The organism is Arenibacter palladensis, assembly GCF_900129275.1.
Taxonomy (GTDB): domain Bacteria; phylum Bacteroidota; class Bacteroidia; order Flavobacteriales; family Flavobacteriaceae; genus Arenibacter; species Arenibacter palladensis.
The window spans coordinates 111,293-168,963 of the sequence record NZ_FQUX01000010.1 but is presented as its reverse complement, the minus strand read 5'-3'; the positions used below and the strand labels follow the sequence as shown (position 1 = coordinate 168,963).

The window sequence follows — 57,671 nt, the reverse complement described above, 5'->3', positions numbered from 1 at the left end:
AGAATTAGTTTTTTAATATCCTCTTCGGTCTTCGGGTAAGCCACTGCCATTGGCATTTTTCTATATACGGAAGCATCGGTGGAATATAGGGTGGTCATTAATTTGTCTACAAACAAATCGCCCTCTAAATCATCCTTTAATTTATTTAGCATATTTTTATCCAACTCAAAACAATTTTGGGCACTAAATTAAGTTTTATTGTTTCAGATTAATAATGAATTTTTAATTTTTACATTAATTAACTTTAGAACACTTATGAAAATTTTAAAATTATTTACCCTATTTATGTTCTGTTCCTGGTTCTCCATGAATGCCCAGGAAATATCCGATCACGCCATAGGTCTCCGTTTGGGGGACAGTGATGGTTTTGGTGCAGAAATTTCGTATCAGAAGTCTTTGGACCGTGACAACAGATTGGAAGCCAACCTCGGATGGCGCGATAGTAGATATTTCGATGCCTTTAAATTAACGGCACTTTACCAATGGGTTAGGCCCTTGGACGGAAATTTCAATTGGTACTACGGTGCCGGTGGTGGTTTAGGAAGTGTGGATTTCGCTTCCAGGCCCAATGGCAATGGTGGTTATTATACGCCCGATGGCGGCCTTTTTGTTTTGGCGGCCGGAGATATAGGTATTGAATACAACTTTGACATTCCCCTGCTGATTTCGTTGGATTTTAGACCCGAAATAGGCATTGTGGGCTATAAAGATTTCTCTGATAATTTTGATTTCGATATCGCCTTGGGAATTCGCTATCAGTTTTAATATAAATAACGAATTACTATTTTATTCGGCCATGAATGTTCTTGTAGCATTTATGGCTTTTTTTATTACTTATATATAAGTACATTTGCGGCAATTAAAAAGAAAACAGCAATGAAAAAAATATTATTATCGCTTACCGTAATTGTAGGAGTTGTAGCATGCAACAGTAAACCCGAAGGTTTTGTATTGAACGGAACTTTAACCGGGGATGTGGAAAACGGTACCCAAATATTTATAAGAAAGATTGATGAAAAAAATCAGCCATATGATATTGACACCACCACTGTTGAAAACGGTAAGTTTACCATTAGCGGTCCCGCTGATTCACCTGATCTAATATATGTTTTTGTTGATAAAGTTCAAGGCTACACCCCGGTTGTTGCCGAGAAAGGTGAAATAGAACTTAGTGCCCAGAAGGACAGTTTAAATTTTGCCAAGGTAAAAGGTACTGAGCAAAATGATATTTTCTTTAATTATCTAAATGAATCAAGAGCCTTGTCCGATCAGGCAATGTCTATCCAAAGGGATATGCAAAACGCCAATATGAGTGGAAACGAAGCTACCGTTAACTCCTTGCGAGACGAGTTTGCCGAACTTCAAGAAGAATATAAGAATTTTGAATTGGACTTCATCAAGAACAATCCCAATGGTCTAATTTCCGCTTTGTTGATAGAAAAAGGACTTAATACAAGAATGGTGGAGAGCGAGGAAGCGCAGAAAATGTACGATGCCTTAACTCCAGAGATAAAGGAAACCCTGCCCGCCAAAAACATCCTAAAAAGTTTGGAAGCAGCCAAAGCTAGGGAAGAAAAAGGCAAGAGTACCGCAATAGGCGCCACTGCACCCGACTTTTCGGGACCTACCCCAGACGGCAAGGAATTATCCCTAAAAGAGGCAATGGGCAAAGTGACCATCATCGATTTTTGGGCCGCTTGGTGCAAGCCTTGTAGGGTTGAAAACCCCAATGTGGTTAAGATCTACAACAAGTACCACTCCAAAGGACTTAATATAATCGGAGTTTCCTTGGATAGAAAGGAAGAAGATTGGAAAAAAGCGATTGCAGATGACCAACTGAGCTGGAACCATATTTCCAGTCTGGATTATTTCAACGATGCCGTGGCCAAACTTTACAATGTAGAGGCCATTCCTGCCACCTTTATCCTTGATGAAAACGGGGTAATAGTAGCAAAAAACCTAAGAGGCCCTGAATTGGAGTCGAAAATTTCAGAACTATTGCAATAACAAAGTTCCACAAATTCATAAAAAAAGGCTTGTAAAATAATTTACGAGCCTTTTTTTGTTTTATACCTGTAATTGTTTCAAAAACATTTTGATTGCACTGGAAATGCTACTAGACTAAAGTCCTAAATGAAAACCTAGCCCATTTTCCGGTGAAAAATTTGCGCGGTCTTATATTTTGCCCATTTTCCCGAGGACAAAAAGAAGCACAATGGGCAAAGCCAATAAAAGCACCATTAGTGTGTCCGTAACAAGTAGATCGGGCTTAAAAAATAGGGTTACTACATACCCTCCAATAGCACCTCCAAAGTGCGCAGTGTGACCAATATTCCCCAATCTAGTTTTCATTCCGTAGATAGAATAAAACAAATAAAGGATTCCCAATACGTAAGCCGGCAATGGAATAGGGATGAACATAATTCCCAATCGCATCCCAGGCTCAAGTAGGATGGCCGAATACAATATACCAGTGACTGCCCCACTTGCCCCTACCGCACTGTAATAAGGCTCGTTCTTATGAAAGTACAATGCCAACAAACTACCGGCAACAAGGCTAATAAAATAAAGGATAATGAATTTACCGGGACCAAACCAATCAATGACCACATCCGCAAAAAAGTATAGGGTAAACATATTAAAGAATAGATGGGAGAGGTCTACATGTAAAAAACCCGAAGTAACCATCCTATCCTTCTGGCCTGCCTGAATAGCACCTACACCAAACTTATAGCGTTCAAAGAAGGTATGGTTATTAAATCCCTTTAGGGAGGCAAGGATATTGGCAGCCATAATGGCAATGGTAGCAAGATGAAGGTTATTCATGAAGAAAACTATTATTTTTGGGTTCAAATATAGCTATATTTGCCTTAATTATATCTGCATGCAGTTTCTTGTCTATATTCTAGTTTACCCCCTCCTATGGCATATTTCCATATTACCATTTAGACTTTTTTATTTTTTTTCGGACTTTGTCTTTTTTGTACTTTTCTATGTTGTTGGCTACCGCAAAAGAGTCGTATTCGAAAATCTTTCTCGGTCCTTTCCGGATAAGTCTGAAGAAGAGATAAAAAAGATTCAAAAGGCCTTCTACCGCCATATGTGCGATATGTTCCTGGAAATGGTCAAGACTTTAAATCTATCAAAAGAGGAACTCAAGGAGCGTTATAAGATCATCAATATTGAAGTTCTTCAAGACATTGTTAAAGAGAAAAGCGTTCTTATCGTATGTTCCCATTATGCCAATTGGGAATGGAACGTGAGCATTAATAATTATGTAAATGCGAAAGGGTATGCGGTGTATCAAAAAATAGGAAATTCTTATTTTGACGATCTGATAAAAAAGATAAGGGCCAAATGGAACACCACCCTGATCACCCAACAAGAAACTGTAAAGACGGTGTACAGGAATGTCCAAAATGGGGTAATATCTGCCTATGGCATGGTGAGCGACCAATCTCCCCAAGTAAAAAGAGCACAATATTGGACTGAATTTATGGGTGTTAAGGTTCCCATTTTTAATGGACCAGAGAGCATGGCCAGGAAATTGGATCTAGCGGTAGTCTTCCTTAAGGTCTCTAAAGTAAAAAGGGGGTATTACCAAGCAGAATTCATCCCAATTACCACTGCCGGCAGTAAGACCAAAAAGCATCAAATTACGGATCAATTTCTAAGGTTGACCGAAGATCAGATACGGGAAAAACCTGAGTACTACCTTTGGACCCATAAACGTTGGAAACACCGAAATAAAGTCCCCATAGAATTCCAATAAAAGGGTGGCACCAATTCCTAATACATACCTCGTTTTAAAAGCACCTTATGGTATAATTTAAATTGAAGCCACTAATTATCTCCATCTCACCACCTTATAACTCAATAAAGTAGGGCTTTCTGCGTTAGAAGTAAATGAAAAATACAAGAGAATTGTGATTATTTCTGCCTATGGGATTTAATTATACCAAATTAATCATTTTTTATTGGTGTCTAATTGTTTGCATATTGATAACCAATTCCGGTTTTGGTCAAACAAGGGTTTTTGCCAATGGCATAATAAGCCAAAGTAACACCGATAATTCGGCAAATGCCATCGATACAGATTTAAGCACCAAAGCGAGTATTAGGGCAAAGGATTTCCCAGGTAGCTATTTAGGAGCTCTAGAATTGGAATTTCCTTCATTAATACCGGCAGAAACTACCGCATATGTAAAGATTGATGCCGATGAGCCTATACTGGCACCTCTATTGGCTGGGGGCTTAGGTGATTTTTTAGGGGCTGTTGCGGTTAGTAAACAGGAATTCTCTGTACAAGTAAAAAATGTGAATACCGTAGTTCTCCAAGGGGATTCTAACGACGCAGGAGAATTTGGAACATCGAGAATGAGGCTGGTAATGAATGAAGCCGGAGAATATTTCATTGTAGTTACACCCGATCAAGCATTTAATAGGATTCGAATAATAAACCGTATAGATCAGGGATTAACTTCCATTGGACCCAAAAGGTTAGGAGTATATGGTGCATTTTATAACACATCCGAAGTAATAGGTGATTGCGGGGTTCCCTCATTTACATCTTACGATGGCAGTAATATATCCTCTGGTCTTTTAGGTATTGGCGGTGTTGGTGTTAATGATCCTGAGAACGCAATTGACGATGATGACAACTCTTTTTCCGAATTAAATTTAGGGCTGATAGGCATTGGTTCTTCCATAGAACAAATTCTTTATTTTGAGGAACTTTCATATTCCAATGATGTATTCAATCTAAATTTAAAATTGAATTCGGGTCTATTGGCTTTGGGTGTTTTGGACAATATTGAAATATTAGGCTACAATGGAGCTAATTTAGTAGCCTCAGAAAGTTTGACCGACTTGTTGAACCTAGATCTATTGGGATTGTTTCAAAATGACGAAAATGCAGAAGTACCTTTTGCCCCTGGAGCTCCAATCGATAGGATTGTCATAAGATTCAGCTCTTTAGTAACTCTTAGCCTACCACAAAAATTAGAGATTCATGAGGTTAAAAAGGTACCCGGACCTCCCACATTCGATGCCAGCTCCCAAGATGTAGATATCTGCAAGGGAGAATCTGCCAGTCTCATTGCGGTAGCAGATCCCAACGATCTGGAGCTTAGATGGTACGACAGTGCTGTTGACGGTACACTTTTGGGAACAGTGGCGTCTGGTACGCCCTTTGTAACTTCTCCAATTTTGGCGGATACCACTTTTTATGTAGCTGCAGCGGAAGTTGGTTGTCCTGAGGAATCTGAGCGCACCCCAGTGGAAGTAACAGTTGTTCCTTCTCCTGAAGCAACGGATATCACGGTAACGGGCAATGAAAGTACCATTTGCTCATCAAATACAGTAACATTAGTTCCTTCAAGTGCTTTAACTGGAACCTTTAACTGGTATTTGGATGCCAATAAAAACAATCCAATTACAGATGGAATGGTCGATAGCGGTATCACTTATAATATTGATGCCAACGATGAATTGACCATTACGGGATTATCGGGTCTAAACAGCCCGTACACTTATTATGTAAGCATTACCGATTCCAGTACTGGCTGTGAAAATATGGATGGTGAACTAAAGTCGGTTGTTGTAACTATTCAGGATAACTCTTTGGCCCCAACAATTACATTGGACTCGAATATTACAGCGGATGATATAGTGAATTCTAACGAAGCCATTGGATTAGTAAATATCACTGGTGTTGTTGGTGGCGATGCTCAAGTGAACGATGTAGTTACCCTAACAATTAACAATGTATCTTATCAAGGTAATGTTGCTGCCGATCTTAGTTTTAGTATTCCGGTAAATGGAAGTGATCTGATAGCCGATGCAGATACCACAATTGATGCATCCGTTGAAACCACGAATGGAATTTGCACAAATACGGGTATAGATACCGAATCGTATACGGTAGACACCACTGCCCCCAATCCGCCCACCGTAAATACACTATTGACCAACGATACCACTCCCACCATTACGGGGACAGCGGATTCCGCCGATGCGCTTACCGTGACCCTGGACGGGATTACCTATACCGAGGGCGACGGCAACCTTACCGATAACGGGGACGGTACCTGGACCCTTACCGTGCCCGCAGGGAGCGAACTTGCCGAGGGCACCTACGACGTTGCGGCCATCACCACCGACCTGGCAGGAAATACCGCCAACGATGCCACCACGGACGAACTTACCATAGACCTTACGGATCCTACGCCACCTACCGTAAATACGCTATTGACCAACGATACCACCCCGACCATTACAGGGACAGTGGATTCCGCCGACGTGCTCACCGTGACCCTGAACGGGATTACCTATACCGAGGGCGATGGCAACCTTACCGATAACGGGGACGGTACCTGGACGCTTACCGTGCCCGCAGGGAGCGAACTGGCCGAGGGGACCTACGACGTTGCGGCCACCACCACCGACCTGGCCGGCAACACTGCAAACGATACCACTACGGACGAACTTACCATAGACCTTACGGACCCGACCCCGCCCACCGTAAATACGCTATTGACCAACGATACCACCCCGACCATTACGGGGACAGCGGATTCCGCCGATGTGCTTACCGTGACCCTGAACGGGACCACCTATACCGAGGGCGACGGCAACCTTACCGATAACGGGGACGGTACCTGGACCCTGACCGTGCCTGCAGGGAACGAGCTGGCCGAAGGGACCTACGACGTGGCGGCCACCACCACCGACTTGGCCAGCAACACCGCAAACGATACCACTACGGACGAACTTACCATAGACCTTACGGATCCTACAGTACCCACCGTAAATACGCTATTGACCAACGATACCACTCCCACCATTACGGGGACAGCGGATTCCGCCGATGCGCTTACCGTGACCCTGGACGGGATTACCTATACCGAGGGCGACGGCAACCTTACCGATAACGGGGACGGTACCTGGACCCTTACCGTGCCCGCAGGGAGCGAACTGGCCGAGGGCACCTACGACGTGGCGGCCACCACCACCGACCTAGCAGGCAATACCGCCAACGATGCCACCACGGACGAACTTACCATAGACCTTACGGATCCTACGCCGCCCACCGTAAATACGCTATTGACCAACGATACCACTCCCACCATTACGGGGACAGCGGATTCCGCCGATGTGCTTACCGTGACCCTAAACGGGACCACCTATACCGAGGGCGACGGCAACCTTACCGATAACGGGGACGGCACCTGGACACTTACCGTGCCCGCAGGGAGCGAGCTTGCCGAGGGGACCTACGACGTGGCGGCCACCACCACCGACCTGGCAGGAAATACCGCCAACGATACCACTACGAACGAACTTACCATAGACCTTACGGACCCGACCCCGCCCACCGTAAATACGCTATTGACCAACGATACCACCCCTACCATTACGGGGACAGCGGATTCCGCCGATGTGCTTACCGTGACCCTAAACGGGATTACCTATACCGAGGGCGATGGCAACCTTACCGATAACGGGGACGGCACCTGGACACTTACCGTGCCCGCAGGGAACGAGCTTGCCGAGGGCACCTACGACGTAGCGGCCACAACCACCGACCTGGCAGGCAATACCGCCAACGATGCCACCACGGACGAGCTTACCATAGACCTTACGGATCCTACCCCGCCCACCGTAAATACACTATTGACCAACGATACCACTCCCACCATTACGGGGACAGCGGATTCCGCCGATATCCTTACCGTGACCCTGAACGGGACCACCTATACCGAGGGCGATGGCAACCTTACCGATAACGGGGACGGTACCTGGACCCTTAACGTGCCCGTAGGGAGCGAGCTTGCCGAGGGGACCTACGACGTATCGGCCACCACCACCGACTTGGCCGGCAACACTGCAAGCGATGCCACCACGGACGAACTTACCATAGACCTTACTGATCCTACGCCGCCCACCGTAAATGCGCTATTGACCAACGATACCACCCCGACCATTACCGGGACAGCGGATTCCGCCGATGCGCTTACCGTGACCCTGAACGGGACCACCTATACCGAGGGCGATGGCAACCTTACCGATAACGGGGACGGTACCTGGACACTTACCGTGCCCACAGGGAGCGAGCTTGCCGAGGGGACCTACGACGTGGCGGCCACCACCACCGACCTGGCAGGCAATACCGCCAACGATGCCACCACGGACGAGCTTACCATAGACCTTACGGACCCGACCCCGCCCACCGTAAATACGCTATTGACCAACGATACCACCCCGACCATTACCGGGACAGCGGATTCCGCCGATATCCTTACCGTGACCCTGGACGGGACCACCTATACCGAGGGCGACGGCAACCTTACCGATAACGGGGACGGTACCTGGACCCTTACCGTGCCCGCAGGGAGCGAGCTTGCCGAAGGGACCTACGACGTTGCGGCAACCACCACCGACCTGGCAGGCAATACCGCAAGCGATGCCACTACGGACGAACTTACCATAGACCTTACGGACCCGACGCCACCTACCGTAAATACACTATTGACCAACAATACCACTCCCACCATTACCGGGGCAGCGGATTCCGCCGATATCCTTACCGTGACCCTGGACGGGATTACCTATACCGAGGGCGACGGCAACCTTACCGATAACGGGGACGGCACCTGGACACTTACCGTGCCCGCAGGGAACGAGCTGGCCGAGGGGACCTACGACGTATCGGCAACCACCACAGACCTGGCGGGGAATACAGCAAATGATGCCACCACAGACGAGCTTAGTCTTGTGCCATTACAAACTCTTACCACAAATTCCACTAACCAAGAATTTTGTGCTTTTGACAGACCAAGTCTCAATGATATTCAAATAAACGAGAGTAATATTTTATGGTATGATAATAATATCGGAGGGAATTTACTGGACCATTCTACTTTGTTGGAGCATCAAAAAACTTATTATGCCTCACTATTATTGGGTGATTTGGAAAGCACAGCCCGTTTAGGAATTACTGTCAATTTAATTCAACCTCCTTCGGCTACTTCCGAAAGTTTGACTCAAGTATTTTCTACAGCTGATAATCCAACCCTTGGAGATATTCAAGTCAACGAAAGCAATATCATCTGGTATGATGCTCCTGTACTTGGAAATATCTTGGATTTTGACACCACATTGGTAGACGGAACAAACTACTATGCTGCACTAATCGATTCAAATTGTGAAAGTATAAACCGACTTGCAATTAGAGTTCAAGTAGATGGAATATCTGACTTAATTATAAGCAAGGAAGCTAGCAGCCAAAATCCTATGGTAGGTGAAAATGTTAATTTCATTATTACCGTTACCAATGACGGAGATACTAATTTCACTGACCTCACAATAAATGAAAGAATTGAAAGTGGATTTACTTTTATGCAATATACAGCAACCAAGGGCACTTATAACCCATCCAACGGGGTATGGAGTATAAATAATATTGGGCCTAGAGAGCAGGCAGCATTGAATATAACCGTAACTGTTAAGGCTACTGGAAGTTATTTTAACGGCGCCTCCATATCGAAATCTACCCCATTGGACAATAACTTGAATAATAATAGTGCTGAGATAGTATTGGAACCATCCTGTCTAAAAGTATTCAATGAATTTACCCCAAACGATGATGGTGATAATGATTACTTCAGAATAGATTGTATTGAAATGTATCCAGAGTCGGATTTCCAAGTTTTTAACAGATATGGTGCCTTGGTATATCAAAAAAAAGGATACCAAAATGATTGGCGAGGATTGGCCAACGTAAAAGGCGTTCTGGGCAAAGGGGAGCCATTGCCTACGGGAACCTATTTCTACATACTTAAAACCGATGATTTGAGCGAAAGCAAAACAGGTTGGTTATTTTTAAGAAAAGACTAAAAAGCACTACACATTGATTAATAGATGAATATCCTAAATAAAAATATACCAAAACTCCTAACACTGTTTCTCCTTCTTGGTGGTGGAAGACTAATGGGCCAGCAGTTGCCACAATATACCCAATATATGTACAACACCTCTACCATAAATCCGGCATACGTCAATGAAAATAATCGTATGGATGCTACTATGAGCTATAGGGCCCAGTGGATTGGAATAGACGGTGCTCCAGAGACCAAGGCGCTTACAGTTTCTGGTATTATCAACAACAAAATTGGATTGGGCATTAATATCTTTAAAGATAATATTGGACCTTCGGCCGAGTTTAGTTCCAACGCCGTTTTTTCTTACTATCTAAACTTGAGCAAAAAAGTAAAAATATCGCTGGGACTAAATGCGGGTATCGATTTTTTTGAGGTGGATTATTCCAAAGGCAGTTATTACGACCAAGACGATGTTCTTTTTAGTTATGACGATTATTACAATGCCCTCCCCGTAATAGGTGCAGGAACATATATTTTTAGCGATAACTGGTATTTCGGTTTTTCAATCCCCAACATGCTTATAAATCAATCCAACATTGAAAGTGACAAGAATTTGATACATAGGGACAACCATATATATTTTATTGCTGGATATGTAATGGATGTTTCAGCCACCTTAAAATTAAAGCCCTCTATTTTGGTCAAGACTATAGATCATGCACCTTTAACAATAGACGCTAGCCTAAACGTACTTTTTCTACACAAATTCACCTTAGGGGCCTCACATAGACTAAAGGATAGTTATAGTGCCATGGCAGGATTCCAGATTTCAAAAAACTTTTTCCTGGGCTATTCCTATGATTACAGTATATCCGATATTGGTAATTACAATCAGGGATCGCACGAAATTATACTCAAATATTTAATGCCACGATGGGGGCCAAATGCCCGTTCTCCCCGATTTTTCTAAGCTAAGACCTATGAAAATTATACTTTCCATTTTAACACTATTTATTTATAATGTCCATCTGGCACAAAACTCCAGAGCGGATGCGAACGAGTATTTTCAAAATTTAAATTTCACGGAGGCAATAAATCTTTACAAACAACTGGAATCAAAAAAGAAAAAATCCAAACCTCTTTATGTGGAACGCTTGGCGGAAAGTTATTTTAATATTAATGATTATGCCAATGCCAAAATTTGGTACGAAAAATTATATGTCCTTAAGGAAAAAAGAGTAGATGAGAAAACGATCATCAAATACATACAAAGCCTTAAGGCCTGCCAAGAATATAGTGTTGCCAACAGTATAATCAAGGAATATTACAACTATGATAAGCAAAAACTTGCCACCATTTTGGAGCAGGAAAAATACTTGGATAGCCTTATGGTAGAGGCTCCCCAATACAACATTGCCAATTCAGAAATAAACTCCCCGCTTTCGGACTTTGCCCCTATGTACTATAAAGATGCCATTGTGTTTTCATCCAGTCGGGCACCGGAATTCTCGGAGGATGCGGAATATTCATGGAACAATCAGCCCTATTTATCCATTTTAACAGCCAAGAGGGATACCACTACAGGTAAACTAATGGATGTACAAAAATTCCACAAGAATATTCAATCCTCATATCACGAAGGAACACTTACCTACTCTTCGGATTACAAAACCGTTTATTTCACACAAAATTATTTAAAAGGCAACGAGTTACAGGTAAATCCAAAAGGGTTCTCCAATATGCAGATCTTACGGGGAGAGGTTGAAGGAGATTCCATTGTGAATGCAGTTTCCGTGAAATTCAACAATCCCAAATACTCTTTCGGGCATCCATTCTTAACAGAAGATGGGAAGCGATTATTCTTTGTCGCAAACATGTACGGAGGCTTTGGAGAAACTGACATATATTACGTAGATATTGATGAGGACGGAAAGTTGGGCACTGCTACCAACCTTGGACCTACCATTAATACCTCAGGAAGGGAGATGTTTCCCTTTGTTGCGGGGCAATACTTATATTTTGCTTCGGACAGTCATTTTGGTCTGGGCGGATTGGATATTTTTAAAGTTGAAATAGAATCGTCTAATGTTTATGGAACACCTAAAAACTTGGGCACGCCCATCAATAGCAATATGGATGATTTTGCCCTTATCATAAATGACTCGGATAACACCGGTTACTTTTCTTCCAACAGGGCCAATGGAAAAGGGGATGACGATATTTATTCCTTTAATAAATCGGCCGAAATGATGGTTTATAAAGGCATTATTATAGACGAAATAACCAAGAATCCCATTGCAGAAGGTACTATAAAAGTCTATGACGAGAACAAACAGTTGGTTGTACAGGCCAATACAGATGAGCAAGGTAACTTTGAAGTAGCCTTAGATCCTAATGTCAATCATATATTTGCCTTCTTTAAACTAGAATACAAACAGGAAATTTTGGCGGTCAATAATGCCGATAACCCAACCCTTTATAAGGAAGTTAATCAAACTGAGCTGATTCCCTTTTCCAAGTATGTAGTTAATGAAGGTGGAGTAGAAAAGGTGAGGGTAAATCCTATATTCTTTAATTTGAACCGATTTAATATTACGTATAAAGCCGCCGCGGAGCTGGACAAGATAGTAAGCTTTATGAACGATTTCCCCAACGTAAAAATTAAGATTGAAGCACATACCGATTCAAGGGCATCGGACGCGTTTAATTTGGAACTCTCCAACAATAGGGCCAAGTCTACCCAAGAATATCTTGTTTACATGGGTATTGACCCCTCAAGAATTGAGAGCGCCATAGGCTATGGCGAGTCGCGTTTGATAAATAATTGCGCCAACGGTGTACCTTGCAGTAATGAAGACCACTTGGCCAACAGGCGTTGCGAATTCATAATTATAGGTAAATAACAGACCTTAAAATGTGTTCATCATTACCCTTAAACGAAAATTGAAAAGTATTAATCGTACTTGGAATACCTAAAGAATGCTCAGCAGTGGCGTTGGTCTAAAATAGTGGTAAAATTGCCCTTTTATTTTTATATTAATACCATTGATATAAAATTAGCTTTACTATGGACATTTTAGGTACCTTGTATGATGAGGTCGTTGGATTTTTAGGGATAAGTCAGGCATTGGAGTTGTTGCAGGCCGGGGATTATAGCGTTTTCTCTACTTACGATGGTGTAGTATCCTTAATTTACCCCATAATTCCCCTACTACTGTTACTGGAATTTATCCTTGGTCTAGTCTACAAGAAACCTAACACCAAGGTATATAAGGTCAACTTCCTTATATATGTGTTTAATAGATTTATTGGCCGATTTATAGCCATAGCCATGGTAACCCTAATCATAGGGTGGTTACAGCCCTATGCCCTATTCCAAACCAAAATGACCTGGTATTGGTTTATATACGGGTATATTGTTTGGGAATTTGGTCATTTCCTCTACCACTATTGGGGACATAAAGTGCGACTTTTTTGGTGCCTGCATTCTACCCACCACGCACCCGAACAAATGAACCTTTCCGTTACCCATGCCCATTTTTTTCTGGAGGCCCCATATGCCGATGCTATTAGAACCACGGTATGTATCCTGTTGGGCGTTGAACCTGTTCTACTTTTTTTGATCATGTTTATAGATGGCACCTATGGGGCCTTTATCCATATAGGTGAAAATATGATGAAGGATGGCAGAATGGGGTTTTTGAACAAAGTTATATTAACACCCTCCCATCATAGGGTACATCACGCCAGAAACCCACTGTATATGGATACCAATTTCTGTAACTTATTGAATATTTGGGATAGGGTTTTTGGGACCTATCAGGAGGAGCAACATGATATTGAAATTGAATACGGCATTACCCGAAAAATGAATAGCGGCAACTTCTTGGATGTTTATTTCGGGGAATTTGTTGCCCTTTTCAAAGATGTGGCCAAAGCACCAGGATTAAAGAATAAACTTCTTTATATTATAATGCCTCCCGGTTGGAGTCATACCGGTGAACACCAGACCTCCAAGTTGGTCCGCGGAGCCTACTTAAAGGAACATCTGGCTAAGGAGTAAATACTAGGGTTGTTATCACGATACAGTGATCGCTGGCATAATTCTCACATAATACCTCATATTCCAACACCTGCCATTTTTCGGGCTGATTGTACATAATATGGTCAATGCAGATATTGGGACCGGTTGCCGGAAAAGTACCCTTCCACGCATTGGGATGTTTCGGTTTTGAGAATTTTTCGGAAATAATAATTATAGGGTTGCTATTTGGGACTGCGTTAAGATCGCCTACCAACAAAGTCGGGAATTCCGTATCCCCCAAATGCGCAACGATGGCCTTGGCCTGCATCACCTTATCGGTTTCATCCTTTAAGTGATCCAAATGTGTCCCCACAAACTGAATAGTGTTCCCTTTTTTGGTTTTGACTCGGGTTACCAAAGCTGCCCTAGGTTCCGAATTCGGTAAATGTGGCAGCGCTAAATTCTCACTGCCAATAAACGTAAATTTGGATAGCACCGCCTCTCCATATTCCCCTCCATCATAATACATGGCTCTGGCAAACAGTGAGGCCATTTTTGTCCGGATTCCCAATTCTGTGGGCAAATCGTAGTTTTTGGCTCTATTCGTTTTAAAATCGACCTCCTGTAAGGCCACCAAATCCGGTTGGTAATGATTTATCACACCAGCAATGGTATCCAAGTTAAAATCGTTCTTCGTAGTGGCCCCATGTAGAATATTAAAACTCATCACCCTCAGGGTATCTGCCTGTGCAAGGCTACAATAAGATGTGCCTCCTATAAAAACGAAAAGGAGTAATTTAAAGATGTGGTTTCTCATTGGTCCTATTAAAAATTAGGGCCGAAAATAGGTATTTTTCGACCCCTGTTTAAACTATTAATTTAGATTCCGGCCACTGCTTTTATCTCGCCTATTATTCTATCTGCCAAACCATCCGCTTCGGCCTGACTTTTAGCTTCCGTGTAAATTCGGATAATGGGCTCTGTATTGGACTTACGCAGGTGTACCCAATTCTCCGGAAAATCGATCTTTACCCCGTCAATGGTAGAAATTTCTTCGTCCTTATATTTTTCGGCCATAGCTACGAGAATACCGTCTACATCCAAACCTGGTGTAAGTTCAATTTTCTTTTTGCTCATAAAATAACTGGGGTAGCTGGCTCTTAGTTCGCTTACGGTACCTCCCCTTTCGGCCATCAGCATTAAAAATAAGGCCGTTCCTACTAGGGAATCCCTACCATAATGGCTTTCAGGATAAATTATACCTCCATTGCCCTCTCCTCCTATAATGGCCTTATTGGCCTTCATTTTGGTCACAACATTTACTTCACCTACGGCAGCGGCCTCATAAGTGCCGCCGTGTTTTTCCGAAATATCCCGCAAAGCCCTGGAAGACGAAAGGTTGGAAACGGTATTTCCCTTGGTCTTACCCAACACGTAATCCGCGCAGGCCACTAAAGTATATTCCTCCCCGAACATTTCTCCTTCGTTGGTGATAAAAGCCAAACGGTCAACATCCGGATCTACAACAATTCCAAAATCGGCCTTTTCCTTTACTACCAATGCACATATATCGCCCAAATGTTCTTTTAGAGGTTCTGGGTTATGGGGAAAATGCCCTGTAGGATCGCAGTACAGTTCCACTACCTCTACCCCCAATTCCTTTAAAAGTTTTGGGATGGCAATACCTCCGGTAGAATTTACCCCATCTACCACTACTTTAAACTTGGCCGCCCTAATAACTTCTGCATCCACTAAAGAAAGGTCCAACACCTCATCAATATGGATATCGATATAGGAATCGTTCCTATTGACGGTTCCCAAATCATCTACCTCCGAAAAATTAAAAGCTTCCTTTTCGGCGATTTCCAATATTTTGGCACCTTGGGCTGCATCCAAAAACTCCCCTTTCTCATTCAAAAGTTTTAGGGCGTTCCATTGTTTTGGATTATGACTGGCGGTAAGTATAATACCTCCATCTGCCTTTTCCAAGGGAACCGCTATTTCTACGGTGGGTGTTGTAGACAGGTCCAGGTCCACTACATCTATTCCCAAGCCTACAAGGGTGGACACTACTAAATTCTGGATCATTTCTCCGGAAAGTCGGGCGTCTCGCCCAATGACTACCGTTAATTTTTCCTTTTTAGAGTATTCCTTTAACCAAACACCGTAAGCAGCAGCAAATTTAACCGCATCAATAGGTGTGAGATTGTCTCCTGGCTTACCGCCAATGGTACCCCGTATTCCCGAAATAGATTTTATTAAAGTCATAATTTATTTATAAATTTTTACAAATATAAAAGGTTAGGTTTAAATCCTATGCCGCTAAGTTGTAAATTCGAACTTAATAAACTTCCACCTAGGTCAATGAATTTTTTAGCACACCTATATCTATCTTTTGAAGACGACCAGATCACTATCGGAAATTTTATAGCGGACAGTATACGGGGCAATAAATACAAGCACCTTCCAGAAAAAATTCAAAAAGGAATAGTGCTGCACCGTGCTATAGATACTTTTACGGACAAGCACCCAATTGTAAGGCAGAGCACCAAACGCTTGCATGAAAACTACAGTCATTATAGCGGTGTTATTGTAGATATTTTCTATGATCATTTTTTGGCCAAGAATTGGTCGGATTATGCCAATACCCCATTGCCACACTTTGTGGACAATTTTTATGATCTTTTGGAAAACCATTATGATATCCTGCCTATAGGCGTAAAGCGCATGATGCCCTATATGATTGCGGATAATTGGATTTTGAATTATGCCAAAATGGAAGGGATTTCCAGAGTTTTGAATGGTATGAATAGGCGGACCCAAAATAAATCCAAAATGAATTTTGCCATTTTGGACCTTGAGGAACATTATACCGATTTTGAAAAGGAATTCACTTATTTTTTTGAAGAACTCATCATATTTTCCAAACAAAAATATCTCTCCTTGAGATAAGTATCTGGAATTGTGGGGCAAACGCATTCATTATCAACGGAAACCATGATTTTTTCATTTAAATATGATATTAAATTACAATAAATAAGTACCTTTAATCACCTTTTCCAAATTTAGGAATACTCCCCCCCAAATACTTAAGTTCCCTTTAAATTCATTTCCCCTCACATTTAGTCCTCTTAACATTGTGCAAACAATGGCGTGCGTTTTTATTTAAAACTTTAACTAAAATCAACAACTATGGGATTTAAACATTTGAATTACATTGGAATGGGATTGATCTTTCTCCTAATGTTTCTGGGCTGTAGCCCTGAGTCAACAATCGATGATAATCTGGAACCTGTGAATGGCAAGGCCCACTTAAAATCGAACACTTTCTATGGCCCCCAAATATCCTTGGGAAAAGGTCATGTACGGTCATGGATAAGGATTGCAAAAGACGGCACTCCAGAAGAATTGGGTGTGGAAATGTCCAAAAATTTACTAAACCAACTGCCCGAAGGTGATGATCCTGTACAGTTGGTCCTACCACTTCACAGAAAAGCAAAAGAAAACACCCCTTTTGATCATGTTTTTTTTGATTGGAATCCTCACGGACATGAGCCCGATGGTGTGTTTACAGTGCCTCATTTTGATGTGCACTTTTATTTGACATCAGTAGCCGCACGGGAGGCAATTCCGACCTACCCCGAAGCAAAGCCTCAGTTCGACAATTATCCACCGCCAGGCTACCTACCTGCAGACTATATTACTCCGCCAGACGGCGGTACAGCAGTGCCTATGATGGGTACCCATTGGATACCATTGAGTTTTGCTCCCCCATTTACCAATATACTGCTCTATGGAACTTACGATGGGGAGGTAACATTTGTGGAACCCATGAATACTATAGCATATATAAATAGTGGGGTTCCTTTCAGCGAAGCCTATTCGCAACCAACAAAATTTGCTAAAACTGCCTATTATCCAACGGTCTATAATGTTTATCAAAATTCAAAGAATCAAAGGCAAATTATCTCGTTAAGTGAATTCGTGTATCGAGAAGCCGAATAGAAACGATAAAAAGGGTTGTCATAGTACAACCCTTTTTTTTTGCAACTTTTTTTAATTACCTGTACTTATTTTCCCTTGAAAGCGGCCAAGTAAAGTTGACTGGCCGTATTCTATTAACAAGTCGCACCTTTATCTTGCAGCCTTTTACCCATTCCCATTTATTCAATCCCCCAGCAAATTAATTATAAGATTATCCAAATTTTCCAGGGGATTAATCATTATCGATAAATATCTTTTCTATTATATCTTAAAATTCATATTTAATGGGAATATGACTATCTTTTTGAAAAAATTACACTCTATGATCCGCATAACTGGTTTCTTGCTTGGAATACTCTTATTTATCAATTGCAGGAACATACCCGAACCCATACCTACAGGTTTAGTTACTGAAAAAGCAATGGTTGTCTCTGCCAGAGCGGAGGCCTCCAAAATTGGATCGGACATCCTCCAAAAGGGAGGTAACGCCTTTGATGCCATGATTGCAACGGAACTGGCTCTTGCCGTGTCCTATCCCTATGCCGGAAATATTGGCGGTGGAGGTTTTATGGTATATAGGAAAGCCAACGGGGAAACAGGAGGTTTGGATTACCGAGAAAAAGCACCTTTGGCAGCACATGCAGATATGTACTTGGATTCCTTAGGAAATGTTATCCCTGGCAAAAGTACCTTGGGAGCAACAGCCGTAGGGGTTCCAGGCACTGTAGCCGGTGTAATTGCGGTCCACGAAAAATTTGGATCATTGCCCTTAAAAGAAATCATGGCGCCAGTAATAGCGCTGGCCAAAAAAGGCGTTGTCGTAACCGAAAAACAGGCCATAAGGTTGGAAAACTATCGCGACATTTTTATGGAAGTGAATAGTGATACGACTTTTTTTGCCACAGTGTACAAGACGGGCGATACCATAAAATACCCCGCTTTGGCAAATACCCTACAAAAAATTTCCGATCAGGGTAAAGATGGATTTTACAAATGGGAAGTTGCAGAAAAATTAGCCAATTTTATTCAAGCCAAAGGTGGTTATCTTACTATTGAAGATCTTGAAAAATATGAAGCCAAATGGAGATCTCCAATTACGTTCAATTATAAGGATCTAAAAATCATATCCATGAGCCCTCCAAGTAGTGGAGGCTTTACCATAAATCAAATTTTTAAGATGATGGAACCTTATGACCTATCCGACTATGGGCACAATTCGGTTAAATCCATCCAATTGTTTACAGAGGCAGCACGTAGGGCCTATGCCGATAGAAACTACTTTCTGGGAGACCCGGATTTTGTGGAAATCCCTTTAAAGGAACTTTTATCGGACCAATACCTACAGGAAAGAATGCAAAATTTTTCCTTTGACAAGGCTACCAAATCCTCTGAAGTATCCCATGGGGAGGTGCAAGTTGTAGAAAGTGATCAAACCACCCACTACTCTATTGTAGATTCGTTTGGGAATGCCATTGTGGCCACAACCACCATTAATGGAGGTTACGGTTCCAAACTCTTCTCGGACGAACTTGGGTTCTTTCTAAATAATGAAATGGACGATTTTAGTGCCAAACCAGGGGTTCCCAATATGTTCGGACTAGTGGGGGCCGAGGCCAATAGCATTACCGCAGAAAAGCGGATGTTAAGTAGCATGACGCCCACCATTGTGGAAAAAAATGGGGCGTTATGGATGGTAGTAGGGACTCCGGGAGGGTCCACGATAATAACAGCAGTGGCTCAGACCATTCTAAATTGCTATGAATATAATATGAGTATGCAGGATGCTGTAAACGCTCCCCGCTTCCACCATCAATGGCTACCAGATGCCATCATTTTTGAACCTGAAGGGTTTGAGCAAAGCTTACTCACCGCCCTAAAAAACAAAGGATATATCATTAATGAAGAAAACACCCCTGTTATAGGTAAGGTAGATGCCATTAAGATATTGCCAAACGGTAAACTTGAAGGGGGTGCCGATAAGCGTGGGGACGATACCGCCGTAGGATTTTAGGCAAATCCGTAGGTTGTATCCGTCCAATTTGTATATTAGGCTCACTGGATGCATTGCGAACCCCTAAAAACCGATTATAATTGATCAAAAAAATAGGCAAAATATTACTTGGAGTATTGCTGCTATTATTCACCTTGGGCGCTATCCTCTATGCTATTTACAACGAACCCATGCCTACGGGTATCAAAAGTCCAAATGCCGATGCCTTGGCCATGAAAATGCTGACCTCCCTCAATTATAAAGCCTATAAGGACACCCGTTTCCTGGAATGGTCTTTTGCCAATGGTAAACACCATTATCGTTGGGATAAGGAAGTAGATACCGTACTTGTTGCTTGGAGCGATTATCAGGTGCATCTTAATCTAAAGATGCCCTCAAAGAGCTCGGTTGCCAAGGATAAGGCATCCCTTGAAGGGAAAGAAAAAGATAAGCTTATTAAGAAGGCCATCTCTTTTTTCAACAATGACTCTTTTTGGTTGGTTGCCCCATACAAGATTTTTGATTCCGGTACCGAAAGAAGTATAGTATCATTAAAAGATGGCTCCCAAGAATTATTGGTATCCTACACCAGCGGTGGCGACACACCGGGCGATTCCTATCTATGGAAATTACAGCCCAATGGCTTCCCGATCAGCTTTAAGATGTGGGTGAGCATAATCCCAATCGGCGGTCTTGAAGCTAGTTGGGACGATTGGCAGGTTATGGAAAGCGGTGCATTTCTGCCCAGCCAACACAGTATTGGCCCTATAACCTTGGATATGGGGAATGTAAGGGGGTATCAGTGATGCAGTTTTCAGTAATCAGTGGTTCAAACAATTTAAAGTTTAATGTTCAAGGTTTAATGTCCGTCACTTCGAGTAATCCGACGAAGGAGGATTGTATCGAGAAGGGATTCAAGTGAACAGTCTTCAGTAGCTCAAACGATTTAAAGTTTAATGTTTAAAAGTTGAAAGTCGTCACTTCGAGCCTGCCCGGCCGTAAGGCGGGTGATTTTATGAAGCGCAGCGCAATAAAATTGTATCGAGAAGTAGACGAACAACACCAAAGCAGTTCTCGATACTAAATGCCTATCGGCATTTCACTCGAACTGACGATAGAATTAAACTCGTCATTGCGAGTTTACCTGCCGTTAGGCAGGCATAGCGCAGCAATCTGTTTATTGCAGTGTAAAATAAACAATGTTAATGTTCAATATTCTAGGTTTTGAAACTACGAAAAAAAGTTCCTTCCCCTAGGCAGGGGAAGGTGGCTTCGACAGAGGAGAAGACGGAAGGGGTTCGAAGCACGGCAATCTGCTTATTTCCATGTTGAGATTGCTTCGTCGCTTTAAACCCTATCCTTCCTAAAGTCCTCCCCCTAACCCCCTCCAAAGGAGAGGGGAACAATTCTTACCAAAAATTCATTAATTAGTACCGTCCATATTCCCCTCTTGGGAGAGCCTGTCCCGCTATATAGCGGGAGGCTAGCCTGCCTGCCGCAGGCAGGGGGTGGGTTTTAACCATTTCCCCGAAACCAAAAAGTCACCAACAGACCTTTTCAAATCTTATTGGTGACTTTTAACTTATATGGCTGTGGGTACCCCCTATTTAAACTCCGGCCAATATTCCTTTACCTTCTTTCTTAAAAAAGCCACACTGCGTTCCAATTGATCCATTCCGTCCACACCATCCTCGATACTGATCCAGCCATCAAAACCAACTCTTTTCAGTTCCTTAAAAATGGCATCATAATCGTTTAGACCCTTCCCTATCTCTCCATGGCTCAATCTTTTGGCATAGCCCATGGCACCACCCTCTTCCTTGCGAAGATCTTCAATAGTACCTTCTTTTAGGTAACGGTCGCTGGCATGCATGGTCACCACACGATCGGAAACCCGATATAGGAGTTCCAAGGGATCCTCCCCTGCCAAAAAGGTATTGCTGGGATCGTAATTCACCCCAAAATTAGGATGGTGGATACGATCGACCAACATACAAAAAATGTCCATTTGCTGGGCAAATTCGGGATACTCCCAGAAATCATCCTTATAGTGGTTTTCCAATATTAGGGTTACCCCCAACTTTTCCGCATGGGGAAGGCACTCTTTAATGCAATCCGCAGCAAATCCAACACCTTCCTCTATAGTCAGTTCTGGACGACGCTGTCCGGACAATACCCTACAATAGGTCCCGCCCAAGGCATGGGTCATTTCTATCCAGCCTATTTGTTTTTTAATTTCCTTTTCCCGAAAAGCGGCATCAGGATGCGTAAAATCAGGGGAACAACACAGCATGGGTATTGTTTTCCCATGACGCTCCACCTGCTCCCTAAAAATGGACCAGTTGGATTTATCGGCCATCTCCAAAAATCCGGCATACCATTCCAATCCGTCTACCTCTAGCTCAACGGCCAGGTCGATCCATTCGGAAACCTTCATGGTTCCATCCTTACAAAGTTCATGCATAAATGCTTTGGGAAATACTGCTAATTGTGGCAAATCTTTATTCTTTTATTGTTATTAAATTATTTCTTTTTGTGGGAACCTTCCCAGTTTTTGGGGAGGTTACGCCCTATCATAGGAAACTGTTCCAAGTCCATTACTTGGGAACTTACAGGACCGCATTCATCGGAGAGCCAATAGAGGCAGGCCGCTGCAATTTCCTCCGGGGTAAAAATTCGTTGCGCTGGGGCAAAAATGTCCGGTATATCCTTGTACCAATCCGCTTTCATTCCCTGCTCCTTCTTATTCAATATTTCTTTTTCCGTGAGTACCCAACCTGGATTGATCTGGTTTACGCGTACCCCATTCTCCCTAAACAAACTGTCGCCCAGATTCCTCGTCATGGTCATCAAGGCCCCCTTGGACATGCTATAGGCCAAGAGATCGGGTTCCCCGCCCCAGGCGTTGATGGAGCCAATATTGAGTACACAACCGCGAACCGCGGATAAATGTGGTAAGGCCGCCTGAATGATCATCAGTGGAGCAATGGAATTCACGGCCAACATGCGCTTAATAAAGGGTACTTCGGTGCTTGTTATATTGGAGGAAGCAATATAGGCGGCATTGTTCACAACAGCGTTCAATTTTCCAAATTTGGATATGGCTTTTTCTACCAATAACTGCGGTGCAACTTCCTCCGTAATATCTGTGGTAATGTGAGCTGCTGTATCAGCACCCAATTCCTTCACCAGTGCCAAGCCTATTTCCTCTTCCAGTCCGTTGACGACTACCTTCGCCCCTTCCTGTACGCAACGTTTGGCTATGGCCTTACCAATACCCGTATAGCCACCTGTTATTAATACTACTTTATCTTTTAACCGCATAGATCCTAACTTGGTTTTAATACACTTTTCACCACCTTACCGGAATGCATTTGATCGAAAGCCTCGTGCCAATCCTTCAATTCCCAGACCCCACCAATTATAGGCTTTACGTCCAAAGTACCGGAAGCCAAAAGCGATAGCACTTTTTCCCAAATGGGCCAGTTATGGCTAAAGCTACCCTGTAGGGTAACATTTTTTTGTACCAAAGGATCCAAGGAAAAGTTTAAGGGTTGAGGGCCCCAGCCAACCTTGGTAATATGTCCGTTGGGACGTACCAATTGCAAGGCTATCTTCAAGGTGGCACTGGCCCCTGCGGCATCAATCACACAATCTACCCCCAATCCGTCCCGCTTATTGGCCCATGCACTGGCATCGCCCACTATTCCTTCACAGCCGTATTGCTTGGCAATGTTCAATCTTTCCCTATCGGCCTCCAATCCAACTATGGCCACCTCTGCGCCACATAAACGGGCCACGGCGGCACAAAGGATACCAATGGTACCAGGTCCAAGTACAATGACCCTATCCCCTGGCTTAATCTTTGAATTCATTACCACCGCATTATAGGCTACGGAACAGGGTTCGGTTAAACAGGCCTGTTCAAAAGGCAAGTTTTCCGGTACCGCGTGCAGACATCTGGCAGGCACCTTAACAAAGCGGGTCATGGCACCATTTACCCCATACCCAAATCCTTTTCTAGTAGGATCAAGGTTGTATAGGCCCTGTCTTGTAAGTGGGCTGTTCAGATCTATTATTGCAGCGGTCTCGCTAACTACCCTATCGCCTTCCTTCCAGCCGATTACCCTTTTCCCCAATGCCGCAATATGGCCACCAAACTCGTGCCCAAGGACCACGGGATAATTCACGGGCCAACTGTGGTCTGAAGTCCATTGATGAAGATCACTTCCGCACACCCCAACGTTGGCCACTTCCAACAACACATCATCTTCGCCAATGATCGGCTTTTCTATTTCCCTAATTTCCACACTTCCTGGCTCGGAAGAGAAATTTACCACTCCTATTGAACTCATTTATTTGATTATTTTTATTTTGTATTTATTAATTAGCGTGTTACTTCCCCGTAGGCATGGATCTTTTCACAGATAAGTCGCAACGAACTTTCCAGGTCGCCATCGGCAGTCTTAAAGGAATCTGCATCAATGGTCAAGGGTGCACCCAATACTACCATTGGCGCTCCATATTCCGGGCAGCGTATGGCCTGTTCCAAGGTAAGGCCGCCCACGGCCTGTACGGGTACCTTTACAGCATTGACCACCTCTCGAAGTTGATCCATCGGACTTGGCATTTTTAAGCCCTGGGCAGCAATTCCACGACGTTCGTCATAACCTATATGGTGTATTATATAATCGCAGCCAAGGTCCTCCAACCATTGGGCCCCTGCCACCATATCCGGGCATCCTAAATTATCGCCCATAACCTTTACCCCGTAATCTTTTCCGGCCTGTACCACCACTTTTATCGTTTCTGCATGTGCCCTGGCCATTACCACGACATGGGTCGCTCCTGCCTTCGCCATCATCTCGGCCTCCAAATATCCCCCGTCCATTGTCTTAAGGTCTGCAACTATAGGTATCGTGGGAAACGCTTCCCTTAATTTCCGAACCCCGTGCAAGCCTTCCGCCAAAATAAGGGGGGTACCTGCTTCAAGCCAATCTACCCCTGCACGCAATGCCATGGCGGCCGTTTCTAAAGCTTCGTCAATATTGGTTAGGTCAAGTGAAATTTGTACAATTGGTTTCATAAATGGTAAATAAAATTTTAAATTATAAGGTTGTATTCTTTGATTTAACGCAAGCTAAAATTGATCAATTACATCAGAAAAAGGTTCGCAAAAAACATTGATTTTTTGGGCTATAGCGTCAATCCAAAGATAAAGAATCGCAATACATAAAATTTATCAATTATAAATCCAATATTACCCTTTTATCATTTTTCAAGGCTTCTGTTGCCATTATCATTAATAAACACAACCTATGATTACCATTCCTATTATTGTCTTTTATATTCATGGAAGAACTATTATTATTGCAAAAGATAAATATTAATTAATACCAATTTAATATTCAACAGAACCAAATAAACCAATTTTGGACCCTTATAATATTCTGGTGAAATTTGAATGGAATTATCCCCATCCACCCAACAAATTTTAAGATTCGCATTCCAATAACCATGATTTACCGATTAGCCATAAAATGACCTTAATAAAAAATAGACCTTCCAAATTACTTTTTACCTTCATTTTCTATAGTTTCACGGGATTCCTATTTGCCCAGGAAAATTCCCGATCCCCAATAGACTCCTTGCACCTAAACACCTTGGAAGAGGTAGTGGTTACAGCAAACAGATATGGATCCTTACAACAGAAGACCCCGGAACCCATTGAGGTCGTCCACAATCATTCCATCGAAAAATATCAATTGCGTACGGCTCCTGAGGCATTGTTATTGGCTCCCGGGGTTTTTGTACAAAAAACCAACCATGGCGGGGGTTCTCCCTTTATACGGGGATTAACAGGGAACCAGACCCTATTGCTATATGACGGTATCCGCCTTAATAATGCCACGGTAAGATCGGGGCCCAACCAGTACTTTAATACTATTGATGTGTTCAGCCTGGGCAAAATGGAGGTTTTACGGGGAGGTGGGTCTGTACAATATGGTTCCGACGCTGTTGGGGGAACCACCCAGGCCTTGAGCAAAGAGGTGGAAACCGCCGATAAGCCAATTTGGGGTACGGATCTTTATACTCGATTTGTAACACAGGATATGGAACAGACAGCCAATGCGGCCTTAAAATATGGCGATAAACGAATGGCTTTCAGGGCCAATGCCACATGGCGTAATTTTGGAGACCTTGTGGGAGGTGATACCACAGGACAACAAATCCCAACTGGCTACCGGGAATTGGATTTCGACCTCAAGGGAAAAATACTGCTATCGGACCGGTCCAACCTTACTACAGTGTACCAAAATGTGCATCAAAAAGATGTTCCCGTATACCACAAGGTAGCCTTGGAGGATTATGCCATAAATAAGATGGATCCCCAAAAAAGGGAACTGGCCTATGTGAGGCTCCACCAAGATCTGGGGAACAATATCTTTAAGACTGCGGTGGTCACCGCTTCCTACCAGCACCATGAAGAAGGGCGGATATTGCAAAAAAATGGTTCAACAACCCTACGTACCGAAAATGACAAGGTGAGGACCTATGGTTTTTCGGCCGAAACCTTTTCCAGTCATGGAAAAATATGGTCGGCCAATAGTGGATTTGAAATCTATAACGACAAGGTAAAAAGTAGTCGCGCCGACAGGGATCTGACCACCAATTCCGAAACGGCCCAGCGCGGATTATATCCCGATGGGGCCACCATGACTAGTATTGCCGCTTTCAGCATGCACACCCTGAGTATGGAGCAATGGGAAATTACGGCAGGTTTACGGTACAACACCTTCATTAACAAGGTGTCCGATTCTGTTTTGGGCGCCACCAAACTTACTCCCTCGGCATTGGTCGGAAATTTGGCCGTGATGCGAAAACTGAATGGAACTTCCAATGTCTTTGCTTCCATCAATACAGGTTTTAGGGCTCCCAATATTAATGATCTAGGATCCTTGGGCATAGTAGATTTTAGGTACGAAACACCCAATTTCGATTTAAAACCGGAACATTCCCTGCAATATCAAGTGGGTTACAAATTTCGCAATCGCGTAGTGAAGGCCGAAGTATTTTTATATCGCAATGAATTGTACGATTTAATTGTGCGCAACAGAATAGCTGGTGACAGCATTGAAGGTTATCCCGTTTATCAAAAGAAAAATGTGGAACGAGGCTTTATTCAAGGAGCCGAAATGGGATTGGACCTAAGCCTGAATCCGAATTGGAATGTATCAGGGAATATGACCTATACCTATGGCCAAAATAAAACCAGTGATGAACCGGCACGTCGAATCCCGCCCTTATTCGGCCGATTGGCCACCTCTTACGCCATAAAAAATTGGAACCTCAATGCAGATTGGCTCTTGGCCGGTAAACAGGATCGTTTGGCGCCTGGCGATATAGATGACAATAGAATCCCTGATGGTGGTACACCCGGTTGGAACGTTCTTAATATTCATGGCAGTTATTCCTTTAATTACATCACCATCGCCGTTGGACTTCAGAATGTCTTCAATGAGGATTATAGATACCATGGTTCTGGAGTGAATGGCTATGGAAGATCTGGGGTGCTATCTCTTTCTGCTAGGTTGTAATGCCGCTTTTTAAGTTTTAAATCAAGAACGGAATAAGAAAAGCTCCTCCCTTCAGACGAAGTGAGGTGGCTTCGCCATAAGCGAAGACGGAGGGTTCTGAAATCCCAATCCTTGGGGAAATATAGACAGAAGTCGGAGAATAAGTGAAAGTTAGGGCTTCAAACTCCCCTTTCTTTCCCCGCCTTTGGGCGGTGTAATTCATTCCCCTCTTCGTTCCAAGAGGGGAGCCGTTAGCTATTTTGTTCAAAAGGAGTTCTACCCCGATAACCTAATTATTTCAACGCCATCCCAATTTGTGCATTTTGTAAAAATGTTAGTTCTACCAATGACGGAATAGGCGTAAGTTATAACCCTTAAGATCCCTAGCCCCCGCAGAAAACCCACCCCCTGCCTGCGGTAGGCAGGCTAGCCCCTCCCAAGAGGGGAATATGCTAGGTAACATTTTGAATACTAATTTCCAGATATATTCCTGATTTATGGGAAAAGTAAAAGTTCCTTCCCTTGGCCTGTGATTAGCCAACATGCACACCCCTTCCGTCTTCTCCTGCGTCGAAGCCACCTTCCCCTGACTAGGGGAAGGAACTCCTCTTTTTTTGAAATTTGAACTGAAAATTACTTCTGACTAAAAATACCGACTTTTTGTGCTATCAATATGAACAAAAAAAGCTCCTTCCCTTGGATAAGGGAAGGTGGATTCTCCGACGGTAGGAGGAGAAGACGGAAGGGATTGAAAGCCCAAGCCTTTGGAACTAAACATACCAGCTGCCCGGGGTAGGCAGGCCTGCCTTGCCGGTAGGCAGGCTAGCTCCTGCGGAAAACCCACCCCCTGCCTGCGGTAGGCAGGCTAGCCCCTCCCAAGAGGGGAATTTGCTAGGTAACATTTTGAATACTAATTTCCAGATATATTCCTGATTTATGGGAAAAGTAAAAGTTCCGTCCCATGGCCTGTGATTAGCCAACATGCACACCCCTTCCGTCTTCTCCTGCGTCGAAGCCACCTTCCCCTGACTAGGGGAAGGAACTCCTCTTTTTTTGAAATTTGAACTGAAAATTACTTCTGACTAAAAATACCGACTTTTTGTGCTATCAATATGAACAAAAAAAGCTTCTTCCCTTGGTTAAGCCTGTCCCGCGTTTTCCGCGGGAGGAAAAGGTGGATTCTCCGACGGTAGGAGGAGAAGACGGAAGGGATTGAAAACCTGAGCCATGGGGAACTACAAAACATAGGGAGTGAATACAGAAACAAACCCCTGGCCTTTGTCCAGGACCCCTCCCTAACCCTCCCCTAAGGGGAGGGAACTGGTTGTGTACTAATAAGATTTTTAGGTAGAAAATATCCCCCCTCCTTGGGAGGACTTTAGGAGGAATTCGTCATTGCAAGGACCGATAGCGACGAAGTAATCTCAAGGGCATAAACAGATTGCCAACCTGCACACCCCTTCCGTCTTCTCCTCTGTCGAAGCCACCTTCCCCTGACTAGGGGAATGAGCATTTTATGTGTAGAATATTCAACCTTAAACTAAAACCGTTCACTGACCACTGATTACTAAAATCTGTTCACTAACTATTGTTTATTGCTAATTGTTCATTGTCAATTATTCATTGTCAATTGTTTTCACTCCTCCTCCGCCTTGTTCTCATAATGGTTTACCCTGGCATCGTCCTCGTCATCCATAGGGGGGCCTTGTTCTATTTTGCGCCAATCTATGGTTTTGTTGTACTTCTTCATGGAAAGTTCCGCATTATAGATGCGTTCATCATGGCGTTCCAAAGTGTAAGGTGTATAGTCGGGTTCCTCAGTAAAGAAATCCTGTAACAAGGAAGCCGTAACATCAAATTGATTCACATAGGGTACATTCAATATGTTGTACATGGTCTTTAGCAGGGCTCCAAAATTGGCATGGGTGTGGGAAACATATCCCTTTTTTACATAAGGGCCTGCCATCATAAGAATGGACCTATGGGCGTCCACATGATCTACACCGCCCTGGGGATCGTCCTCGGTGATGATTACCAACATATTCTTCCAATATTTGGTCCTGGATAAAAAATGCAATACCCTACCTACCGCCAGGTCATTATCTACCATAAAGGATTGTGGGAAAGGATAACCGTCCTCTGGACGTATTCTTGCCCCGTGATCGTTGGGCAACATCATGGTCACCAATTGTGGCATTTCTTCATCCCCTTCGATCCATTTCTCTGTAAACTCCCTTTCAAACTGATCCATTCTATATTGATCGGGAATATTCATATTATACCCGGCAAAGTCATGGCTGGTCCTTGTAAACAAAGCCTTTTGCATAGGCACCATCACCCCATGGGCAGCGCCCGTATTGGTATCATACCATTCTTCGCGCACATGTGCCGTTTCGTTGGCCTGTCCAAAATTGTAGAAAGAAACTTTTTCCCTATCCAAGGCTTCCCATAGTCCGCCAATCTCTGCATAATCCTCGGGGTCTACACTCCCGATCGTTCCAGGATGACGACGCCCCGGAGCGTCCGCGAATATTTTGGCGGTCTTGCTTACACTGGCGTTGGCCTCTACCCACTCGTTAGGAATAACACCTACCAGCCAATGATGGCCATGAACCGAAGCATCGCTATCGCAATAGTAGTTATCCGAATAGGCAAATTGTTTTGCAGCCTTATGGTGGTTGGGAGAAATACGCAGTTGGGGAAATTGTGCCTGAAGCGAATCGGGCAAGGTATAGGTATTATTAACCCCATAGCGGGCCAAAGTACTATCTCCCCTCCCATTTTTAAGCTGCCCAAAGACCTCATCGTAGGTCCTGTTCTCCTTGGTAATATACACCACGTGTTTAATAGGGCTCTGACGCAATTTTGGCAATGGAGGTAAGGGATTGGTACCGTCATCGTTTACAGTGCTTTCCCTGAAGGTATTTTCGATGGACATCTTGGTATACTCGGCAAGTTTTTCATCGGTTGGCATAGCTACCCTTTGAAAGCTCCCCAATTGAATGTCGCCAATATAATCGCCCTGTGGGGGTTCTACAAAGTCCTTTCCACCATTGGGTCCGGCCCCAAGGCCTCTACAGGTAATGATATAAATGTTCGTTTCATCTTTAGACAATTCCACCCTTGTAGGCCCCCAACCACTGGGAATAAGTCCTTTGGTAGTTTGGGAAGGAATATCTATTACGGCCACCGCATTGAACCCCAACAAGGCTACGTACAGTGTTTTTTCTTCCTTATCCATGGTAATTCCGAATGGCAATAGGCCACGGTATTTGTCTATTCGCGGATCTACCTTAATGGGTATATGGCCCACAATTTCCTGACTTAAATGATCAATGATGGTGATATTATCGTTGGTGGCATTGGTAATATAGGCGAATTGTTTTCCTACGGCAATGGAATTTGGACTGGCTCCCCCAACCACTTCAGCATCTTCCACGGTCTGTCCTATTTGATGTCCAGTTTTAAATTTTTTGATCACTTTATTGTTGTCGAGGTCTATGGTAAACACACTCATGGCATCCGGATGCAACGGACTCCCCAAGCCTGGAACCTTTCGTCCTTCCACTACGGTACCCTCTATGGATTCCTTGGTGTTGTCCCCATAAGGGTGATGGGAAATCATTAAGGAATCGTAATTGGCAGGAGTGGCTCCTTCTATCAAAGGATAGGAATACACTCCGACATTGGCCACAAAGGCCTGCTTTTTATCCGGACTAATGGCCAAGCCAAAAGGCTGTCTCCCTACATTGACACTCCCCTTTATTTTTTTGGTTTCCAAATCGATCCGTACCAGTCTAAAATTGCCTCGATCCAACACCAACAATTCGTTTTCGGCTTCATTGATCCGTAAATCTGAAGTAAAACTATCCTGATAATCCTTCCCATCAACAATTCCGTTTAAGGAAATGGAATCTACTTTTGCAAGGTTCTCCACATCGTATTGTATCACCGCTCCCGTATCTCCCCCACTTAAATATACCGTTTTGGAATCCTGGGCAAATTCAACCCCCAAAAAAGAACCTTTGGCCAAAGGTGACGGTATGCTACCATCATAACTTGGAATTCTGACCGACTCCAGGGAGGCAACATCTATAACGGTAAAAACCCCATTGTGCAGCGTAACCGCCTTGCTCCCATCCGGAGAAACGGCCATCCCAAAAGGATCATGGGTAATCCGCAATTTATCCCCAACTGGAGTTACATACCTCCCACTGGCCAAAATGGATATTCCATTTTCATCAATTACACTGTACTGATCTTTACCAGGTACCTGTAAAATAGAAATGCTGTTTTGATGTGAATTGCAAGAAATAAAAACTGAAATTAATAGGAAGGGAATTAGCCGATTCATTGTGATGGATTTATGAATTGAATGGATACATTTATTATTAAAAAATAATATTACGCATTTTCGTTCAAAGGAAAATGGTCTTAACCATAATTTTACACAATGTTAAAATAATTTAATTGAAGTCAATTACTAAAAGGCAAGTCATAAGGCATCGGAAGGAAACTATTAATTACTTTTCTAAGCCCGCCTGAACGCCAGAATAGGCCAGCCCGTTCCGTTTAGACTAGAAAGCGTCCGAGCGTTCATACCCCGCTTGGTGACTAAAATTCATAAGAAGCCAAATAAGTATCCAAATTCAATTACCGCTTAATTGATGTAACCATAAATAGGCGCTATAAAATTTCCGTTCAAAAAAGGCTTTGGATCTATCTGACTTTGTAGAACAACACCTTTGTGTTCGGACTCCATTAACATAAAAGCGGCCTGCACCATGGGTGCCGCTGTGGTGGTCTGTATAGCCCTAAGCCTGTGTATCCCCACATTCTGAGGGTATATTAGCTTGGAAACCTCGCTCCTTCTAAGTACCCCGTGCCTATCCTTACCCTCTACTGCGGCATACAGCACAATTTGATCGTTCTCTATATGCGGAATCGCACTTTCCATTTTCTCCTGAAGGATCTTTATGGGAGCATCGGTATTTTTCAAACCTGCGATTTGTTGTTGCACCCAGGCGTAGTGTCCAGGATATCTAAGGGTCTTATAATCCAATTGGCGCACCTTGCCCGCAAGGGCGTCCGGTAGATCGGCGGCCCCACCTGAAGTAAGGTCCTCCTCATAGGTCCTACCATCTATTATGATGGTTGCCCTTTCAGACAGGGATTTAAGGGGTACTTTTTTATAATCGCGGACTGCCTCCGCATCTTTTAGGTATTCCGTGGCCACCCCCACTGGACTCCAAGTAAATCCGTAGTAATGTGGTGCCACTGCATGGTCCGTTAAGGCCCCAACCTTAAACTGCAGCTTATCTACCTTGTCTACCTTATGTTTACTGCAAAATTCCTGAAAGAGATGGTGTGCCAAAAGATTGATATACCCTGGTGCCAGACCGGATTGGAGCACAAAACCAGTTTCGGCATTTTTTGCCAATGCCATTATTTCATTGGTCTCTGCCACATATTCGGTGAGATTTACATAGTGGAGTTTATAGTCTTTTGCATACCTAGCCATTTTGGGCGCCAAACTACCGGGAAGACAATCCAGCAGCACATCGCCCTGGATAAAAATTTCCTCCATTTCTTTGGTCAGGCCCGTTTCTGAAAGGCAAAATGCCTGGGCCACTCCCGGGTTGGTAGTGCCCTTCCCTATCCAATGGGCTACTTTTTCCGCCTTTTCCAGTGTACGATTTCCAATAAATATTTTTAGCGGAACATTGCCCCAATCCGCCATTATTAATCCAACGGCCTGTGCTATTCCCCCAGCACCGGCAATAACCATGTTGTAAGACATAAATATGTAGCTTAATATGTTATAAGAAAGATAGCATTTTTTATCCAGATTTCTACTGATACTGCGATATAGTATCATGCCATTTAAGGCCCTTCCCAAGCCTGCCTGTCAATAGGCAAACTCGTTGTAATGGGTCATTTTCATTTTCTTTGCTCGCCCAAAGAAAACGAAACAGGGCCGAAAAGACAAGGTACAGTGTACCTTGAATTAGAGGAGCCAGCAGTAGCGAGGGCGAAGGCGCCTTAACCGAGGTATTTTTTCGACACCGAGGTCGAAAAACCGTGTGCGAAACTCCGCGTCGTCCCTCACGGGACTCCTGCTCTCGGAGCTTTTCCATCGCGCCAGCTGGCCCCTTGCAGTAAATGCAAATCGTTGCATTTACTTATCGGTCCTCTGCGGTTAAGGGTTTTTGGCTCCGCCGATTTATACTGTTTACTATTTTTTCAATCCTAATTAACCGACTACTACATATTGTTTACTTCATGCGGTGACTGAGCCTGCCTGTATCGGCATACAGGCGTAGCCAAAACCACAAGTTCCTGGAATTTGGACCTTGAACATCAACTTTGTTTATTACTAATTGTTAGTTGTACACTGTAAGGAGCAGATTGCCGCGCTTCACTCGCAATGACGACAGTAAGGGCTCCTCCCTTGTGACGAAGAGAGGTGGCTTCGCCATAAGCGAAGACGGAGGGTTCTGAAAGATCTGGCCTAAGAATGAGAACATTAGATAGGGTAATGGTTAAAACACACCCCCTGCCGGTGGCAGACAGGCTAGCCTCCCGCTAGAAATCGGGACAGGCTCTCCCAAGAGGGGAATGTAATGCGTTCTGAATGAAATCCGTCATTGCGAGGAGCGATAGCGACGAAGCAATCTCAAACCTGCAATAAATAGATTGCCGTGCTGCGCCCACCTGACGGCCGGGCAGGCCTGTCTATCGACAGGTAGACTCGCAATGACTAAAAACAAAAGCTCCTTCCTTGTGACGAAGGGAGGACTCGAATTGACAACTTTCAACTTTCAACTTTCAACTTTTAAACATTAAACATTAAACTATTGCCTATTGGCTTTTGGCTTTTGGCTGAAGAAAACTGATTACTGCCCACCAGCTACTTCGATTTCGACTACGCCTTCCTGCCTTTAGGTAGGCTCAATCTCCATGTACTTCATCCAGTGGCTTCGACTACGCTCAGCCACCAGTTTTTGAATATTCCTCAAAACTTACCACCAACAACCAACTTTTGCCTATTGCCTATTGCCTTTTGGCTAAAGAACACTACTCACTGAACGCTCTTTAAATAGCCTTCGTACTTCCGCAAACCCTCGTTCATCATGGAAACGGCCCCTTTACTGGTCATGGTCGCCCCAGAAATCCCGTCAATAAAATGTCCGTCGTCATTGGCTTTTTCAATGGCTTTTTGCAATGTAAAGGTGTCTTCCTCCAATTTGATTTTCACACCCAAGAACTGATCTTCGAATGTTTTTTCACTAACAGCAGCACCGTAGCCTTCAGATTCCGCTTTGTGTTCAAAGGCTATGTTTTTTATTTCCAAGGTCTTTTTATCCAAAAGAACCTTTGCCCAGATGGCCCCACCAAAACCTACGCCCTGTACAGGTAGAACAACCAAGTCCGTTTCCTTGACTTCAAATATGGGCAGGGAAGTGGCTTGCCCGCGGGTCGCCAACTTTTTATACAGGTCGCTTGCCCTTTCCAAATCTGTGGTAGAAATAATACCGCTAGTAGTATTAAGCTCTTTAAAGATTATAAGATCCTGGATGTTGGTCGTATCCGTAAAAGTGGACATTGCAAAGGCTGCTATCTCCTTTATACTCGCCGGTACTTCGGTCGTGGTTTGGATTTCCTGTTCAGGTTCAATTATTGGTTCCGTCTGTTTTGGATTTTCCTTGCAGTTCCATCCCAAGACAACCACCATCATCAAAAGCATTTTTATTTTCTTCATATTCATGTTTTATTTAAAACTCACCAAATTAACTTCAGTGTTATTTCCGAAGGTAATCCCAAGGCCTGATTCCTGAAATGATTTTGGTCAGTCACATATATTAAGATTCTAGTCCCTAGCGTTAGTTCGAGAGCTTTTAGATACAATTTTGCTCCAATTTGTTTTGCAAAATCACCAAACTGAAGGTAGGTAAACTCGAAGTGACGGGCTGACCTCTGTCCATTTTAAGATGCAGATTGCCGCGCTGCACCCGCCTGACGGCCGGGCAGGCCTGTCTATCGACAGGTAGACTCGCAATGACGGCATTGAACTTTCAACTTTCAACATTGAACATTCAACATAAATCTTTAGTCTAGGTCTAGCATCTAGATTCTTCCAACGTTTCATCACCATGAGGACTTTCAACTTTTAACTTTATAAGATTATAACTTTCAACATTCAACCAATGACTATGTCTAGTTTCTAGGTTCCTGACTCTGGCTAGTCTTTTCTCTTTTCTCTTATCTCTTTTCTCTTTACTCCCTTCAATCTATACTAATTTTCCACTTCCCAATACACTTTTAACCCTTCCCAACTTTTAACATTTAACATTCAACATTGAACTTTAAGCTTTCAACAATTTTTAAATCTTTTTGGCTAAATTACACCCTTAAACCACATTGGCATTTTAGCTCTTGTAATTTTAGGCAACAGCTATAAAATGGTAATGACCAATCACATCAACCATAAAAACCAAAGAATTAAACACATGAAATACATTGTTTGTGAGGAACCTGGGGACTTTCAGTTAAAGGAAAAAGAAGCCCCGATCAGAAAAAAAGGGGAAGCCCTGTTAAAAGTGAACAAGGTGGGCATCTGCGGTACCGACCTGCACGCTTATACCGGCAACCAAGCCTTTTTTACCTACCCCAGGATCCTGGGCCACGAGCTGGCCACCTCTGTGCTGGAAATAGACGAAAACGATAAGGGCATAGCAGCCGGCGACAATGTAGTGATCATGCCCTACCTGAGCTGTGGACATTGTGTGGCCTGTAGGAACGGCAAGACCAATTGCTGCACTCAAATCCAGGTTTTGGGCATACACACGGACGGCGGCATGCAAGAGCAGATTACTGTTCCTGTGGACATTTTATTGCCGGCCAAGCACCTGACCAACGAAGAAATGGCCATCGTAGAGCCCTTGGCCATAGCGGCACACTCTATCCGTAGGGCGCAGATAGTTCCTGGGGAGACCATAGTGGTCGTAGGCTGTGGCCCTATCGGTATCGGCATTATGAAATTGGCCCAGATAGAAGGAGCCAAGGTCATTGCCCTGGACATGAACCAGGACCGACTGCAATATGCCAAGGAAAAGATTGGGGTGGACCATATTGTCAATGTCACAGAAGACCCCGTTAAACAGATTTCGGAAATTACCAATGGCGATTTGGCCACAGCCGTATTCGATGCCTCTGGCCATAAAGGAGCCTTGGAACAGGGACCCAACTATATGTCGCACGGCGGGAGGTACATCTTGGTGGGACTCTCCAAAGGGGAACTTACCTTTACCCACCCTGCCATCCACGCCAAGGAGACCACCCTTATGTGCAGCAGAAATGCCACGGTAGCAGATTTTGAAAGGGTCATTGCCATACTGGACCAGTTCCCCACAGAATCGTTCATTACGCACAACGTGCATTTCACACAGATGAAAGAAAATTTCGATAGCTGGTTAAAACCCGCTACAGGAGTAATAAAAGCCACGGTAGAATTTTAATATCAAGCGCATTCCACTATGTCCAAGAACTTTTTACAGATACATCCCAATGACAATATCCTTGCCGCTTTGCAGGATATGAAAAAAGATTATGTGGTAGATTTTGAGGGGAAATCCTTCCCGCTCAAAAACGATGTTACCGCCAAGCATAAATTCGCCCTTCAGGATTTCAAGGTGGGCGACCCCATCCTTATGTACGGTGCCCTGATAGGAAAAGCTGTTAAGCCCATTGCCCAAGGGGAAAGCATTACCATAGACAATGTGGTGCATGCTTCCTCCGACTACAATGTGGGGGAACAACAATCCAGCTGGGTGGCACCGGACATTTCCAAGTGGAAGAACAGCATTTTTAATGGGTACCACCGTGCCGACGGCAGTGTAGGAACCGCCAACCATTGGCTGGTAATCCCTATGGTATTCTGTGAAAACAGAAATGTAAATGTCCTTCGCACTACCCTTCTCAACGCCCTAGGCTATGAGACCGCACAAGACTATATTATAGATACCGAGGTCTTGGTGTCCCAATACAAAAAGGGGGCCAGTGCAGAGGACCTGATGGCTGCCCCAATTATTAAGACGGCCGAAGACATTAAACAGAACAGGACCTTCCCGAATGTGGATGGCATTAAGTTCCTTACCCATGACGGAGGCTGCGGCTGTGACCGCGGAGATTCGGACACGCTTTGCAACCTTTTGGCTGGATACATTACCAACCCCAATGTGGCAGGAGCTACCATTCTTAGTTTGGGCTGCCAGAACGCAGAGGTGAAAATTTTGGAGGCTGCCATAGCCAAACGCGACCCCAACTTTTCCAAACCGCTACATATTTTGGAACAACAAAAAAGCAAGAGCGAGCGGCACTTTATAGAGGAAGCGGTCAAAAAAACCTTTTTGGGACTTATTGAAGCCAATAAGATAACACGTAAACCCGCTCCACTAAGTAAATTGGTACTGGGCTTGGAATGTGGTGGCTCGGACGGATTTTCAGGAATTTCGGCCAATCCGGCCCTCGGCTATGCTTCCGATCTTATTGTGGCTTTGGGAGGGGCCACCGTACTTTCCGAATTCCCAGAACTCAACGGCGTGGAACAGGAACTCATCAACCGTTGTGAATCTCCGGAAAATGCAGAGAAATTTGCCAGTATTATGCGGGCCTATTCCGCCAAAGCGGTCTCTATAGGCTCCGGCTTTGAAAACAATCCATCGCCAGGAAATATTAAGGACGGACTCATCACAGACGCTATGAAGTCGGCCGGAGCAGCCAAAAAAGGTGGGACTTCCTTGGTAAAGGATGTATTGGATTACACGGAAAGGGTCACTAAAAATGGCCTGAACCTCCTCTGTACCCCCGGTAACGATGTGGAGAGTACCACTGGTCTGGCTGGATCTGGCTGCAATGTGATAGCCTTTACTACCGGCCTCGGCACCCCTACGGGCAACCCTGTGGCCCCGGTCATAAAAATGTCCAGCAACAATGCCCTAACGGAACGCATGAAGGACATCATCGATTTTAACACCGGCACCATTATTACCGGGGAAGATACCATACAGACCAAGGGAGAGGAATTGTTGGACTATATCATAGAAGTAGCCAGTGGAAACAAGATTCCCGCAGCGGTTCAACTGGAGCAGAACGACTTTATCCCATGGAAAAGGGGGATTTCCCTATAACTGGTCTCTCCGAAGGAGAGCTAAAGAACATAAAACCCGGAAAACTTTCAACTTTCAACTTTAAACTTTATAACTTTCAACTTTATAACATAAAACCTTCTAACATGATTATAGATTCCCACCAACATTTCTGGAAATACAGCCCTGTAAAACACGCTTGGATCAACGAGCAGATGAGCGTTATCCGTAGGGATTTTTTGCCCTCGGACCTTAAACCGGTCTATGTAAAAAATGGAGTGGACGGCTGTGTGGCGGTCCAAGCAGACCAGACCTTGGCGGAAACCGATTTTTTATTGGAACACGCCCATAACAACGCTTTTGTTAAAGGCGTGGTAGGATGGGTAGACCTAGGAAGTGCCGATGTAGATAAAGATCTGGAAAAATACGCCAAGGACAAGCATTTAAAGGGGTACCGACATATTGTTCAAGAAGAGGCAGATCATAATTTTATGTTGCGGCCCGACTTCCTAAGGGGAATTTCCAAATTGGAGCAATATGGAGCCGTCTATGACATCCTTATCTTTCCACATCAGTTGGGGTCTACCTTGGAATTGGTAAAAAAATTCCCCAATCAGAAATTCGTCATCGATCATATTGCCAAACCTTATATCAAAGACGGTTTCTATGACGGCTGGGCCGCCATGATGAAAGAAGTAGCCAAACACGAAAACGTTTATTGTAAAATCTCAGGAATGATTACCGAGGCCGATTTCAACAGCTGGACTCCGGAACAAATACACCCTTATATGCTCTTGGCCCTAGAGGCTTTTGGCCCAGAACGCTGCATGTACGGTTCCGATTGGCCCGTTTGCCTGGTCGCCGGAACCTACACCCAGGTAAAAGAGCTGACTACCAATTTCATTTCCAGCCTTAGCACCACTGAGCAAGCCGCCATTATGGGGCAGAATGCAGTGGATTTTTATGGACTGGAGTGAGACAGTGGTTAAGTTGAAAGTTATATTGTTATAAAGTCAAAAGTTCGTCACTTCGAGTGATCCGACGAAGGAGGATTGTATCGAGAAGGGATAACAGTGACCAGTGCTCTTTAGCCAAAAGCCATTAGCCAAAAGCCAACAGTTTGTTTGTTCAACATTGATAACTGACGTCATTGCGAGTTTACCTGCCGATAGGTAGGCCTGCCCAGCCGTCAGGCGGGCGCAGCGCGGCAATCTGCTTCTTACAATGTACAATCAACAATTAGCAATAAACAAAGTAAAAAGTCCTCCCCCTAACCCCCTCCTACTGCAAAAATGCTGCACAAGCAAGGAGGGGGAATTATTCTTGCATAAATACAATATTAGCACCTGAACAATTCCCATTTCCAAATCACCAAATCACCTCATTTTCAAATTGTTCCATTAGTACATTTTCACATTATCAATTTCCACATTACCCCATTACCCCACTTCTCTTTTCTCTTTCCTCTTTCCTCTTTTCTCTTTTCTCTCTCTCCTCTTCACTTTTGGCTTTTGCCTTATGGCTTATGGCTATCCCATAATTTCCACATTAACCCATTTCCAAATCAACCAATCATCAAATCTCCAAATCAACCCACTGATACATTAATCCATTGGTAAATTTCCACATTAACACATTACCCCATTTCTCTTTCCTCTCTTCTCTTTCCTCTCTTCTCTCTCCTCTTCACTTTTGGCTTTTGCCTTATGACTTATGGCTATCCCGTCATTGCCACATTTCCCCATTACCCCATTACCCCATTTCCAAATCAACCAATCATCAAATCTCCAAATCAACCCATTGATACATTAATCCATTGGTAAATTTTCACATTATCTCATTAATCTTTTCTCTTTCCTCTCTTCTCTTCACTTTTGGCTTTTGCCTATTGCCTATTCCGTCATTCATTGTTCCATTTTTACATTAGTACATTGCTACATTAATCCATTAGTACATTTCCACATTACCCCATCTCCAAATCGAGTAATTCCTCCCCAACCGCGGAATATCGCCCCAAACCCATTCAATACGGTTATATTTTTTACCAACACAAACTACTGACCTACAACTACTTAAAGCACTTGTTTAAACCATAAGGATTAAAGGCACGGTTCCTGCCCTTTTGACTGCGAATATTAAGGGCAGTTACCATACCCTATAACGAACCCCCTCCCCTTTGCGGTTTTCCGCAAGGATTTTAATGGGTTAGGATATAGCTTTGACAAAGAAAAAAATAATAGGTGACCAGGACATTGATCTGGCCGGCGGTAGATAGGAGCAAGCATTTTTAGGAAAATATGGCCTATGGGCCGACTTGCTGAAAACGTGTTCGGGGGAACTCACAATTTGGCAAGCCTGGCCTTTATAGGATTGGCAAGGCTTCAATGATGATCCCTAAACCCTAAAAACGCACGGAAAAGAACAGCGTTATTTTAGCGCATTTAATAATTTTATTAACACAAAAAATAAGCAATGATGGCAAAACAAAGGCCATGGCACAAAAGGGTAATTCCTCAGTACCACGGGTATAACTACCCTAAGCGGTACAAAGTACCTTGTTCTGCCTTTAAAACCCAACAAAACCAAGCCATACGCATAACCTTATGTTAACAACATGCTATTGCAAAAATGAAATAAATGATGTTCTTTTGACAGATAATAATTACAAAACATTTATAAAAATAAGCGGTATTTAAACGATTAATTAACTTAAAAACAAATAAAAATTCATAGTTTTGCCCGATGAGGATTTTTTCCTTAAAAGGTAATTTTTAGACCCAAATTTTACTTTTTGTTCCTTTATAATTCCCCCTAATAAAGCGTATCAAAATTAGTGCATTAATAAATGTAATATTAATGAACAAGAAACACTTATGTGCTAAACACTGACCATGGCATACGTTTATAGTTTATTTTCCAACCCTTATGTGTTGGTATTGATCTCCATGCTGATCCCAATAGTGCTTTCTTTGCGGATGTACCCGGTCATTATCTACCTGGTAAAATCCAAAAATTTAATGGACGAACCTATAGAGCGCAGTATGCACACGGCCAAAACCCCGACTTTGGGTGGAGTGGGCATGTTTATCACCTTTACCTTGACCCTCATTACCGCAGGAATGTTGCTGGGCCTTTCCCAGGCCGACCTTATAAAACTTTTGTCGCTCTTGGCAGCCACCATTACCCTAATGTTCTTGGGTATCAAGGACGACCTCTTGGGACTGGCACCCAAAAAGAAATTTATGATCCAGGTTCTGGCGGCAATGTTGGTGATTGTTTTGACGGATGTAAGAATTGCCAGTTGTTACGGACTCTTGGGCTTGGAGGAACTTCCCTATTGGGCCTCGGTAGGCTTTAGCATCTTTGTATTCCTTGCGGTGATCAATGCCTATAACCTTATAGATGGTATAGACGGTCTGGCCGGGACCATCGCCATTATTGTCAGTACTACTTTTGGTGCCTTTTATTGGCTCAATGGCCGGTATTTTATGGTGGCAGTTTCCTTTGCCCTGATAGGGGCTTTAATTGGTTTTTTAAGGTTTAATCTTTCCACCAGGCTTAAAATTTTTATGGGAGATTGCGGCTCCATGTTCGTGGGCTTTTTATTGGCCTACCAGGCCATCTCCTTTTTGGAGTTCAATGCCACTATGGTAACCCCCTACACCATCCATGTGGCCCCTATTATGGCCATGGCCGTCCTTTCCTATCCCATCTTGGATACGGTTAGGGTCTTTATTATTCGTATTTCCCAAAAACGCAGTCCCTTTAGTGCGGACCGCAACCACATACACCATCGTTTATTGACCTTGGGCCTAAGCCATAAAAAGGCTACCCTTACGCTAGGCATCATAAATATTCTGGTGATAGCGCTGGCCTTTTTAATAAAGGACCTCTATATAAACCTACAATTGTACCTTTTAGTGCTGGTAGTACCCCTGCTCTATTTTTCGCCTTGGTTGTTGTTTAAACCGAGTGGTAAAAAGGCCAAGATGCAGCGAAAAAGAACCTTGGCCATGTTGAGGTCCAAATTAACCAATTTTTTAGGGTAAATCATTAAATTAGAAATTATTTCTGCTGTGATATTTATGCACAAGCAAAGAACATAGGTAAAAATGAGTACAACGTTTAGTTTTAAATTATATAAGATTGAAAAATAAAGTAGCATTTATAACCGGTGTCACAGGACAGGATGGAGCTTACCTAAGTGAGCTATTATTAAAAAAAGGCTATACCGTGCATGGATTAAAACGCCGTGCCTCTTTATTCAATACAGACAGGGTAGATCATTTGTATCAGGATCCGCATATAGAGAACAGGAACTTTATACTGCACTATGGGGATATGACCGATAGCACCAACCTCATACGTTTGATTCAGGAAATTCAACCGGACGAAATCTATAATTTGGCAGCAATGAGTCACGTACAAGTGTCTTTTGAGGTGCCGGAATATACGGCCAATGCCGATGGAATAGGTACTTTACGCATCTTGGATGCAGTTCGATTATTGGGATTGGAAAAGAAAACCCGAATCTACCAGGCATCTACCTCCGAACTGTATGGAAAGGTACAGGAAGTGCCGCAATCAGAGACCACTCCCTTTTATCCCCGTAGCCCTTATGCTGTAGCTAAAATGTACGCCTATTGGATAACTGTAAACTACCGGGAAGCATATGGTATGTTTGCCTGTAACGGCATTTTATTCAATCACGAATCGCCTATTCGTGGGGAAACCTTTGTGACTAGAAAAATAACAAGGGCTGTCTCAAGAATTGCCCTAGGATTACAGGACAAATTTTATTTGGGAAATCTAGATGCCCAAAGGGATTGGGGCCATGCCAAGGATTATGTAAAAATGATGTGGATGATCCTTCAGGCCGAAGAGGCCGAAGATTGGGTCATAGCTACGGGTAAGACCACCGCGGTCAGGGATTTTGTGAGATTGGCCTTCCAAGAGGTTGGCATTAGCCTGGAATTTAAAGGAGAAGGTGTCAACGAAAAAGCCTTTGTAACCTCCTGTGCCCATGCTGATTATCAATTACCCATAGGAAAAGAGGTTTTAAATGTAGATCCCAAATACTTTAGACCAACGGAGGTTGATCTATTAATTGGCGATCCAACCAAGGCCAGGACTAAATTGGGATGGGAAGCCAGTCATGACCTCGCCTCCTTAGTAGCCGACATGATGCAAAGCGACTTAAAGCTAATGCAAAAAGAGCAGCATCTAAAAGAAGGTGGCTATACTACCCTTAATTATTTTGAGTGAGAGAGTGAAACAGTGAAGTACCTAATTAACGCATAACCGTATCACAACATAACCGAGTCACCGCATCACCGAGAACAATATTAAAATAAAATGAACAAGGAATCAAAAATATACATTGCAGGCCATAGGGGCATGGTAGGTTCAGCAGTTTGGCGGGCATTAACCGCAGCCGGTTACACCAATCTTATTGGGAAAACCAGTGCGGAACTGGACCTAAGGAACCAAGCCGACGTAAATCAATTTATAGCCTCCGAAAAACCGGATGCCATAATAGATGCCGCGGCAAAGGTGGGTGGCATTTTGGCCAACAACGACTTCCCCTACCCCTTTCTTATGGACAACCTGCAGATACAGAATAATTTGATCCAGGCGGCCCATGAACATGAGGTTCAAAAATTTATTTTTTTAGGGAGCTCCTGTATTTACCCCAAACTGGCACCCCAGCCGCTAAAAGAAGAATATTTGTTAACAGGGCCCTTGGAGACTACCAACGAATGGTATGCCATTGCCAAGATAGCCGGGGTAAAAGCCTGTGAAGCCATAAGAAAACAATTTGGAAAGGACTTTGTAAGCCTTATGCCTACCAACCTGTACGGCCCATATGATAATTTTGATTTAAAGACCTCCCATGTATTGCCCGCCATGATACGTAAATTTCACGACGCCAAAAAGAATAATAATGCCGAGGTCACCCTATGGGGCAGCGGTACACCCATGCGGGAGTTTTTGCATGTAGATGATATGGCGCAGGCGGTGGTTTTTGCCGTGGAAAACATATTACCAAAACACCTCTACAATGTTGGTACGGGGTCTGATCTCACCATAAAGGAACTGGCAGAGACCATACAAAAAGCCATTGGACATACCGGAAAGATTGTTTGGGACAGTAGCAAACCTGATGGCACCCCAAGAAAATTGATGGACAGTTCCAAAATGAATGCCTTGGGTTGGGAGTCCAAGATTTCTTTGATAAAAGGGATTCAAGGCACCTACAATTGGTTTTTGGAAAACCAAGGGCAGTTCAAAGAAATAAGACTTTAACTCCTTTTGCAATCGCACAAATATGAAAACACTGGAAATATTATATGCTTATGTCAATAATTTAAAATAGATATTTGAAAAAATTAATAGGTAAAATACAATCTAACCTAGGAATACGTAGCGCACGTACCAAAAATATAACCAAACATGTGTTTTGGTCAATTATATACAAGGGAGGCCATATCGCAGCCAATTTCTTATTGGTGCCGTTGACAATTTCCTATTTAGATACAGAAAATTATGGTATTTGGCTTACCTTGAGCTCTTTTATAGCTTGGTTTACGTTTTTTGATATTGGACTGGGTCATGGACTTAGAAATAAGTTTGCCGAAGCGAAAGCAAAAGGAGATATAGAATTGGCTAAAGGTTATGTAAGCACGGCTTATTTTACAATTGGACTCATTAGTCTAATTTTTGTAGTAACATCTTTGTTTGCAAGTTATTTTCTTGACTGGGCCAATATTTTTAACACAGCAGACTCCAAAAATGGACAATTGCGTATATTAATGACAATTGTTTTTGCCTCTTTCGGAATTCAACTTATTGTAAAACTTATAACAACCATTTATACAGCTGACCAAAGACCATCAATGCAGGGAAAAATTAGTTTTTTAACTGCAGTTTTATCTTTATTGATTATTTGGTTTCTAACGAGAACCGCTAATAGTTCACTACTCATATTTGGTAGCATATTTTCCTTTCTCCCTGTTCTAATATTATTATTCCTTAATTTTAATGCATTTACCAATAGATATAAAGTGTATCGCCCAAATATAGCATATTGGAAAAACAAATATTTTAAAGACATATTTGGATTAGGAGCCTCCTTTTTTATTATCCAATTCTCGGTAATAATTTTATATTCCACTGATAATTTTATTATTACACAGTTATTTGATCCAAAAGCAGTAGTTCCTTACAACATTGCGTATAAATATTTAAGTTTATCATCCATGTTTTTTAGCATGATACTTACCCCATACTGGTCCAGTATAACCGAAGCCTACACCAAGGCCGAATTTGACTGGATAAAAAAATCAATGAAAAATTTATTAAAATTTACATTAGCTACCATAATTCTTATTGTTATAATGACTATTGTTGCTCCCAAATTTTACCAATTATGGATTGGGGAAATGGTCATTGTACCGATGTCTTTAACCATTAGTATGGCCATTTATTTTATTATATCTGTGTTCTACTCCCCTTTCAACTACTTTATTAATGGAACAGGCAAAGTCAAATTACATATGTATTCATTTATAATTGGAGCTATATTGAATATACCATTGTCGATAATATTAGTAAAACAATTTCACTTTGGGGTTGAAGGTGTAATTATAGCTACAAGTATTTGTATTGCCCCCAATATCATTCTATTTCCAATTCAATATTTCAAACTAATTAATAATCAAGCAAATGGTATTTGGAATAAATAATGTTAACAAATTAGGTTATATTATTAATCAATAACAAATGTAAATTGATAATTTGAAAAATAGTCTTTGATTGGTTATATGACTAAAGAGAAATAGAATGACTTTAAGACCTGAATAATACCATGTTAATATCATCATGTAGACCTCACAAGTAATAATACAATGAAAACAAAGCTGAAGATATTAACTATTTATTTATATATATTCTTATTAGTCGCATTTAGCGGTAATCCTTTCTTTAGTCCTACTGATGATGAATTTTCTCGCTTTACACTGGCTACGTTGGTACTAATTCTATCTTTAAGACATTTTACATATTTCGATATAAAAAAAGGGCTACCTTTTTACCTATTCTTACTCTTTTTCATAGCAATTTTCATTTTTCAAAAATTATTTCTTGGTTTTGTATCAATTTTCGGTGCAATTGGGTTTCTTTTGAAGCTGACTTTAGGATACATAGTAATAAGATATATCGGAGTCAATTTTAAGCTTGCCTATTTTAACTTGATTTTTATAATAAGTTTTGTAAGTTTATTTGGTTACGCCTGGAATTATTTTGGCAATGATATACCAGCTATTTATATTAAAGAGAACACCGCACTTTATTCAGATAATTCCGGAAGAAATATCTTGTTATTCCATCAACTTAGCGATGGTTTAAGAAACTCCGGAATGTTCTGGGAGCCTGGAGCATTCGCATGTTATATTAACTTAGTTTTTCTATTTTATATAGGAAAAATAAGGTCGCTTGTTGAAAATAATAAATTTAAGGTCATTATAATTTTATTAGCTTTATTAACAACGTATAGCACGACTGGTTACATAGTTCTATTTTTAATTGGTTTAGTAACCATTTTTATTGAATACTCCAATAAAAACGGAATATTGGTAATTCCAATATTACTTATGTTTGGCACAATTGCTTTTATAACGTACGAAAAATCAGACTTTTTAAAAGAAAAAATGAACGATCAATTCGAGGTGGCTTTAAATAGGGATAAAGGAGAATTTGCGCCAGACCGAATTAGTGCCTTTTTATTTGATATTCATTATATTAAAAAACATCCTTTAATTGGCAACGGACTTCATTCAGAAACCAGATATGCAGACCATCCATGGTTAAAGGAGGAAACCTTAGGACATGGTAACGGTTTTAGTAATTTTGTTGCCTCAATGGGGATATTAAGTCTCCTATTTTACACAGTTTTAATTTTAAAAAATAAAAGAATTCATTCATGGATTTTTGTTTTAGGCATTTTTACCTTGTTGCAAGGTGAACCTTTAATGAACTTCCCACTATATTTAAGTTTACCATTCATTTTTATTTATGAAAAGAACTATAGCCGTACTATTAACCTGCCATAATAGGGTACAGAAAACCTTAGAATGTCTAGAAGCACTATTTAAATCCCGTTTGCCTCAGAAATTGGAGCTTAACGTTTTTTTGGTGGATGATGGTTCTACTGATGGGACATGTAATGCTGTAACAAAGAAATTTCCTGTTGTTAATATTATTCATGGAACTGGTAGCTTGTATTGGAATCAAGGTATGAGGTTAGCATGGAGAACTGCAGCCAGTACCAGCAATTATGACTTTTACCTTTGGTTAAATGATGATACCATTTTAGACAAAAATGCATTGTCCGAACTTTTAATGACTTACGAAGAAGCGGTAGCGATTGACAACAAGGCTGTTGTTGTTACCGGCGCCTGTAGAGCTATAATAAATTCAACTCAATTTTCTTATGGTGGCCGCCTTAACAATGATGAACCAGTTATTCCCAATGGTAAACTTCAGGAATGTGTGTTTATTAATGGAAATGCTGTACTTGTTCCAAATATAATATTTAAAGAAATTGGTAATCTTTCCAATGATTACACGCATGGAATTGGTGATAACGATTATGGTTTACAGGCTATTAATAGGGGTTTCAGTTGTTATACAACTAAAGCATTTATTGCTACATGCCCACCTCATGTGGGTCCTCCTGGTTGGTGCAATCCGGATAATAATATTAATCGCCGTTGGCAAATATTTCATTCTCCTTTGGGATTAAATATTAAGGAATATAAATTATTTAGAAAGAAATTCTGGGGAAAAAAATGGATAATGTTTGTAGCAAAAGCATATGTTAGAATGTTGTTTCCAAAATTATATCATAAAATAAACTTATTCAAATGAAAAAATTAGCACCCATTGTACTATTCACCTATAATCGTTTGAATGAAACTATACGAACAGTCGAGGCTTTACAGCAAAATTATCTAGCATCTGACAGTGAATTATATATTTTCTCGGATGGTGCAAAAGAAAATAATGGAAGAAATAAAATTCAAGAGGTTCGTGACTATTTGCACACCATTAAAGGCTTTGAAAATATCTATATTAAAGAATCAATTAAGAACAAAGGTTTGGCAAATTCAATAATAGAAGGTGTAACTGAAGTGATGGATAAACATGAAAAAGTTATTGTTCTGGAGGATGATTTAATTACATCACCCAACTTCTTAAATTTCATGAATCAAGCACTAGACTTTTATATTGATTCTCCAAAGGTTATGTCAATTTCTGGATATTCAATGAATTTGCCGAGTTTAAATAATTATTGTCAGGATTTTTACATTGGACATAGAGCCTCTTCCCTGGGTTGGGGAACATGGAAAGAGAAATGGATTAATATAGATTGGAATGTATCGGATTATTCATCTTTCAGGTATGACTTTAGGCAACAATTTGAGTTTTTTAAAATTGGTTCTGATATGCCAGGCATGTTAAAAAGCCAAATAAAAGGGAAAATAGATTCTTGGGCAATACGTTGGTGTTACCATCAATTTAAATACAATTTAATAACCGTATTTGCTACCATCTCTAAAGTTAATCACATAGGAATTTCGGAGGAAGCTACTAATGCTGCCGGGGCAATTAAGTTCCACACTCCTTTAGATACTGGCAAAAACACTAATTTTTTATTTCAAGTAGACTTAAAAGAAAATAAACAGATAACAAAGGAATTTAAAGCTAAATTCTCTATTAGCAGACGTGTGATTGATAAATTAATAAAAAAGTTGAATCCCAATAATCATTAGTCCTCGCTATCCTATAATAAAAACCATAGATTGGATGAAGCAGAAAGTTTTGATTTTTCATAAGGGGTTAGCTCCATACCGTATAGATTTTTTTAATGAAGTAAATAACACTTTTAATGCAAAATTTTACTTTGACCATAAAAGTCATGCCGATAACTCCTTTAGTCATTTTAGTGAAAATTATTTAAATTCAAAATGTAATTTTACGATTAATTATTTAGAAAGGGGATTTGAATTTGGTGGGCGCTCCTTTAGGTTTGGCTTAGGTTTTATCCTTAAGAAGGAAAAACCCGAAATTGTAATATGCAATGAATATTGTCCGGTTACTATAATTGTTTTTCTATATTATGTTTTTTTCAAAAAAAAATTTAGATTATATACCATTAGTGATGATAGTTTAGATAATTGTATAAAACGCAAAGGACTGCGGTCAATTGTAAGAAATATCGTTTCTAAAAATATAGACGGAATTATATTTCCCAGTAAAAAAGTTTGTCATTGGTATGCAAATAATATTTCTCAAAAACCTAAGACATTGGAGCTTCCCATAATTCATAAGGACTCAGTTTTCAGAGAAGATTTAGCCAAAAGCTTAGATATCGCAAGGAAGAATATTGGATTGTATAATATTGAAAACAAAAAGGTTATACTATATGTTGGCCGATTGGTGGAACTTAAAAATTTATCTGTCTTAATTAACGTGTTCTCCAAATTAAATGATCCAATTACAGCTTTGGTAATTGTGGGTGATGGTCCTTTAATGAACAATTTACAAGAACTTGTTAGAGCAGTTAACATATCCCAACAGGTATATTTCACTTATAGTAAAGAGGGTTATGAACTTCTCTCCTGGTATGCAATCGCAAAATTATTTGTGCTCCCCAGTACATTTGAACAGTTTGGTGCTGTTGTAAATGAAGCTTTATTGAGTGGATGCAATGTATTGTGTTCAGATAGAGCTGGTGCTTCTTCCTTAATTACGGAAAATAATGGCCTATTATTCGATCCGTATAATGAAGAAGAACTTCACGGTAAAATTAAAAATATGCTATCAAGGGAAGAAGCTACTATTAATGGTATTATAACTCTTCGTGAAAATAAAATGCCATTTACGTTTGATGAAAAGATAAAAGCTCTCTTTGCTAATTTATGATAAAAAATTGATTCAACTAATTTTCTAAAAAATGGTCAAAAGCCTAATATTTATTATAGAACGTAAGATTGCGGTTAATATAAAAAATTTTACCGCCGATAAAAATTACTAATATTTTGTCTAAAGAATTCAAATTTGCCCCTTTCGATCTATACCAAATAAATAGAAGAATTATTCTAAGTGAGTTGACTTTTTATTCGTGTAACGTCTTTGGTAAATTCTATCCCCATCCATGGTTTATGATTTGGGGAAATTAATAAGCTTCTAAATTTTATTTAATCTATGAGTCAAAGAATGACAACTCGTTTAAAGCGTATTTTGTTGGTAATATTAAGAAAAATAACCAACGATGTATTGTATATAAAAATTAGATATTTCATCACCTATAAACGTTTTATCAAATTACAAAAACCAAATACTTTTTTTGCCAAGATCAATTGGCTCAAATTATATGATAGAAATCCATTCTATACCCGTTTAGTCGATAAATTTGAAGTTAGAGAACATATAAAAGAAAAAATTGGTAGTGAGTATTTAATAGAAAACTTTGGTGTTTATGAAGACACTGAAGCAATTGATTTTGACAAATTGCCTAATAAATTTATCCTTAAAGCTACTCATGGAGCGGCATGGCAAATAATATGTGAAGATAAAAACAAATTAGATATTGCGAAATCTAAAAAAATCATGAACAAATGGCTGAAAAGTAATTTTTATGAAATGTGGGGGGAGTATGTCTATAAGAAGGTAAGGCCCAGAATTGTTTGTGAAGCATTACTTTCAAATGAAAATAATCAGGCATTGGTGGATTATAAGTTTCATTGTTTTCACGGAGAACCTAAGTATATTCAAACCGATAGAAACAGATTTAAAAATCACACTTTAGATTTTTATGATTTGGAATGGAGTCGCTTACCTTTTGGACTGTGGTTTCCTCCTTCTGAAAATACCATTCCAAGACCTGAGTCATTAGATAAAATGATAGAATTATCTAAAATATTATCTAATGAATTTAAATATGTACGCGTCGATTTTTACTTTGTAAAAAATAAAATATTTTTTGGGGAGCTGACTTTTTATCCATGCAATGGATTTGGTGTTTTTGATCCGCCATCCATAGATTATGAAATGGGGGAATTATTAAAATTATAAAGTTAAGTCACCTACAAAATTATTTAAATTATGAAAATATTGTTTATCCATAATAATTATGCCAGCAATACAAGTGGGGAAGAATTTGCCGCTGAGGCCCTAGAAAATTTGCTTATCGCTAATGGCCATGACGTAAAATGGTATAGGCGATTTTCGGATGTGATAAACAATTCATTTTCAAAAAAAGTCTCAGCTTTCTTTTTAGGGATTTATAATCCTAAAGCAATTCAGGAAATCACGGATTTACTTTCCAGTTTTGAACCGGACATTGTACAAATTCAAAATCTATATCCCTTTATATCACCTTCAATAATAAAAACCATAAAAAGAAAAGGTGTTCCTATTGTGATGCGTTGCCCCAATTATCGCTTGTTTTGCCCTACTGGTCTTCATATGGATGGCAAAGGCAAAGTTTGTGAAAAATGTTTATCCGTAGGTCGTGAATTTAATTGTGTTGCCAAAAACTGTGAAAAAAATTACGCTAAAAGTATTGGTTATGCCCTCAGAAATTTTTTTGCTCGTACCCTTTGGGGGCTTTTGACCAACATGGATGCTTATATGGTACAGACAGCATTTCAAAGACAAAAATTTATTGACAATGGGATTCCACCAAAGAAACTATTTATTGTTCCTGGATTATCACCCACTATTTATAAAATAGATAAAGCTTTAGAATCGAAATATGTTTCCTTTATTGGGCGCTTAAGCGAAGAAAAAGGCATAACGGAATTTCTGAAGGCCGCAAGGTTATTGCCAACTCTTACTTTTGTGGTTGTTGGTAATTTTACGGCTTCCCATTCCCATCTTAAAGTGAATTCACCTGCCAATGTAATGTGGAAGGGCTTTCTTTCGGGTAAGGATTTGGATTTGATATTCAAACAATCCAAAATAGTTGTAGTACCTAGTAAATGGTATGAAGGTTTCCCAAATGTTATTACCAGAGCAATGAAACATGGAAAACCTGTAATTACCAGTAATTTGGGAGCTATGGCGGCCATTATTGATCATGAGGAAAACGGTTTATTGGTAGAGCCTGGTGATACCATTGGTTTGGCCAAGAATATAAGGGAGTTATATGAGGATAACGAAAAATGCAGCCTATTTGGGGCTAACGCTAAAAGGAAAGCAGACATCTTTTTTTCTACGGCCAAAGTTTATGATGATTTAATCGATCTTTATCAAGGATTGTTAATGGAAAAAGAAAAAAAGACCAGAAAAATCTTGTTCGTCCTTCATTATCCTCCTCCGGTGCACGGGGCAGCAATGGTGGGGCAGTACATTATGGAAAGTATTACTGTGAATGATTACTTTGATACTCATTATATTAACTTGGGCACGTCGGTAAGTGTTGATGAAATTGGGCTTGGCGGTATTTTAAAATTGAAACGGTATTTTAAAATTTTGAGACAAACCTTTTCAAGTATCAAAAGATTTAAGCCTAATTTGGTCTATATAACTTTAACCGCATCGGGTCCAGGGTTTTACAAAGATGCTTTAATAGTCATGCTAGTTAGGTCATTCGGCAAAAAGATAGTGTTCCATTTTCATAATAAAGGAATTGCAGAAAAACAAGATAATTGGTTGGACAATGCCTTGTACAAAATGGTCTTTAAAAATGCTGAGGTTATTTTGCTTTCAAAACACTTATATAGCGATATTAAAAAGTATGTCCCTATTAAACAGGTGCACTATTGTGCTAATGGTATACCTGAAAATAAATTCAAAAATTTAACCCTTAAAAGTGTTAATGAGAAGGTTCAAATTTTATTTTTGTCCAACCTACTAGAATCCAAAGGGGTTTTTATACTGTTAAAAGCCTGTCAACTATTACAAGCCAAACAGTTGCCTTTTCATTGTACTTTTATCGGTAGTGAAGGTGATATTACCGTAGGGAAGTTTCAAGAAAAGGTGATTGAATTTGGGATAAACAATTGTGTTTATTACGCAGGTCGAAAATATGGTGTGGAAAAAGAAAAGGCTTATTCTCAAGCCGATGTTTTTGTATTTCCAACTTATAATGAAACGTTCGGGCTAGTTAATCTGGAGGCAATGCAGTTTGCATTACCGGTTGTGTCCACTTATGAGGGGGGAATACCGGATATTGTTGTAGATGGTAAGACAGGCTTTTTAGTACAGCGCCAAGATGCTGAAGCCCTAGCCAATAAATTGGAAGTGCTTATATTGAATCCAGAATTAAGAGTAAAGATGGGAGAAGCTGGTAGAAAGCATTATGAAGAACATTTTACTTTGGAGGTATTTGAATCTCGATTTTCTAAAATAATGCAAGAATTGGTATAAATGAAACTATTAGGTCACACTATTACACTAGACTACCCGCTACTACCTGTCAAGAAAAAAACAATTATAAACACTATCAACCCCCATAGTTATTGTATATCTAAACAGGATAAAGTTTTTGAATCAGCTTTAAGAGAGTCTACGGTGTTATTACCAGATGGAATAGGAATTGTATGGGCAGCAAAAGTTATCAATGGGCAAAAAATCCATAAAATTGCGGGTTATGATATTTTTATTTATGCTATGCAGTACTTAGAAAGCAAAAAAGGTTCTTGTTTCTTTCTTGGGGCATCAAAAAAAACCTTGAACGCAATAACTCAAAAACTTGCACAAGAGTTTCCTAATGTTAAGGTTAACACATTTTCACCCCCATTCAAACCAGTCTTTTCAACTAAAGAAAGCAACATTATGTGCCAAAAAGCAAATTCTTTTAGGCCTGAAATTATATTTGTAGGCATGACCGCACCTAAACAGGAAAAATGGGTGTACCAATATAAAGATGACTTAAATGCTGAGATTATATGTTCCATTGGTGCGGTTTTCGATTTTTATGCCGGTACCGTAAAGCGCCCGAATAAGTTTTGGATTAAATTAGGCTTGGAGTGGCTGCCCCGCTTTTTTAAGGAACCTAGGCGTTTGGCAAGGCGAAACCTGATATCCACTCCAAAATTTATTTTGGAAGTGATTTGTTTTAAAATATTGGGTCGGGGTATTTTAAAGAAATAAATACCCATGGGAAAACGACATTAGGTCATTGCCACAAGACTTTAAATATTAAATTTGCCAGCTAAGAAGTTTTAGAACAAATATTAAAAATATAATTACCCAAAATAAATATTTAAGATATACCATCATATGCAAGAAGATTATAAATTGATTTATACAAGTGAAGATGATACATCTTTCAAGCTCAAGGAAATAATTCAGAAATATATGCGGTATTGGCCATGGTTTATTTTGACCACATTTATCTGCATGGGATTGGGCGTTGCATATTTACGTTATGCCCCTATCAAATACCAATCAACAGCCAAAATTAAAATAGTAGACGAAACCCAGGAATTAGATATAGCTTCCAGCGCGCTCTCCCTGTTGGGTGGTGGCTCCAAGGTCAATTTAGATAATGAGATTGAAATTTTAAAATCCTACCGCATCCTTTCGCAAGTGGTCAATGAATTGCACCTGGATATTTCCTTCTACGAAGTGGGTAATGTAAAAACCAGACGCATCTGGGCCCCGCCCTTCCAGATTACTAAACATATAGCGGCAGATAGTATTAGAGCACCAAAACCTTATATAATCGAATTAGGTGAAATGGGAATCACAATCACCGATGTAGATGAAAATACTTATACGCCCAATCTAAACGAACCGGAACAGCCTACGGAAGGCCTTCCCTTTAGCATTAAAATGGTGGAGGGTATAGACCCTGTCTTTTACGAAGGTATTACCTATAAAGCCGTGTTAAACCCCTTTAAAAGTACAGTACTAATATTAGCTAGGGATTTGCAGGTAATTTCCACCAGCAAGGATAGTGAGATTCTATCACTTACTTTGGAAAGTGAAAGTATGGACCTCAACGAGGCCATTTTAAATACCCTAATAGAAAAGTTTAATCAGGACGGGATCCTGGACCGCCAATTGGTAAGCCAGCGTACCCTGAACTTTATAGACGAACGCTTCCTCTACCTAAGTCAGGAACTGGATTCCATTGAAGGCGGCAAGGAAAGCTTTAAGCGTTCCAACAACCTCTCCTATATTGAGGCAGACGCAGGCATGAGCCTACAGCGAAAGTCAGAGACCGAGGAAGAGGTGATTAAACTTGAGAACCAGATTTCCATATCGGATATCCTAAAGGAAACGGTCATCAACCAAAGTGATTACGGCCTTTTGCCCGCCAATATTGGGATTGAGAACGCCAGTCTTAACAACTTGGTAGCAGGCTATAACGAAATGGCCCTGGAACGGGAAAAACTCCTGCCCACCGTGGGTGCTAACCACCCTACCCTACAAAATCTGAACGGCCAATTGGAGCGCGCCAAGGTCAACATTATAAAATCCGTGAACATCTACGGTACCCAATTAAGAAATTCGCTCCGGCAATTGAAACTGGAAGAAAGCCGGGCGGGATCCGTATTTTCCAGATTGCCGGAAAAGGAAAAAATGCTGCGCTCCATAGAACGCCAACAGAGCATTAAGGAAAACCTTTTTTTACTCTTGTTACAAAAAAGGGAAGAGGCTGCCATTAGCTATGCGGTAACCGCGCCCACGGTTAAGGTGGTAGACTACGGACTAACCAATGACATTCCGGTATCTCCCAAAAAGACCATGGTCTATGCGCTGTCCTTACTGGCGGGCATGTTCCTGCCCTTTGCCGTGCTCTATATCCGCTTTACCCTGGATACCAAAATACACGATCGTAACGATATAGAAAAAGTAACCACCGATATCCCCGTGGTGGGTGAAATTCCGTTCTTTAAGGACGTAAAAAAGAAATTGGAATTGAACGACCGTTCCATTATGGCAGAGTCGTTTCGGATCTTAAGTACCAATGTAAATTATCTTTTGGAAGAGAAGGACAATGGTTTGGGGCAAGTGGTCATGGTAACCTCCTCCATTAAGGGCGAAGGCAAGACCATGTTAGCCCACAACCTGTCCCTGGCCTATGCCAGTCTTAACAAAAAGGTATTGCTCATTGGAGCCGATCTGCGCAATCCGCAATTGCACAACTTTTATAACATCAGTGTCAATCACAAAGGTCTGTCCGACTACCTATACGATCCAGGCATGAATTGGAAAGATTGTGTCGTAGCCAGTGGCGCGGACAATCCTAGCTTGCAAATTTGCTTTGGGGGTTCCATATCCCCTAATACACCCAAGCTCCTGTCCGGTTCTGCCTTTGAAAAGTTCATCACCGCGGCCAAAAAGGAGTTCGATTATATTATAGTGGATACCGCCCCAACCATGTTGGTAACGGACACCCTCCTGATCTCCAAATTCGCCGATGCCACGGTCTTTGTAACCCGCTCTGGCCTAACGGACAAGCGCCTCTTGGAATTCTCCAAAAACCTGCACAAGACCAAAAAGCTTAAAAACATGGCCTATGTGGTCAACGGTGTGGGCAATGGCAAGGCCAAAGGTTATAATTATGGCTATGGTTATGGGTATGGGAGTGATAATTGATCAATGTACAATTAACAATTAGCAATGAACAGTTTTAAAGTTTAAAGTTCAAAGTTTAATGCCCGTCACTTCGAGCCTGCCTACCGGCAGGTAGGTGATTTTATGTAGCGCAGCGAAATAAAATTGTATCGAGAAGTAGAAAGGTGTTATAATGTTGAATTGTTCAAAGTTGGTATTATGTAGTTAGAAGCTAGAATCTGGAACCTAGAGACTAGACTAAAGTCTTGTACTAAAAGTTATATCACTAGGTGCTCCTTCCTTGGGGAAGGTGGCTTCGACGCAGGAGAAGATGGAAGGGGTAGCCTAGGTGGCAATCTGCTTTTTACAGTGTACAGTAGTTAGTGGTCAGTGGTCGGTGGCTCAAACGGTGAACAAAGAACAAAGGACAGTTTTCCTCAGCCAAAAGCCATTAGCCAAAAGCCAATAGTTTGTTTGTTCAACATTGTTAAT

Annotated in this window: 40 protein-coding genes (1 of these 40 cut by a window edge); 27 read left to right on the top strand and 13 right to left on the bottom strand. The window is 41.6% G+C overall.

All coding sequences use genetic code 11. From position 1 onward, the window contains the following. Positions 1 to 152 carry the start of an FAD-binding and (Fe-S)-binding domain-containing protein gene (locus BUA60_RS20425; protein ID WP_245802596.1) on the bottom strand. It extends 2,749 nt beyond the left edge of the window, so only the first 152 of its 2,901 coding nucleotides appear in the window; the start codon lies at positions 150 to 152; its stop codon lies off the left edge, out of view. Between the two features lie 103 nt (positions 153 to 255). Here BUA60_RS20425 and BUA60_RS20420 point away from each other — a divergent pair, with 103 nt between their 5' ends. Together BUA60_RS20420 and BUA60_RS20415 are read left to right on the top strand one after the other, a co-directional pair. Continuing rightward, positions 256 to 765, top strand: a complete 510-nt coding sequence (locus BUA60_RS20420) for a hypothetical protein (RefSeq protein ID WP_072865046.1) — start codon at positions 256 to 258, stop codon at positions 763 to 765. 111 nt (positions 766 to 876) lie between these two features. Further along, positions 877 to 2,007 carry a TlpA disulfide reductase family protein gene (locus BUA60_RS20415; RefSeq protein WP_072865044.1) on the top strand — a complete coding sequence of 377 codons (1,131 nt, stop codon included), beginning with the start codon at positions 877 to 879 and terminating at the stop codon, positions 2,005 to 2,007. A gap of 168 nt (positions 2,008 to 2,175) precedes the next feature. On the opposite strand, the gene BUA60_RS20410 is transcribed toward BUA60_RS20415, so the two are convergent. Beyond that, complete coding sequence (locus BUA60_RS20410) at positions 2,176 to 2,826, bottom strand: rhomboid family intramembrane serine protease (RefSeq protein ID WP_072865042.1); 651 nt, start codon at positions 2,824 to 2,826, stop codon at positions 2,176 to 2,178. A 58-nt stretch (positions 2,827 to 2,884) separates the two neighbouring features. Between BUA60_RS20410 and BUA60_RS20405 the strand changes: the two genes are divergently transcribed. The 5 genes from BUA60_RS20405 (at position 2,885) to BUA60_RS20385 (ending at position 13,944) form a co-directional block, all read left to right on the top strand. Next, entirely contained in the window at positions 2,885 to 3,772 is an 888-nt protein-coding gene (locus tag BUA60_RS20405; protein WP_072865040.1) for a lysophospholipid acyltransferase family protein, read from the top strand. Positions 3,773 to 3,999: 227 nt separating this feature from the next. Further along, a complete protein-coding gene (locus tag BUA60_RS20400) occupies positions 4,000 to 9,897 on the top strand; it encodes an Ig-like domain-containing protein (RefSeq protein ID WP_178347046.1) in 5,898 nt (1,965 codons plus the stop codon). A 24-nt stretch (positions 9,898 to 9,921) separates the two neighbouring features. After that, a complete protein-coding gene (locus BUA60_RS20395) occupies positions 9,922 to 10,851 on the top strand; it encodes a PorP/SprF family type IX secretion system membrane protein (RefSeq protein ID WP_072865037.1) in 930 nt (309 codons plus the stop codon). Positions 10,852 to 10,861: 10 nt separating this feature from the next. Continuing rightward, a complete protein-coding gene (locus BUA60_RS20390; RefSeq protein WP_072865035.1) occupies positions 10,862 to 12,784 on the top strand; it encodes an OmpA family protein in 1,923 nt (640 codons plus the stop codon). A 164-nt stretch (positions 12,785 to 12,948) separates the two neighbouring features. Beyond that, entirely contained in the window at positions 12,949 to 13,944 is a 996-nt protein-coding gene (locus tag BUA60_RS20385) for a sterol desaturase family protein (RefSeq protein ID WP_072865032.1), read from the top strand. Here the strand turns inward: BUA60_RS20385 and BUA60_RS20380 are convergent. Both BUA60_RS20380 and glmM read right to left on the bottom strand, forming a co-directional pair. Further along, entirely contained in the window at positions 13,934 to 14,722 is a 789-nt protein-coding gene (locus tag BUA60_RS20380) for an endonuclease/exonuclease/phosphatase family protein (protein ID WP_072865030.1), read from the bottom strand. The two genes, BUA60_RS20385 and BUA60_RS20380, sit on opposite strands and share 11 nt — an antisense overlap. Before the next feature lie 62 nt (positions 14,723 to 14,784). Then, positions 14,785 to 16,173, bottom strand: a complete 1,389-nt coding sequence (gene glmM / locus BUA60_RS20375; protein ID WP_072865028.1) for a phosphoglucosamine mutase — start codon at positions 16,171 to 16,173, stop codon at positions 14,785 to 14,787. A 96-nt stretch (positions 16,174 to 16,269) separates the two neighbouring features. On the opposite strand from glmM, the gene BUA60_RS20370 reads away from it, so the two are divergent. The 4 genes from BUA60_RS20370 to BUA60_RS20355 all read left to right on the top strand — a co-directional run bounded on the left by BUA60_RS20370 (position 16,270) and on the right by BUA60_RS20355 (position 20,685). Further along, a complete protein-coding gene (locus BUA60_RS20370; RefSeq protein WP_072865026.1) occupies positions 16,270 to 16,857 on the top strand; it encodes an acyl carrier protein phosphodiesterase in 588 nt (195 codons plus the stop codon). Positions 16,858 to 17,097: 240 nt separating this feature from the next. Beyond that, positions 17,098 to 17,910: a DUF5602 domain-containing protein gene (locus tag BUA60_RS20365; RefSeq protein ID WP_072865024.1), complete on the top strand. Its 813-nt coding sequence runs from the start codon at positions 17,098 to 17,100 to the stop codon at positions 17,908 to 17,910. A 301-nt stretch (positions 17,911 to 18,211) separates the two neighbouring features. Further along, on the top strand, positions 18,212 to 19,900 hold the full coding sequence (ggt, locus tag BUA60_RS20360) for a gamma-glutamyltransferase (RefSeq protein WP_072865022.1): 1,689 nt from the start codon (positions 18,212 to 18,214) through the stop codon (positions 19,898 to 19,900). Between the two features lie 80 nt (positions 19,901 to 19,980). Further along, positions 19,981 to 20,685, top strand: coding sequence for a hypothetical protein (locus BUA60_RS20355; protein ID WP_072865020.1), 705 nt, complete (start codon positions 19,981 to 19,983; stop codon positions 20,683 to 20,685). Between the two features lie 797 nt (positions 20,686 to 21,482). On the opposite strand, the gene BUA60_RS20350 is transcribed toward BUA60_RS20355, so the two are convergent. The 4 genes from BUA60_RS20350 to BUA60_RS20335 are packed head-to-tail and all read right to left on the bottom strand — an operon-like array spanning position 21,483 to position 24,965. Further along, the gene (locus BUA60_RS20350) at positions 21,483 to 22,376 is read right to left on the bottom strand and encodes a sugar phosphate isomerase/epimerase family protein (protein ID WP_072865018.1); all 894 of its coding nucleotides are present in this window, start codon (positions 22,374 to 22,376) and stop codon (positions 21,483 to 21,485) included. A gap of 26 nt (positions 22,377 to 22,402) precedes the next feature. Beyond that, positions 22,403 to 23,203 carry an SDR family NAD(P)-dependent oxidoreductase gene (locus BUA60_RS20345; RefSeq protein WP_072865016.1) on the bottom strand — a complete coding sequence of 267 codons (801 nt, stop codon included), beginning with the start codon at positions 23,201 to 23,203 and terminating at the stop codon, positions 22,403 to 22,405. Between the two features lie 5 nt (positions 23,204 to 23,208). Beyond that, positions 23,209 to 24,234: a zinc-binding dehydrogenase gene (locus BUA60_RS20340; protein ID WP_072865014.1), complete on the bottom strand. Its 1,026-nt coding sequence runs from the start codon at positions 24,232 to 24,234 to the stop codon at positions 23,209 to 23,211. 32 nt (positions 24,235 to 24,266) lie between these two features. Next, complete coding sequence (locus BUA60_RS20335; RefSeq protein WP_072865012.1) at positions 24,267 to 24,965, bottom strand: orotidine 5'-phosphate decarboxylase / HUMPS family protein; 699 nt, start codon at positions 24,963 to 24,965, stop codon at positions 24,267 to 24,269. Positions 24,966 to 25,419: 454 nt separating this feature from the next. Between BUA60_RS20335 and BUA60_RS20330 the strand changes: the two genes are divergently transcribed. After that, positions 25,420 to 27,477: a TonB-dependent receptor plug domain-containing protein gene (locus tag BUA60_RS20330; protein ID WP_072865010.1), complete on the top strand. Its 2,058-nt coding sequence runs from the start codon at positions 25,420 to 25,422 to the stop codon at positions 27,475 to 27,477. A 749-nt stretch (positions 27,478 to 28,226) separates the two neighbouring features. Here BUA60_RS20330 and BUA60_RS20325 read toward each other — a convergent pair. The 4 genes from BUA60_RS20325 to BUA60_RS20305 all read right to left on the bottom strand — a co-directional run bounded on the left by BUA60_RS20325 (position 28,227) and on the right by BUA60_RS20305 (position 35,218). Beyond that, complete coding sequence (locus BUA60_RS20325; protein WP_143153248.1) at positions 28,227 to 28,475, bottom strand: hypothetical protein; 249 nt, start codon at positions 28,473 to 28,475, stop codon at positions 28,227 to 28,229. A 617-nt stretch (positions 28,476 to 29,092) separates the two neighbouring features. After that, positions 29,093 to 31,810, bottom strand: a complete 2,718-nt coding sequence (locus BUA60_RS20320) for a bifunctional YncE family protein/alkaline phosphatase family protein (protein ID WP_072865006.1) — start codon at positions 31,808 to 31,810, stop codon at positions 29,093 to 29,095. A 306-nt stretch (positions 31,811 to 32,116) separates the two neighbouring features. Next, positions 32,117 to 33,256, bottom strand: a complete 1,140-nt coding sequence (locus tag BUA60_RS20315) for a saccharopine dehydrogenase family protein (protein ID WP_072865004.1) — start codon at positions 33,254 to 33,256, stop codon at positions 32,117 to 32,119. A 1,281-nt stretch (positions 33,257 to 34,537) separates the two neighbouring features. Further along, a complete protein-coding gene (locus tag BUA60_RS20305; RefSeq protein ID WP_178347045.1) occupies positions 34,538 to 35,218 on the bottom strand; it encodes an FMN-binding protein in 681 nt (226 codons plus the stop codon). Positions 35,219 to 35,966: 748 nt separating this feature from the next. Between BUA60_RS20305 and BUA60_RS20300 the strand changes: the two genes are divergently transcribed. The 3 genes from BUA60_RS20300 to BUA60_RS20290 all read left to right on the top strand — a co-directional run bounded on the left by BUA60_RS20300 (position 35,967) and on the right by BUA60_RS20290 (position 39,580). Next, on the top strand, positions 35,967 to 36,974 hold the full coding sequence (locus BUA60_RS20300; RefSeq protein WP_072865074.1) for a zinc-binding alcohol dehydrogenase family protein: 1,008 nt from the start codon (positions 35,967 to 35,969) through the stop codon (positions 36,972 to 36,974). 18 nt (positions 36,975 to 36,992) lie between these two features. Further along, positions 36,993 to 38,645: a UxaA family hydrolase gene (locus BUA60_RS20295; RefSeq protein WP_072864998.1), complete on the top strand. Its 1,653-nt coding sequence runs from the start codon at positions 36,993 to 36,995 to the stop codon at positions 38,643 to 38,645. A gap of 104 nt (positions 38,646 to 38,749) precedes the next feature. Then, positions 38,750 to 39,580 (top strand): amidohydrolase family protein, encoded by an 831-nt coding sequence (locus BUA60_RS20290; protein WP_072865071.1) that lies wholly within the window; start codon positions 38,750 to 38,752, stop codon positions 39,578 to 39,580. A 651-nt stretch (positions 39,581 to 40,231) separates the two neighbouring features. On the opposite strand, the gene BUA60_RS23115 is transcribed toward BUA60_RS20290, so the two are convergent. Next, positions 40,232 to 40,399 (bottom strand): hypothetical protein, encoded by a 168-nt coding sequence (locus tag BUA60_RS23115; RefSeq protein ID WP_178347044.1) that lies wholly within the window; start codon positions 40,397 to 40,399, stop codon positions 40,232 to 40,234. A gap of 1,095 nt (positions 40,400 to 41,494) precedes the next feature. Between BUA60_RS23115 and BUA60_RS20285 the strand changes: the two genes are divergently transcribed. The 12 genes from BUA60_RS20285 to BUA60_RS20220 all read left to right on the top strand — a co-directional run bounded on the left by BUA60_RS20285 (position 41,495) and on the right by BUA60_RS20220 (position 57,221). Beyond that, entirely contained in the window at positions 41,495 to 42,652 is a 1,158-nt protein-coding gene (locus tag BUA60_RS20285; protein WP_072864996.1) for an MraY family glycosyltransferase, read from the top strand. Between the two features lie 97 nt (positions 42,653 to 42,749). After that, positions 42,750 to 43,868: a GDP-mannose 4,6-dehydratase gene (gene gmd / locus BUA60_RS20280; protein WP_072864994.1), complete on the top strand. Its 1,119-nt coding sequence runs from the start codon at positions 42,750 to 42,752 to the stop codon at positions 43,866 to 43,868. A gap of 90 nt (positions 43,869 to 43,958) precedes the next feature. Further along, positions 43,959 to 44,909, top strand: coding sequence for a GDP-L-fucose synthase family protein (locus BUA60_RS20275; protein WP_072864992.1), 951 nt, complete (start codon positions 43,959 to 43,961; stop codon positions 44,907 to 44,909). A gap of 74 nt (positions 44,910 to 44,983) precedes the next feature. Beyond that, positions 44,984 to 46,348, top strand: coding sequence for a lipopolysaccharide biosynthesis protein (locus BUA60_RS20270; protein ID WP_072864990.1), 1,365 nt, complete (start codon positions 44,984 to 44,986; stop codon positions 46,346 to 46,348). Between the two features lie 162 nt (positions 46,349 to 46,510). Further along, positions 46,511 to 47,713 (top strand): O-antigen ligase family protein, encoded by a 1,203-nt coding sequence (locus BUA60_RS20265; protein ID WP_072864988.1) that lies wholly within the window; start codon positions 46,511 to 46,513, stop codon positions 47,711 to 47,713. Then, positions 47,676 to 48,530, top strand: a complete 855-nt coding sequence (locus tag BUA60_RS20260) for a glycosyltransferase family 2 protein (protein WP_072864986.1) — start codon at positions 47,676 to 47,678, stop codon at positions 48,528 to 48,530. Before BUA60_RS20265 ends, BUA60_RS20260 begins: the two co-directional genes overlap by 38 nt. After that, the gene (locus BUA60_RS20255; protein WP_072864983.1) at positions 48,527 to 49,435 is read left to right on the top strand and encodes a glycosyltransferase; all 909 of its coding nucleotides are present in this window, start codon (positions 48,527 to 48,529) and stop codon (positions 49,433 to 49,435) included. The genes BUA60_RS20260 and BUA60_RS20255 overlap by 4 nt, the downstream gene beginning before the upstream one ends. A 34-nt stretch (positions 49,436 to 49,469) precedes the next feature. Next, the gene (locus BUA60_RS20250; RefSeq protein WP_072864981.1) at positions 49,470 to 50,588 is read left to right on the top strand and encodes a glycosyltransferase; all 1,119 of its coding nucleotides are present in this window, start codon (positions 49,470 to 49,472) and stop codon (positions 50,586 to 50,588) included. Positions 50,589 to 50,870: 282 nt separating this feature from the next. Then, positions 50,871 to 51,740: an ATP-grasp fold amidoligase family protein gene (locus BUA60_RS20240; protein WP_072864979.1), complete on the top strand. Its 870-nt coding sequence runs from the start codon at positions 50,871 to 50,873 to the stop codon at positions 51,738 to 51,740. A gap of 30 nt (positions 51,741 to 51,770) precedes the next feature. Continuing rightward, on the top strand, positions 51,771 to 54,038 hold the full coding sequence (locus tag BUA60_RS22805; protein ID WP_084532709.1) for a glycosyltransferase family 4 protein: 2,268 nt from the start codon (positions 51,771 to 51,773) through the stop codon (positions 54,036 to 54,038). Continuing rightward, complete coding sequence (locus BUA60_RS20225; protein WP_072864977.1) at positions 54,039 to 54,764, top strand: WecB/TagA/CpsF family glycosyltransferase; 726 nt, start codon at positions 54,039 to 54,041, stop codon at positions 54,762 to 54,764. It abuts the gene before it with no gap. A gap of 129 nt (positions 54,765 to 54,893) precedes the next feature. Then, a complete protein-coding gene (locus BUA60_RS20220) occupies positions 54,894 to 57,221 on the top strand; it encodes a GumC family protein (protein ID WP_072864975.1) in 2,328 nt (775 codons plus the stop codon). Positions 57,222 to 57,671 lie beyond the last annotated feature (450 nt).

What these genes read in the sequence shown, in the direction of transcription:
- BUA60_RS20420 (WP_072865046.1), top strand. Translation starts at nt 256, where the DNA reads ATGAAAATTTTAAAATTATTTACCCTATTTATGTTCTGTTCCTGGTTC.
- BUA60_RS20415 (WP_072865044.1), top strand. Translation starts at nt 877, where the DNA reads ATGAAAAAAATATTATTATCGCTTACCGTAATTGTAGGAGTTGTAGCA.
- BUA60_RS20410 (WP_072865042.1), bottom strand. Translation starts at nt 2,826, where the DNA reads ATGAATAACCTTCATCTTGCTACCATTGCCATTATGGCTGCCAATATC.
- BUA60_RS20405 (WP_072865040.1), top strand. Translation starts at nt 2,885, where the DNA reads ATGCAGTTTCTTGTCTATATTCTAGTTTACCCCCTCCTATGGCATATT.
- BUA60_RS20395 (WP_072865037.1), top strand. Translation starts at nt 9,922, where the DNA reads ATGAATATCCTAAATAAAAATATACCAAAACTCCTAACACTGTTTCTC.
- BUA60_RS20390 (WP_072865035.1), top strand. Translation starts at nt 10,862, where the DNA reads ATGAAAATTATACTTTCCATTTTAACACTATTTATTTATAATGTCCAT.
- BUA60_RS20385 (WP_072865032.1), top strand. Translation starts at nt 12,949, where the DNA reads ATGGACATTTTAGGTACCTTGTATGATGAGGTCGTTGGATTTTTAGGG.
- BUA60_RS20380 (WP_072865030.1), bottom strand. Translation starts at nt 14,722, where the DNA reads ATGAGAAACCACATCTTTAAATTACTCCTTTTCGTTTTTATAGGAGGC.
- glmM (WP_072865028.1), bottom strand. Translation starts at nt 16,173, where the DNA reads ATGACTTTAATAAAATCTATTTCGGGAATACGGGGTACCATTGGCGGT.
- BUA60_RS20370 (WP_072865026.1), top strand. Translation starts at nt 16,270, where the DNA reads ATGAATTTTTTAGCACACCTATATCTATCTTTTGAAGACGACCAGATC.
- BUA60_RS20365 (WP_072865024.1), top strand. Translation starts at nt 17,098, where the DNA reads ATGGGATTTAAACATTTGAATTACATTGGAATGGGATTGATCTTTCTC.
- ggt (WP_072865022.1), top strand. Translation starts at nt 18,212, where the DNA reads ATGATCCGCATAACTGGTTTCTTGCTTGGAATACTCTTATTTATCAAT.
- BUA60_RS20345 (WP_072865016.1), bottom strand. Translation starts at nt 23,203, where the DNA reads ATGCGGTTAAAAGATAAAGTAGTATTAATAACAGGTGGCTATACGGGT.
- BUA60_RS20340 (WP_072865014.1), bottom strand. Translation starts at nt 24,234, where the DNA reads ATGAGTTCAATAGGAGTGGTAAATTTCTCTTCCGAGCCAGGAAGTGTG.
- BUA60_RS20335 (WP_072865012.1), bottom strand. Translation starts at nt 24,965, where the DNA reads ATGAAACCAATTGTACAAATTTCACTTGACCTAACCAATATTGACGAA.
- BUA60_RS20330 (WP_072865010.1), top strand. Translation starts at nt 25,420, where the DNA reads ATGACCTTAATAAAAAATAGACCTTCCAAATTACTTTTTACCTTCATT.
- BUA60_RS20320 (WP_072865006.1), bottom strand. Translation starts at nt 31,810, where the DNA reads ATGAATCGGCTAATTCCCTTCCTATTAATTTCAGTTTTTATTTCTTGC.
- BUA60_RS20315 (WP_072865004.1), bottom strand. Translation starts at nt 33,256, where the DNA reads ATGTCTTACAACATGGTTATTGCCGGTGCTGGGGGAATAGCACAGGCC.
- BUA60_RS20305 (WP_178347045.1), bottom strand. Translation starts at nt 35,218, where the DNA reads ATGAAGAAAATAAAAATGCTTTTGATGATGGTGGTTGTCTTGGGATGG.
- BUA60_RS20300 (WP_072865074.1), top strand. Translation starts at nt 35,967, where the DNA reads ATGAAATACATTGTTTGTGAGGAACCTGGGGACTTTCAGTTAAAGGAA.
- BUA60_RS20295 (WP_072864998.1), top strand. Translation starts at nt 36,993, where the DNA reads ATGTCCAAGAACTTTTTACAGATACATCCCAATGACAATATCCTTGCC.
- BUA60_RS20290 (WP_072865071.1), top strand. Translation starts at nt 38,750, where the DNA reads ATGATTATAGATTCCCACCAACATTTCTGGAAATACAGCCCTGTAAAA.
- BUA60_RS20285 (WP_072864996.1), top strand. Translation starts at nt 41,495, where the DNA reads ATGGCATACGTTTATAGTTTATTTTCCAACCCTTATGTGTTGGTATTG.
- BUA60_RS20275 (WP_072864992.1), top strand. Translation starts at nt 43,959, where the DNA reads ATGAACAAGGAATCAAAAATATACATTGCAGGCCATAGGGGCATGGTA.
- BUA60_RS20265 (WP_072864988.1), top strand. Translation starts at nt 46,511, where the DNA reads ATGAAAACAAAGCTGAAGATATTAACTATTTATTTATATATATTCTTA.
- BUA60_RS20260 (WP_072864986.1), top strand. Translation starts at nt 47,676, where the DNA reads ATGAAAAGAACTATAGCCGTACTATTAACCTGCCATAATAGGGTACAG.
- BUA60_RS20255 (WP_072864983.1), top strand. Translation starts at nt 48,527, where the DNA reads ATGAAAAAATTAGCACCCATTGTACTATTCACCTATAATCGTTTGAAT.
- BUA60_RS20250 (WP_072864981.1), top strand. Translation starts at nt 49,470, where the DNA reads ATGAAGCAGAAAGTTTTGATTTTTCATAAGGGGTTAGCTCCATACCGT.
- BUA60_RS20240 (WP_072864979.1), top strand. Translation starts at nt 50,871, where the DNA reads ATGAGTCAAAGAATGACAACTCGTTTAAAGCGTATTTTGTTGGTAATA.
- BUA60_RS22805 (WP_084532709.1), top strand. Translation starts at nt 51,771, where the DNA reads ATGAAAATATTGTTTATCCATAATAATTATGCCAGCAATACAAGTGGG.
- BUA60_RS20225 (WP_072864977.1), top strand. Translation starts at nt 54,039, where the DNA reads ATGAAACTATTAGGTCACACTATTACACTAGACTACCCGCTACTACCT.
- BUA60_RS20220 (WP_072864975.1), top strand. Translation starts at nt 54,894, where the DNA reads ATGCAAGAAGATTATAAATTGATTTATACAAGTGAAGATGATACATCT.